The 56,560-nt window shown below is 43.9% G+C and carries 56 protein-coding genes, 2 tRNA genes and 1 pseudogene (1 of these 59 cut by a window edge); 16 read left to right on the forward strand and 43 right to left on the reverse strand.

What is annotated here, in order from left to right; genetic code table 11:
* Positions 1 to 26: 26 nt before the first annotated feature.
* The 5 genes from AB4307_RS15330 to AB4307_RS15350 all read right to left on the reverse strand — a co-directional run bounded on the left by AB4307_RS15330 (position 27) and on the right by AB4307_RS15350 (position 2,530).
* Entirely contained in the window at positions 27 to 365 is a 339-nt protein-coding gene (locus AB4307_RS15330) for a hypothetical protein (protein ID WP_372132339.1), read from the reverse strand.
* A 160-nt stretch (positions 366 to 525) separates the two neighbouring features.
* Positions 526 to 1,134: a sugar O-acetyltransferase gene (locus tag AB4307_RS15335; RefSeq protein WP_102333291.1), complete on the reverse strand. Its 609-nt coding sequence runs from the start codon at positions 1,132 to 1,134 to the stop codon at positions 526 to 528.
* A 96-nt stretch (positions 1,135 to 1,230) separates the two neighbouring features.
* Complete coding sequence (locus AB4307_RS15340; protein ID WP_372132342.1) at positions 1,231 to 1,605, reverse strand: VOC family protein; 375 nt, start codon at positions 1,603 to 1,605, stop codon at positions 1,231 to 1,233.
* A gap of 65 nt (positions 1,606 to 1,670) precedes the next feature.
* Positions 1,671 to 2,369, reverse strand: a complete 699-nt coding sequence (locus AB4307_RS15345; RefSeq protein ID WP_372132344.1) for a pseudouridine synthase — start codon at positions 2,367 to 2,369, stop codon at positions 1,671 to 1,673.
* Positions 2,369 to 2,530 carry a hypothetical protein gene (locus tag AB4307_RS15350; RefSeq protein WP_017059212.1) on the reverse strand — a complete coding sequence of 54 codons (162 nt, stop codon included), beginning with the start codon at positions 2,528 to 2,530 and terminating at the stop codon, positions 2,369 to 2,371. The genes AB4307_RS15345 and AB4307_RS15350 overlap by 1 nt, the downstream gene beginning before the upstream one ends.
* Positions 2,531 to 2,738: 208 nt before the next feature.
* Here AB4307_RS15350 and AB4307_RS15355 point away from each other — a divergent pair, with 208 nt between their 5' ends.
* Positions 2,739 to 3,140, forward strand: a complete 402-nt coding sequence (locus tag AB4307_RS15355; protein ID WP_171733309.1) for a YkgJ family cysteine cluster protein — start codon at positions 2,739 to 2,741, stop codon at positions 3,138 to 3,140.
* Between the two features lie 53 nt (positions 3,141 to 3,193).
* Here AB4307_RS15355 and AB4307_RS15360 read toward each other — a convergent pair whose 3' ends face one another.
* From AB4307_RS15360 to AB4307_RS15405, 10 genes are all read right to left on the reverse strand, one after another.
* Complete coding sequence (locus tag AB4307_RS15360; protein WP_017059210.1) at positions 3,194 to 3,595, reverse strand: NUDIX hydrolase; 402 nt, start codon at positions 3,593 to 3,595, stop codon at positions 3,194 to 3,196.
* A gap of 228 nt (positions 3,596 to 3,823) precedes the next feature.
* Complete coding sequence (locus AB4307_RS15365) at positions 3,824 to 4,204, reverse strand: SpoIIAA family protein (protein WP_372132347.1); 381 nt, start codon at positions 4,202 to 4,204, stop codon at positions 3,824 to 3,826.
* Between the two features lie 121 nt (positions 4,205 to 4,325).
* Positions 4,326 to 4,820 (reverse strand): HAD family hydrolase, encoded by a 495-nt coding sequence (locus AB4307_RS15370; protein ID WP_065583633.1) that lies wholly within the window; start codon positions 4,818 to 4,820, stop codon positions 4,326 to 4,328.
* Positions 4,821 to 4,950: 130 nt separating this feature from the next.
* A complete protein-coding gene (locus AB4307_RS15375) occupies positions 4,951 to 5,415 on the reverse strand; it encodes an ASCH domain-containing protein (protein ID WP_017059207.1) in 465 nt (154 codons plus the stop codon).
* Between the two features lie 244 nt (positions 5,416 to 5,659).
* Positions 5,660 to 6,715: a glycerophosphodiester phosphodiesterase gene (glpQ, locus tag AB4307_RS15380; RefSeq protein WP_102393697.1), complete on the reverse strand. Its 1,056-nt coding sequence runs from the start codon at positions 6,713 to 6,715 to the stop codon at positions 5,660 to 5,662.
* A gap of 77 nt (positions 6,716 to 6,792) precedes the next feature.
* On the reverse strand, positions 6,793 to 8,166 hold the full coding sequence (glpT, locus tag AB4307_RS15385) for a glycerol-3-phosphate transporter (RefSeq protein ID WP_029235560.1): 1,374 nt from the start codon (positions 8,164 to 8,166) through the stop codon (positions 6,793 to 6,795).
* Positions 8,167 to 8,671: 505 nt separating this feature from the next.
* Positions 8,672 to 8,926, reverse strand: a complete 255-nt coding sequence (locus AB4307_RS15390) for a DUF3297 family protein (RefSeq protein ID WP_017059204.1) — start codon at positions 8,924 to 8,926, stop codon at positions 8,672 to 8,674.
* 242 nt (positions 8,927 to 9,168) lie between these two features.
* Positions 9,169 to 9,603: a GNAT family N-acetyltransferase gene (locus AB4307_RS15395; RefSeq protein WP_372132350.1), complete on the reverse strand. Its 435-nt coding sequence runs from the start codon at positions 9,601 to 9,603 to the stop codon at positions 9,169 to 9,171.
* Between the two features lie 66 nt (positions 9,604 to 9,669).
* Positions 9,670 to 9,804, reverse strand: a complete 135-nt coding sequence (locus AB4307_RS15400) for a hypothetical protein (protein WP_017059202.1) — start codon at positions 9,802 to 9,804, stop codon at positions 9,670 to 9,672.
* 39 nt (positions 9,805 to 9,843) lie between these two features.
* A complete protein-coding gene (locus AB4307_RS15405; protein WP_372132353.1) occupies positions 9,844 to 10,974 on the reverse strand; it encodes a PcfJ domain-containing protein in 1,131 nt (376 codons plus the stop codon).
* Between the two features lie 235 nt (positions 10,975 to 11,209).
* Between AB4307_RS15405 and AB4307_RS15410 the strand changes: the two genes are divergently transcribed.
* From AB4307_RS15410 to AB4307_RS15420, 3 genes are all read left to right on the forward strand, one after another.
* Positions 11,210 to 11,632 (forward strand): universal stress protein, encoded by a 423-nt coding sequence (locus AB4307_RS15410; protein ID WP_372132355.1) that lies wholly within the window; start codon positions 11,210 to 11,212, stop codon positions 11,630 to 11,632.
* A 293-nt stretch (positions 11,633 to 11,925) separates the two neighbouring features.
* A complete protein-coding gene (locus AB4307_RS15415) occupies positions 11,926 to 13,497 on the forward strand; it encodes a cryptochrome/photolyase family protein (protein WP_372132358.1) in 1,572 nt (523 codons plus the stop codon).
* A complete protein-coding gene (locus tag AB4307_RS15420) occupies positions 13,497 to 14,237 on the forward strand; it encodes an SDR family oxidoreductase (RefSeq protein WP_372132361.1) in 741 nt (246 codons plus the stop codon). Before AB4307_RS15415 ends, AB4307_RS15420 begins: the two co-directional genes overlap by 1 nt.
* Positions 14,238 to 14,384: 147 nt before the next feature.
* On the opposite strand, the gene AB4307_RS15425 is transcribed toward AB4307_RS15420, so the two are convergent.
* The 7 genes and pseudogenes from AB4307_RS15425 to AB4307_RS15455 form a co-directional block, all read right to left on the reverse strand.
* A complete protein-coding gene (locus tag AB4307_RS15425) occupies positions 14,385 to 15,269 on the reverse strand; it encodes a PA4780 family RIO1-like protein kinase (protein WP_029235559.1) in 885 nt (294 codons plus the stop codon).
* Positions 15,270 to 15,429: 160 nt separating this feature from the next.
* Positions 15,430 to 15,564, reverse strand: a complete 135-nt coding sequence (locus AB4307_RS15430; protein WP_372132364.1) for a DUF2256 domain-containing protein — start codon at positions 15,562 to 15,564, stop codon at positions 15,430 to 15,432.
* A 275-nt stretch (positions 15,565 to 15,839) separates the two neighbouring features.
* A complete protein-coding gene (locus AB4307_RS15435) occupies positions 15,840 to 19,556 on the reverse strand; it encodes an SbcC/MukB-like Walker B domain-containing protein (protein ID WP_372132366.1) in 3,717 nt (1,238 codons plus the stop codon).
* A 4-nt stretch (positions 19,557 to 19,560) separates the two neighbouring features.
* The gene (gene sbcD, locus AB4307_RS15440) at positions 19,561 to 20,814 is read right to left on the reverse strand and encodes an exonuclease subunit SbcD (protein ID WP_017059194.1); all 1,254 of its coding nucleotides are present in this window, start codon (positions 20,812 to 20,814) and stop codon (positions 19,561 to 19,563) included.
* A gap of 213 nt (positions 20,815 to 21,027) precedes the next feature.
* Positions 21,028 to 21,201 (reverse strand): annotated as a pseudogene (locus AB4307_RS15445) (porin family protein); the annotation flags it as partial.
* A 13-nt stretch (positions 21,202 to 21,214) separates the two neighbouring features.
* Positions 21,215 to 21,811: a LysE/ArgO family amino acid transporter gene (locus AB4307_RS15450; protein WP_372132369.1), complete on the reverse strand. Its 597-nt coding sequence runs from the start codon at positions 21,809 to 21,811 to the stop codon at positions 21,215 to 21,217.
* A gap of 14 nt (positions 21,812 to 21,825) precedes the next feature.
* Positions 21,826 to 22,350, reverse strand: a complete 525-nt coding sequence (locus AB4307_RS15455) for a GNAT family N-acetyltransferase (protein WP_017066999.1) — start codon at positions 22,348 to 22,350, stop codon at positions 21,826 to 21,828.
* Positions 22,351 to 22,808: 458 nt separating this feature from the next.
* On the opposite strand from AB4307_RS15455, the gene AB4307_RS15460 reads away from it, so the two are divergent.
* A complete protein-coding gene (locus AB4307_RS15460) occupies positions 22,809 to 23,552 on the forward strand; it encodes a class I SAM-dependent DNA methyltransferase (RefSeq protein WP_372132372.1) in 744 nt (247 codons plus the stop codon).
* 129 nt (positions 23,553 to 23,681) lie between these two features.
* Here AB4307_RS15460 and AB4307_RS15465 read toward each other — a convergent pair whose 3' ends face one another.
* The 4 genes from AB4307_RS15465 to AB4307_RS15480 form a co-directional block, all read right to left on the reverse strand.
* Positions 23,682 to 25,727, reverse strand: coding sequence for a TonB-dependent receptor domain-containing protein (locus AB4307_RS15465; protein WP_102321013.1), 2,046 nt, complete (start codon positions 25,725 to 25,727; stop codon positions 23,682 to 23,684).
* A 181-nt stretch (positions 25,728 to 25,908) separates the two neighbouring features.
* Positions 25,909 to 26,829 (reverse strand): LysR family transcriptional regulator, encoded by a 921-nt coding sequence (locus AB4307_RS15470; protein WP_372132375.1) that lies wholly within the window; start codon positions 26,827 to 26,829, stop codon positions 25,909 to 25,911.
* 229 nt (positions 26,830 to 27,058) lie between these two features.
* Positions 27,059 to 29,248, reverse strand: a complete 2,190-nt coding sequence (locus tag AB4307_RS15475; RefSeq protein WP_372132378.1) for an immunoglobulin-like domain-containing protein — start codon at positions 29,246 to 29,248, stop codon at positions 27,059 to 27,061.
* Positions 29,249 to 29,735: 487 nt separating this feature from the next.
* Positions 29,736 to 30,734 (reverse strand): acetyltransferase, encoded by a 999-nt coding sequence (locus AB4307_RS15480; protein WP_102321015.1) that lies wholly within the window; start codon positions 30,732 to 30,734, stop codon positions 29,736 to 29,738.
* 239 nt (positions 30,735 to 30,973) lie between these two features.
* Here AB4307_RS15480 and AB4307_RS15485 point away from each other — a divergent pair, with 239 nt between their 5' ends.
* Complete coding sequence (locus AB4307_RS15485; RefSeq protein ID WP_004733935.1) at positions 30,974 to 31,213, forward strand: PAS factor family protein; 240 nt, start codon at positions 30,974 to 30,976, stop codon at positions 31,211 to 31,213.
* Positions 31,214 to 31,358: 145 nt separating this feature from the next.
* On the opposite strand, the gene AB4307_RS15490 is transcribed toward AB4307_RS15485, so the two are convergent.
* The 4 genes from AB4307_RS15490 to AB4307_RS15505 all read right to left on the reverse strand — a co-directional run bounded on the left by AB4307_RS15490 (position 31,359) and on the right by AB4307_RS15505 (position 36,240).
* Complete coding sequence (locus AB4307_RS15490) at positions 31,359 to 33,083, reverse strand: methyl-accepting chemotaxis protein (protein WP_372132419.1); 1,725 nt, start codon at positions 33,081 to 33,083, stop codon at positions 31,359 to 31,361.
* Positions 33,084 to 33,701: 618 nt separating this feature from the next.
* Positions 33,702 to 34,118, reverse strand: a complete 417-nt coding sequence (locus AB4307_RS15495) for a MarR family winged helix-turn-helix transcriptional regulator (RefSeq protein WP_017059185.1) — start codon at positions 34,116 to 34,118, stop codon at positions 33,702 to 33,704.
* Positions 34,096 to 35,091 carry a CDF family Co(II)/Ni(II) efflux transporter DmeF gene (dmeF, locus tag AB4307_RS15500; RefSeq protein ID WP_372074061.1) on the reverse strand — a complete coding sequence of 332 codons (996 nt, stop codon included), beginning with the start codon at positions 35,089 to 35,091 and terminating at the stop codon, positions 34,096 to 34,098. Before dmeF ends, AB4307_RS15495 begins: the two co-directional genes overlap by 23 nt.
* A 276-nt stretch (positions 35,092 to 35,367) precedes the next feature.
* Complete coding sequence (locus AB4307_RS15505; RefSeq protein ID WP_017059183.1) at positions 35,368 to 36,240, reverse strand: LysR family transcriptional regulator; 873 nt, start codon at positions 36,238 to 36,240, stop codon at positions 35,368 to 35,370.
* 214 nt (positions 36,241 to 36,454) lie between these two features.
* On the opposite strand from AB4307_RS15505, the gene AB4307_RS15510 reads away from it, so the two are divergent.
* Positions 36,455 to 37,714, forward strand: coding sequence for an adenylosuccinate synthase (locus AB4307_RS15510; RefSeq protein ID WP_017059182.1), 1,260 nt, complete (start codon positions 36,455 to 36,457; stop codon positions 37,712 to 37,714).
* A 131-nt stretch (positions 37,715 to 37,845) separates the two neighbouring features.
* Here AB4307_RS15510 and AB4307_RS15515 read toward each other — a convergent pair.
* Positions 37,846 to 37,920: transfer RNA gene (locus AB4307_RS15515), tRNA-Val, on the reverse strand.
* Between the two features lie 70 nt (positions 37,921 to 37,990).
* Positions 37,991 to 38,067 (reverse strand) — tRNA-Val (locus AB4307_RS15520).
* Between the two features lie 757 nt (positions 38,068 to 38,824).
* Between AB4307_RS15520 and AB4307_RS15525 the strand changes: the two genes are divergently transcribed.
* Complete coding sequence (locus AB4307_RS15525) at positions 38,825 to 39,832, forward strand: porin (RefSeq protein ID WP_372132381.1); 1,008 nt, start codon at positions 38,825 to 38,827, stop codon at positions 39,830 to 39,832.
* Positions 39,833 to 39,959: 127 nt separating this feature from the next.
* On the opposite strand, the gene AB4307_RS15530 is transcribed toward AB4307_RS15525, so the two are convergent.
* Entirely contained in the window at positions 39,960 to 40,619 is a 660-nt protein-coding gene (locus AB4307_RS15530; RefSeq protein ID WP_017065541.1) for a DUF2726 domain-containing protein, read from the reverse strand.
* A 273-nt stretch (positions 40,620 to 40,892) separates the two neighbouring features.
* Between AB4307_RS15530 and AB4307_RS15535 the strand changes: the two genes are divergently transcribed.
* Positions 40,893 to 41,078, forward strand: coding sequence for a hypothetical protein (locus tag AB4307_RS15535; protein ID WP_017059179.1), 186 nt, complete (start codon positions 40,893 to 40,895; stop codon positions 41,076 to 41,078).
* Between the two features lie 135 nt (positions 41,079 to 41,213).
* Here AB4307_RS15535 and AB4307_RS15540 read toward each other — a convergent pair whose 3' ends face one another.
* The gene (locus AB4307_RS15540; RefSeq protein ID WP_372132383.1) at positions 41,214 to 43,172 is read right to left on the reverse strand and encodes a tetratricopeptide repeat-containing diguanylate cyclase; all 1,959 of its coding nucleotides are present in this window, start codon (positions 43,170 to 43,172) and stop codon (positions 41,214 to 41,216) included.
* Between the two features lie 261 nt (positions 43,173 to 43,433).
* Here AB4307_RS15540 and AB4307_RS15545 point away from each other — a divergent pair, with 261 nt between their 5' ends.
* Positions 43,434 to 44,540 carry a M20/M25/M40 family metallo-hydrolase gene (locus AB4307_RS15545; protein WP_372132386.1) on the forward strand — a complete coding sequence of 369 codons (1,107 nt, stop codon included), beginning with the start codon at positions 43,434 to 43,436 and terminating at the stop codon, positions 44,538 to 44,540.
* 108 nt (positions 44,541 to 44,648) lie between these two features.
* Here AB4307_RS15545 and AB4307_RS15550 read toward each other — a convergent pair whose 3' ends face one another.
* Positions 44,649 to 45,071 (reverse strand): DUF3859 domain-containing protein, encoded by a 423-nt coding sequence (locus tag AB4307_RS15550; protein WP_017065538.1) that lies wholly within the window; start codon positions 45,069 to 45,071, stop codon positions 44,649 to 44,651.
* Positions 45,072 to 45,145: 74 nt separating this feature from the next.
* Complete coding sequence (locus AB4307_RS15555; protein ID WP_102398481.1) at positions 45,146 to 45,514, reverse strand: ATP-binding protein; 369 nt, start codon at positions 45,512 to 45,514, stop codon at positions 45,146 to 45,148.
* Between the two features lie 275 nt (positions 45,515 to 45,789).
* Between AB4307_RS15555 and metA the strand changes: the two genes are divergently transcribed.
* Positions 45,790 to 46,731 carry a homoserine O-acetyltransferase MetA gene (gene metA / locus AB4307_RS15560; RefSeq protein WP_017059174.1) on the forward strand — a complete coding sequence of 314 codons (942 nt, stop codon included), beginning with the start codon at positions 45,790 to 45,792 and terminating at the stop codon, positions 46,729 to 46,731.
* 168 nt (positions 46,732 to 46,899) lie between these two features.
* Positions 46,900 to 47,667 carry a type IV pilus biogenesis/stability protein PilW gene (gene pilW, locus AB4307_RS15565; protein WP_372122253.1) on the forward strand — a complete coding sequence of 256 codons (768 nt, stop codon included), beginning with the start codon at positions 46,900 to 46,902 and terminating at the stop codon, positions 47,665 to 47,667.
* Positions 47,668 to 47,755: 88 nt separating this feature from the next.
* Here pilW and rlmF read toward each other — a convergent pair whose 3' ends face one another.
* Positions 47,756 to 49,078, reverse strand: coding sequence for a 23S rRNA (adenine(1618)-N(6))-methyltransferase RlmF (rlmF, locus tag AB4307_RS15570; protein WP_017068287.1), 1,323 nt, complete (start codon positions 49,076 to 49,078; stop codon positions 47,756 to 47,758).
* Positions 49,079 to 49,082: 4 nt separating this feature from the next.
* Positions 49,083 to 49,580, reverse strand: coding sequence for a YgjP-like metallopeptidase domain-containing protein (locus tag AB4307_RS15575; protein ID WP_004734935.1), 498 nt, complete (start codon positions 49,578 to 49,580; stop codon positions 49,083 to 49,085).
* A gap of 137 nt (positions 49,581 to 49,717) precedes the next feature.
* Here AB4307_RS15575 and AB4307_RS15580 point away from each other — a divergent pair, with 137 nt between their 5' ends.
* Positions 49,718 to 49,954 (forward strand): glutaredoxin family protein, encoded by a 237-nt coding sequence (locus AB4307_RS15580; RefSeq protein WP_016786183.1) that lies wholly within the window; start codon positions 49,718 to 49,720, stop codon positions 49,952 to 49,954.
* Between the two features lie 89 nt (positions 49,955 to 50,043).
* Here AB4307_RS15580 and AB4307_RS15585 read toward each other — a convergent pair whose 3' ends face one another.
* A complete protein-coding gene (locus tag AB4307_RS15585; RefSeq protein WP_017066171.1) occupies positions 50,044 to 50,916 on the reverse strand; it encodes a LysR family transcriptional regulator in 873 nt (290 codons plus the stop codon).
* Positions 50,917 to 51,026: 110 nt separating this feature from the next.
* Here AB4307_RS15585 and AB4307_RS15590 point away from each other — a divergent pair, with 110 nt between their 5' ends.
* On the forward strand, positions 51,027 to 52,226 hold the full coding sequence (locus tag AB4307_RS15590; RefSeq protein WP_372132389.1) for an MFS transporter: 1,200 nt from the start codon (positions 51,027 to 51,029) through the stop codon (positions 52,224 to 52,226).
* 85 nt (positions 52,227 to 52,311) lie between these two features.
* Positions 52,312 to 52,878, forward strand: coding sequence for a DUF1415 domain-containing protein (locus AB4307_RS15595; RefSeq protein WP_372132392.1), 567 nt, complete (start codon positions 52,312 to 52,314; stop codon positions 52,876 to 52,878).
* Between the two features lie 28 nt (positions 52,879 to 52,906).
* Here the strand turns inward: AB4307_RS15595 and AB4307_RS15600 are convergent, their stop codons facing one another.
* Positions 52,907 to 53,977, reverse strand: coding sequence for a sensor domain-containing diguanylate cyclase (locus AB4307_RS15600; protein WP_102333263.1), 1,071 nt, complete (start codon positions 53,975 to 53,977; stop codon positions 52,907 to 52,909).
* A gap of 213 nt (positions 53,978 to 54,190) precedes the next feature.
* Between AB4307_RS15600 and AB4307_RS15605 the strand changes: the two genes are divergently transcribed.
* Entirely contained in the window at positions 54,191 to 54,766 is a 576-nt protein-coding gene (locus AB4307_RS15605) for a nucleoside triphosphate pyrophosphohydrolase family protein (RefSeq protein ID WP_017059167.1), read from the forward strand.
* 156 nt (positions 54,767 to 54,922) lie between these two features.
* Here AB4307_RS15605 and AB4307_RS15610 read toward each other — a convergent pair whose 3' ends face one another.
* The 3 genes from AB4307_RS15610 to AB4307_RS15620 all read right to left on the reverse strand — a co-directional run.
* Positions 54,923 to 55,411, reverse strand: coding sequence for a GNAT family N-acetyltransferase (locus tag AB4307_RS15610; protein ID WP_017068284.1), 489 nt, complete (start codon positions 55,409 to 55,411; stop codon positions 54,923 to 54,925).
* A gap of 115 nt (positions 55,412 to 55,526) precedes the next feature.
* On the reverse strand, positions 55,527 to 56,036 hold the full coding sequence (locus AB4307_RS15615) for a hypothetical protein (protein WP_017070904.1): 510 nt from the start codon (positions 56,034 to 56,036) through the stop codon (positions 55,527 to 55,529).
* A 185-nt stretch (positions 56,037 to 56,221) separates the two neighbouring features.
* On the reverse strand, positions 56,222 to 56,560 hold the 3' portion of the coding sequence (locus tag AB4307_RS15620) for a hypothetical protein (RefSeq protein WP_017068282.1). 177 nt of this gene lie beyond the right edge of the window; 339 of the gene's 516 nt are visible here — the last part of the coding sequence; the start codon falls outside the window, past its right edge; its stop codon occupies positions 56,222 to 56,224.

A 56,560-nucleotide genomic window follows, 5' to 3' on the forward strand; every position in this document is an offset into this window, starting at 1 on the left:
ACCTTAATCCTTATTTGTTATATGTTTTACTTACTAATATGCCAAGCCATTACACCACTAGTAATAAGTAAAAATATACCTATCAAACCGACATTAACTGCAAAACTTACTTTATTACTTTCGTCTTGAAAGTCATTGGTTCGGGACACAAGTTCACGATGAATCATTAACGACAAAAAGTCTTGATTAGCTGGATTGTTACCATCAAATGTAATGCCTGCCAACACAACAAGTAAAATTCCGCTATATGCAATGTAGTCAACCAAGTCTATTGTGGATAGGTAATCAAAAAAATTGCGAGAAATTAGCAGAGCTACCGAGATCACAACAAGATAAGCTAAAATCCCTTTGAGAAAACCCCTCATTGAAACTCCCTGTACATATAACAGCTATCAAACAGAAAAATTCTGCACTTAACTCCAGAATAATTTTGTCTAGTATCTAAGATAGACAAGCAATATGCAACTAAGCCATTACATAACAATGGCTTATGTCACAGCTAATTTCAGGCATGTGAAAAATCGCTTACTTTAATTCATCTGGAATGCGGCAATCTTTGTAGTAATACTCTCGGTCGCGTTCGTTGATTTCGCGTACCACTTTGCATGGGTTGCCGACTGCGACGACGTTAGCTGGGATGTCTTGGGTGACGATGCTGCCTGCGCCTATTACTGAGTTTTCACCAATGGTGACACCGGGAAGTACGACGGTGTGCGCGCCAAGCCATACGTTGTTGCCAATACGAACGGGAACATTGAACTGCGCTGCTTTTAGCCTGAGTTCTGGGCTGATGGGATGTGTGCCAGTGGCGATGGTCACGTTAGGCGCAATCATCACGTTGTCGCCGATGAATACATCTGTGTCGTCGACCAGAGTTAGATTGAAGTTCACGTATACATTGTCGCCTAGGTGGGTGTGACGCCCCCAGTTCGCGTGTAACGGTGGCTCGATGTAGCAGCCCTCACCGACTTCGGCGAACAGTTGCTTCATGATTTGTTGTCGTTTATACCCTTCACTAGGACGAGTGTGGTTGAAATCGTATAGCACTTCTAAGCATTGAGTTTGCTCAGCAACCAAATCAACGTCGTCACAGTAGTAAACGTCTTGGCTGTGCATTTTAGCCTTTATATCCATGTTTGAACCTATTTGATCATTGCCTTATGTAGGCAGAAATAAAGAAACAGATGGATAATTTGAAGTTTTCACTGGCCTCAATGCAAGTTGGATGCATTAACGCGGCCTGATGTTTTCAGCCACACGCCACAGCACACCACTTGGGTCAGTGATACAAAACTCAAGCATTCCCCAAGGCTGTTCAACAACCTCGGAAACGGTAACTTCAAAATCCGACACTACATTAGAGTTTTGGATGTGTTGATACCAACTTTTTACGTCTTCAACCAGCAAGTGCATCATGTAATTGTGACAGTGCGCAGGTTCATAAAAGTTTTGCAGAAGGAACGCACAACTGCCGTGTCGTAGATAGGCGATATCGTGAAATTCAGACTTCACTTCAAAGCCGATTGAGTGGTAAAAACGCTTGGATAAATCGAAGTCTTTCGCGGGTACAAAAGACTTAGTTTCTGAGACTTTGAGGTTTTCCATCCTACATCCTTATAGTATTGATATTCCGGTGCTGACACGCTTAACGCTTTAAGTGGTTACGGTGTTTATTCAGAGTCTTGCTGAAATGAGTCGACTTCGGCTTTAGTTAGATAACGCCACTGACCTGCTTCAACATCTAAACGTACATCGCCAATCTGTTCACGGTGTAGGCCAACAACTCGATTCCCGACCGCAGCAAACATTCGTTTTACTTGATGAAACTTACCTTCTGTAATGGTCAACAGCACTTCTTTACTGGTAATCACTTCGAGCTCTGCCGGACGCGTCGGTTTTTGCTCGCCCTGCAATTGAATGCCCACTTTGAACTTGTCAGCGACATCATCTTTGATATCTCGTGACAATGTCACTCGGTACACCTTCTTACATGACTTGGTTGGCAGCGTAATATTGAATGACCATCGCCCATCATCGGTAATCAAGACTAAGCCTGTGGTGTCGGCATCTAAGCGCCCTGCGATGTGCAGTTCTGATGCTTTGTCTATCTCGATGTCGTTGAACAATGAAGGATAAACTTCATCGACATTAGAACAGATAGTACCCGCAGGCTTGTGCATTAAGAGGTATCGAAATTCACGCAATTTAAGCGGCGTGCCATTTAACAAAATGGTGTTGCTTTCATGAACCTGAGTCGCTTCATCGGTGACTGTTTCACTGTTTACGTTCACATCGCCATTATGGATGCGTTCAATCGCTTCAGGCTTGGTTAGGTCAGTGCTTTTACATAGGTATTTATCAAGGCGCATTAATCGTCGGCACCACATTTAGCACAAGGCTTGTAAGTTCGTTCACCTTGCTCGATAACCACATAGTCACCAACGCACTTGTCACATAAAGCGAGCTTTGGGTAAGCCTCTTTTTGTTTCTTTGCGTTGATGTTGCCTTCGGTGGTGTATACGGTTCTCATTTTGATGCCTTTGCTTTAATAACGTGAGAGACGCAAATTGTATCACTGTTTACATCTTTGGTTGGAGTGGTGGCGCATAGATAAGTTGATTTAAGTGCCGCTATTCCATGTTCCCGCGCCGTAACGGCTTAACCATGAACAACAAAGTCAACGTGCCACGCCTATCAGTGGTAAAATGATAAAAGCTCACCAACCAATGAAGTCGATAATGAAAGATTGTAATCAATGCGGAAAATGCTGTATCAAATACGGAGATGGCGACCTTGCCGCGACTCAAGAAGAGATCGATTTGTGGGAGCTGTTCAACCCAGACATCTTTGAATATGTTCGAGGAAGCGAGATCTGGTTCGACCCTGTATCTGGCGAACGTTTAACTCGCTGCCCTTTTCTGGAGCTGGTTCCGACGAAAGACACCAAGGCTCAAGCCAAGTACACATGTAGCATTTACTTAGACCGACCAGAAGATTGCCGACACTACCCAAGCCTAATTAATGAGATGGTACGAGATGAGTGTGAAATGATTGAGGTGGTGGATTTACAAGACACGAAGAAAGCTCAAAGGAAACTCGACCTGTTGATGAAAGACAGCCGCCCTTCAAGCTATTCGTAAGCGATGATCTTTTGAAGATCAATCTTCAGTATTAGCTAGTAGCCGCTAAAACCTTAAGCCAAATACTGGTTCGCTTCTAACCAATCAAGCGCAACCAGTGCCGCCAATGAGCATACCGCTCTGTCGTTGCCATCCACAAACTTAAGCTCTTCAATTTCGGCATCCGGAGACAGTTCGCCAGTATAATCAGCAAGATAGCAAGTCAATTGCACCGATACGCCTTCCGCTTTGCCATCAGCTTGGCCTGTAAACGTCTCGACGTATTTGATGGAGTCAGGCACTAAATCAACTGAGATCTCTTCTTTGATTTCGCGAACCAGTGCTTGCTCATCACTTTCGCCAGCTTCACGCTTACCACCCGGTAGATAGAACAGTTCTTTGCCTTTTGATCTGACCATCAACAGCTTGCCGTCTTTGATGAATATCCAAGCCAGCTTATCAATTACCTTATGCATGTCGTTAGACCTTATTTCTGTTTTAGTTCTCGTTCTTACTGAATCAAGCCACACCATTAGTCGCGACCAAACAAAGCCTGGGTATGTTACACGCTGGAAGGAATATACTCTATTGAATCGAATAGGAAATATCATCGCCAAAACGAAAAATGACAGCGTTCGAGACAATTCTCGTCAACTGTCATCGGCGTTGTTTACGGATTGCTTTCTAGTTGTTCGTAGATAGAATCAATCGACTAGCCACTTAAGCGCAGAGTTATGGTCTTCGAATGACTTAATCTCACCGGACACAAACCAACTGCCGACTTTTGATGCCATTTCTTGCCAGCTTTTGTCACCATAAATCGCGATTTTGTCTATCTTCGAATTGAGCTCTAATCCCAGTTTGAAATCATCCCAAGCAGCACGTAACTCCCAACCCGTTAAGGTGGAGATGTCGACCAGCATCTTGAGTTTCGATGAATCGAGTTCTTCTAGCGTGGTATTTAGAATTGGCATCATTGCTTGATAGTCATCGTGTGTGAGTTTGCCTTTCGCTTTGAACACAACAATGGTTTCACCGCTAACACGTTCAATTCCAACCGATATTCCGTGACGTTCGATATTCATAGCCTAGCCCTCATAGTGGAAACTAGACTTAGCTTAGAGGATTAAACAGCAAAGAGATGAGAGGTTTACGTCAAAACGGACAAGCGCTTTATCTGAACTTAATATCAGAGAGTTAATCGCGCTACTCCAACAGTTCGCTTAGGGATTGAACTTGTACGATACCTGGATGCTGTGACTTAAGCTCAGCACCTTCCGTGTTCAACCACACCGCTTGCAAACCCGCTTCAAGTGCTGGGTAAATGTCTTTCTCTAGAGTGTCGCCTACCATGGTGATCTCTTGTGGTGAAACACCGAGCTTAGAAATAATGGCAGGATAGAACCCCGACTCGAACTTAGAAAAGCCAATGCTCGCCTTACAAAAGTAACCCAAGATATATTGAGACAGGCCAACACGCTCAAAGGCTCGAATGATGTCGTCTTTACTGGAATCACCAGCATTGGTAGCAACATAAACTAGATGAGTTTTCGACAACTCCCCCAGTAATGCACGAGCACCACTCACTTCTTGTACGGTTTCCCAGTCACACATCTTCCCTTGTGCGTCTGGCAAATCGACCATCAGCGTATTGCCCCAGTCGAATAAGACTATTTCTGTTAATTCGATTAGCTTTGTCATCTTGCCTCCTGCATACGATGAATTATCTAATGTTTAAGCGAGCCTATAAAAACTTCTCGGACGGTTAGGCTCATTATGGACAACCTTGTTACTGTTTATGGAGCACGATCTTCTAAACACAAAATACCCTTTATTGATAAACCACTTTGAAACGCTCCAACATAAGTAACATGTCTTCACTTGGTGAGATCTTGAGCTCTTCACATTCACGAGAGAAGAAGTTCCAGTGAGCTTCTTTCCACCATTCGAGTGTTTTGTCACCCTCGCCTTCGGCAGCAGCAAACTCCGCCGTCACTTCGTTATATTTGCACTGTGAGACTGAAGTGATCTCTACAATGCAAACTGGCTTGCCATCCCAGTCAGTGACGACTTGCAAGTGACCAACTACTGGTCTCGTCTCGCCTTCATGGCTGTACCAATATTCAAGGCTGCAAGACGCTTGTTTTTCACCCTTGAGAATTAACTGGGCGCAGAGGTTGGCGTTGTATTCATCAGCACAGTAATAGTCGGCACTAAAAGAGGTGTATTGCGAAGCAACGTCTGCTGGTAATGTGTTGAGGTAGCTATCAAGATAAGCTTTGCTTCTTTCTTCCATGATCTTTCCAAATTCAATATCAGGTTGAGCCGATAAACACTTATAGATTAAGCATCTGGCTGCATTGGGAGTAACCTATCAAGTCAGGTTATAGCTGTAAACCGAGTGAATATCAAAATGTGGGCTGAGAAAGAAGAATATAGGTAGGATTTCGAGGCCAGTACAAGGAGAGCCAAAAAGTACATTTAGTGTGTGCTTTTGGCTCTGAATATCTCGTTAGTAGTCGCTCGTAATTGGCAGGATATTAACGGTTCAAGAAGTCGACCGCTTTGTCTGGGAAGTCAGTAAACACACCATCGACTTTGACTTGGTTGTAGAAGACATCCAACATGCCATCAAAGTTATCAGCATAAGCTGGGATTCTTCCTGGGTCGGCACGGAACGTGTATGGGTGAACGTCTAAGCCCGCGTCTTTTGCTGACTTCATTAACGGTTTAATGATGATGTTATCTTTGGTCGATGCATTGTCCACCAACATTGGCTTCCAAGGACCAATTCCTTCAGCATAACTCGCCACTTTTTCCATTCCACCAGCTTCAAACATCCAGTCGTAACTGTACGGCGTTGCTTTGTCGCCTTGGTAGGTCATGGTTTCATTCCAATCTGTATAGGCCATCAACTGAACGAGCTTAAGGTCCATTTCCATCGCTGGCATGAGCTCATCATTAATGCGTTGAAGTTCATTGGCGTCGAAACACTGCAAATACACTTTGTCGTCTTTCGATAGGTAACCATATTGATGCAAGGTCGCAAGTACCGCTTTGGAGATGTCTTTGCCTTCGTGACGATGGAACCAAGGTGCTTTAATTTCAGGATAGATGCCCACGTCATAACCTAAGGTCTTATTTAGGCCTTGGATCAGCTCGATTTCTTCTGCAAAGGTAGCGACACGAAAATCAGACTGCCACATTGGGAAGCGCGTTGGGTACCCTGCCACTCTGTTGCCTTGTTCATCTAACTTAAAGCCTTCGGTCACCTTTAATGATTTGATCTCAGCGAGCGTAAAATCAATCGCGTAGTAACGGCCATCTGAACGAGCACGTGTTGGAAAGCGATCCGCGACATCGGTGACTCGGTCTAGATAATGATCATGCAAAACCACCAATTGGTCGTCTTTGGTCATCACGACATCTTGTTCGATGTAGTCGGGTTTCATTGCATAAGCGAGCGCTTTAGCGGGTAATGTGTGTTCAGGTAAATAACCAGAAGCACCGCGATGCGCAATCACTAAAGGATCTGCTAATGCATTTGCAGATAAGCTTAGTGCTAATAAGGTCAGAGACAGTGACGTTGTTTTCATTATTGTTTCCCTTGATAAAACAGAAGCAGGATATACCTGCCTCTGTTGTTATTTATAGATGTGATTCAGTAAATACACTACTGAGCTAACGCTTCTTTCTCTCGTTCGAGATCTTTTTGTTTATGGTGCGCACGCTCACCTAAGAAGGCGTACAGCAGACAGATGATTGAAGCTACACAAGCGCCGACCAAAATAATGAAGCCGCCATCCCAACCGTAATGGTCAACCATAAAGCCGAGTATTGCGTTCGCAGCAACCGCGCCACCTAAGTAACCAAACAAACCTGTTAGACCAGCCGCTGTACCTGCAGCTTTCTTAGGTGCAAGTTCCAGTGCATACAAACCGATCAACATTACAGGACCATAGATAAGGAAACCAATCGCAACCAGTGCCAACATATCAACCGTTGGGTTACCCGCAGGGTTCAGCCAATATACCAACACAGCGACTGTCACTAGAACCATGAACAAGATACCTGCAGGTGCACGTCGGCCTTTGAATAACTTATCTGAAATCCAACCACACAATAAGGTGCCAGGGATACCTGCCCACTCATACAAGAAGTAAGCCCAAGATGATTTATCTACAGAGAAGTCTTTTGCTTCTTTTAAGTAAACCGGAGCCCAGTCGAGTACGCCATAACGGATAAGGTAAACAAACGCGTTAGCAATCGCGATTGACCACAACAGTTTGTTAGAGAAAACGTACTTAAAGAAGATCTCTTTCGCCGTCATTTCTTTCTCATGAGACGTATCGTAGTCGTCTGGGTAATCGTCTTTATGTTCTTCAATCGGTGGTAAGCCGCAAGATTGAGGTGTATCTCTTACAGTAAACCAAACAAAAACAGCAACGAGAGTGGCAAAAAATGCAGGAACATAAAAAGCGGTTCGCCAATCGTCGTTAAAAGCCCACAGCCCCAACAAGAACATTGGGCCAATCAAACCGCCACCCACGTTGTGAGCAACGTTCCATACTGACACTATCTCACCACGTTCTTTTCGTGACCACCAGTGGACCATGGTTCGTCCACAAGCTGGCCAACCCATACCTTGGAACCAACCATTCAAGAACAGCAGGATAAACATCGCAGTGATGCTGCCTGTTGCCCAAGGCATAAAGCCAAAGCAGAACATCACCAGTGCCGACATTAACAAGCCACCGCTGAGGAAGTAACGAGGGTTAGAACGGTCAGAAACACTGCCCATTAAGAACTTAGATAAGCCGTAAGCGATAGATACCGCCGCTAATGCAACCCCTAGTTCTCCACGGCTAAAACCTTGTTCAATGAGATAAGGCATCGCCAAACTAAAGTTTTTACGGACTAAGTAGTACCCCGCATAGCCAACGAAGATGCCAAGAAACAGCTGCCATCGTAGTCGTGTGTAGGTGCTATCGATCTTATCTGATGACAAGCGATCGATATGCGCCATAGGTTTGAATATTCCAAACATAGGAACCTCATAATTATTGGGCGAAGGAAGAATTTAAATGCTCGAACGAAAAAATTTAGCGCTCATTCGAAATCAAGGGAATTGTATGTGCTTCAGGATTAATTTCTGTGATAGAGGTAGTTATTAACAAAAAATAACTTTAAATACAGCATATTAGTTTCATTTAATTAGACTGCGCTTCATATTTTTGTTTGTATCTGTTTAATTAAACATCAGAACTTTCGAGTACGAATAAATCCAAAAAGAGCGAGCGAATATAAATCAACCAACAACAACTTTGTTATTACTGCGAATGCATAGTGAATAACAACAATTTTGGTTGAATCTGTGGAGTTATGAAGGTGGTTTGGGCTATTGGTTAAAGAAGTTCGCTAAAATCAATGCAAACAAAAAGGGTCTAGATTTCTCTAGACCCTTTTAGGTAATAACGCTTGGTGGCTTGATGTTGGCTAATTAAGCAAACATTAGCTAATTACTCGAAGTATTAGCTAGCCACACGACGTGATTATGCGTCGATGTAAAAAGCTTCTACAGTGCCTTTTAGAGTAATAAGCATTGGCTGACCAAAACGATCTAGCGCTTTTGGAGAAGGGATCTTAACCCAACCTTCGCTGATGCAGTATTCTTCAACATCAGTACGCTCTTTACCATTTAGACGAATGCCGATTGGGTATTCGAAACACTCAGCAACGTGGTGTGGGCTGCGTGGGTTGCCTGCAAGATGATCTGGTAAAGCTGGTCTTGAATTAGTATCGCTCATGTTCATTACCTGTATGTACGTAAATAAAAAAAGTGCGTCATTCTAGTCAATATAGGCTTTGTGCTCAACAACTGCTGCAATAAATCGTCTTGATCGTTTTAATCAACAACTAGTTGTTTGATTTAAAGGCGATATCGGCATGAGTTTCAACGAAAATTTAACAGGTTTATGCATTATGGATGAAAGGGAGAAATTCATTACTCGAACGGCAGATAAACTAATATCAGGCTTTTATTCCGAGCTTATCGATTAAGCTCAATACTCATCACTTTATGGTTCGGTTCTGATTCGATATTTACGATTGACCAACCTAGCCCTTGGTAGAGACCCATGATATTGGTGTACGCGTAGAGTTGAGTTTGCACTGCAGAAGAAACCTGTCTGACACCACGATTAATCAGTTCACTGGCAATGCCTTGACCGCGCCATTGAGGGTCGACAAACACAGCGTTGATCCACACTACATCATGAACTTGGTGAGGTTCTTGAAAATAGGAATACGCCAAGCCACCAATGACCACATTATCGCGAAGTACTGTTATTACTGGAGGGAGTTGTACGTTTTCTTTATATGTATCTTTAAACTTGAAATCAGACCATTCACTTTGAAATAAGCCCTCTAACTCATGCCAATAAGGTGAGTTTTCATCGCAATTTCTAAAGATTACTTTCTGCATTTTTCCGTCCTTTTAAAGAGAGTAATTCGGCTATCCTAGCCTTGTTTAATCTAAGTGTAGGTAAAGCTACTCTTCTTCGTCGTAATCGTCTGCTGGGTCTTGATTAATTTCTTCGCCGCATCCTAGGCATTCACCTTGCAGATCCGTAGGCATCACAATAATCAAACCACAATGAGGGCAAAGATCGCCTTGTTGAAACATCCTGTATTCCTTCTACTTCATGGTTATTGATTGGGATGGCTATTGCTTAGGATATTTTTGCTTACTCGCTTCTAGCCAGTCGTGAATCACTTGGCGAGCGGATTCCGACGGAGGTGCATTTCGTTTTCCGCAGATTTGGTCTATTTCAAAAGGAAATGCTTTGCTCGGGACGCGGCGTAAACCTATGGTTAAACGCTGAGGCTTGAGCATGCGGAACACCACATAACGATCGCTCATGATTCGGTTGTGATACACGCCAATACAGTGCTTCTGCTCGATGCCTTCGTGTTCAAGGTCGTAATAATCCGTGAGCGGATGAATGTTGTCATTGCCAAGTAAAGGAACGGGATAAGGGATGTCTTTATCCATTGGGCAGTTACCCTCCAAGCGTCGTAATTGGCGTTGCTCCGTCCAGCGGTCATGCAGTTGCTCAAACATCGCAAAAGAGTTCTGACTGGTAATCGCACGCAGTGGATCATCCATCTCCAAATCTTGCCCTAACAATATCGCATCTTGGAACATCGCCATCTTCGACGGTGCATTAAGTCTACCCTCTTCCACCATTGCAATCCCTAATCGGCTGCCAGTTAGAAATGGATGAACTTGGTCCAAACGCAGGGCTGTGTATCCAACTTTTGAGTAATGCTTAAACTTAAGGACTCGTCTTTGCAGCGGTTCGAGAATACGAACAATGTGGTCGAGTTCATCACCAACATTGTAATGAAGCTCTAGCTTGTCGATGAATTTGAGTGTCGCCTTGCTGCCGTCTAAGCCCAACTTGGTAAGGATCTTCTTCTGCCCTAAGCGACTTAGTGCCAGTGCTTTCTTGTTGTCGACACTGTATTTCATGCAGATCAAAGCCAAAATAACAGGCCTTAATTCAAGCAATTGCGCGGCTTCATAAGTATTCGCAGCAAGCCACAACATCTGGTATTGGTATTCTGGAAAGTCGTCGGTGATTTCACGATAACGCGCAGGTAATGAATTTAGCCAACGACCATTCACGTCAAACTGTTCAACAAGGTTGAGGCTCAGCCCAATGCCTCCATCAAGCGGTCGTCTACCACCTTCAAACACATGAAAGCCGACGAGCTTTTGAGACCAGTCTCGGATCTCAATATCGTAGTCGAAACCTAATGTTCGAGTGGGAATGGTTAGTAGTGCTGTCATTGATGCCTCTTCGTTATTGGCGCATTGAACTATCAAGCCTATCTAACAGCATAAGCTAGCGCTTCAACCACTATATCAACCTTTTGTAAATTTCTTACCAATCAAAGCGATATAAATACGATAGTGCTTAGAAGAACATTGAATGATGATTTTACGGAATATGAGATCTCTTCGATATCATTTGCGTCAACAGAAACTATGCTTGTTACATAACTCATAACAAGAGGCTTTAATTATGGATTACCGACATATTCTGGTCGCACTTGAACTGTCTGACGACACCAAGATTCTCATTGATAGAGCGATCTTCTTCGCTGATAAACTGGAGGCTGGCATTTCATTTGTTTATATCGATGGTACGCATGGAGAAATTTATCCAGAGCTCGTTGATATTCAGGGAAATGACGGTGATTTACCCATCAATGAAGATGCCGTTAAGCATTTGAAAGAGTTTGAAGCCTACGCCAAGCACCCAATCAAGCACATTTTCGTGGGAACGGGTGATTTGAACGATAAGCTCAAAAATGCCATCGAAGCCAACGGCGTTGACCTATTGCTATGCGGCCATCACCATGATTTTTGGCATAAGCTCATCTCCCATTCTAAACAGATCATCGATACTTCCCCTATCGATATTCTCGTTGTTCCTATGGAATAGAAGCTCCAGTTCGACACTCAAAAATAACCGGCTTTGCCAACCTCTATCGGTATTATTGGTTGGCTTGATATCCTCTTCAACACACTCATCCTGACCGAAATCTCCTATTTCCCGCTTAGAGTAGAAATTTGTGATCTTGTCAGCTTATCAACTCGTAAGCGTCTAATAATTAACAAATCACGTCATTTCGATTTGAATCAACGTACTGAAATGTACGACCCAGACCATGCCTTCATCAATCAATGGACAGGCGGTAACGCAGTCACAACAAGCCTCACAAACCGGGACGCATTATGAAATTTAAAACGGTACGACTTGTATTAGGTGACCAACTCAACATTGAGCATTCATGGTTTAGACAGGTTAACGATGACGTTATTTACATCATTGCTGAGCTAAAACAAGAAACAGATTATGTTGCCTCTCACGTTCAAAAAGTGGCCGCGTTTTTCTGTGCGATGGGTTACTTCGCTAACGAACTCAAAGAACAAGGTAATCAAGTACTACACCTTACTCTTGACGACACAATGCAATTTGAAAACCTAGACACACTCCTAAAGCACTATGTACACGAATTCGGCGCAGAGAAATTCGAATATCAAAGGCCAGATGAATATCGCCTTTTAGAGCAGATGAACAAGCTCAAGCTCACCAATGCGACCAAAGGTTGTTGTGATACAGAACACTTCCTCTTTCCATTCGAAGAGATCGAACAACAGTTTCCGAAAGACAAACACATCATGATGGAGCACTTCTATCGCCGAATGAGAAAGCGTTTCGACATTTTGTTAGAAGACGGAAAGCCCGTTGGCGGCAAATGGAATTACGACGCGAACAATCGAAAGAAACTCAAGAAACAAGACATCGAAAACCTGCCTCAGCCGCTAATGTTTACCAATGACATAACCGACATTTTGCAGCGTATCGAGCACCACCAAGTGCAAACTATTGGTCAAGTCGGTAACCAGTTACTATGGCCGGTGAACCGCGCACAAAGCTTGTCTCTACTCGCTCATTTCTGCCAAGTCTGCTTGCCTTTATTTGGGCAGTTTCAAGATGCGATGACGACAGAGCACGACTCTAAATGGAGCTTGTATCATAGCCGTATATCGTTCTCGCTGAACAGTAAACTGCTGAGCCCTAAAGAAGTGATTGATGCAGCACTGTCGGCCTACCAAGCATCCTGTCTTCGAGACAGCTCACCAGATAAGCCAAGCATCGATATTGCACAGGTCGAAGGATTTGTACGCCAAATACTGGGGTGGCGAGAGTACATACGCGCCGTCTATTGGGCAAACATGCCTGCTTACGCCAACAAAAACCATTACTCAGCACATAATAACCTGCCCCATTACTTTTGGGACGGACAAACCAAGATGAACTGCATGAAGCATGCGATTGACCAGTCTCTTGAGTTTGCTTACGCGCACCACATCCAAAGGTTAATGATCACTGGCAACTTCTGTTTAATCACGGGTATAGACCCTGACCAAGTCGACAGTTGGTACCTCGGTATTTACGTCGACGCGATTGAGTGGGTTGAAATGCCAAATACGCGAGGTATGGCACTGTTTGCGGATGGCGGGATCGTAGGAACCAAACCATACTCTGCCAGCGGTTCCTATATCAACCGCATGAGTGACTACTGCAAAGGCTGTCACTACAAGATAAAAGAACGCAGCGGCGAGCAATCTTGCCCTTTCAATAGCTTGTATTGGCGCTTTATGGACCAGCACCGCGATGCGTTAAACCGCAACCCACGTATGGGCATGTTATATCGCTCTTGGGACAACATGGATGAGCAATCACAACAAGCGATTCTCGATACTGCTGAACAACGAATCACAAACTTGGAGAACTTATAATGGTGGAGCAACTCAGATTACACATATTGGTGGTCGGTGGGAGCGGCGGTATTGGTTTCGCTGTGGTTAAACACCTATTATCTGAGCTCTCTCGGTTTGATTTTCTTGATGTTCATGTAGACGCGACTTACCACTCTCAACAGCCGGAACTAGAAAACAATCGCTTGACCTGGCACAAAGTCGACGCGACCAATGAAGCTGATATCAAGCGTTTGAGTTCTGAGTTTGAACAACTTGATTGGTTGATCAACTGCGTGGGTATGCTCCACACTCCAGATCTTGGACCGGAGAAAAACTTGTCGTCCATCGACCCTGATTTTTTCCTCAAAAACATCTCTGTGAACACCCTACCGAGCTTATTATTGGCAAAGCACTTCACGCCGATACTTAAAGCGAGCGACAATCCAAAGTTTGCTGTGGTATCCGCAAAGGTTGGCAGTATTTCAGACAACAGATTAGGCGGTTGGTATAGCTACCGCTCATCGAAAGCAGCCCTAAATATGTTCATCAAAACCATGTCGATCGAATGGCAACGCACCATTAAGAAAGGCACCGTGTTGGCTCTGCACCCGGGCACGACAGACACAGCTCTGTCGAAGCCTTTTCAGACCAATGTCCCTGAAGGTAAGTTGTTTGAGTCAAGCTATGTCGCCCATCAGTTGGTCGATATTATTCGCACTGCCACACCGGATAACAGTGGGCACTTCTACGCTTACGATGGTGAACAGTTAAATTGGTAGTTGATACGAGTGTCCGTCTTTCATTAGTGCTAAAAAAGAAAACCCAACAGAGTTGAAGCTCCATTGGGTTTTTATTTAGAAAGAACGCCTCTGTTTTAAAAGGCGTTTGGTTGATATCTAGCTAAAGATAAAAACTGATCATCACGATTATTCAGCCCAATTGAACTTAGTATCGTCAACACCTTCTTTCTCTTCTTTAGCTCGCTCGCGTCGATGTTGTTCTTCAATTCGCGCAGCGTCTATCTCTTGCATGATGGCTTCGATATCAGCCAAGTCGTCGGTTTCCGTAAACTCACCCGTCAGTTTGCTGTCTGGCTTCAAGTCGCCTTTCTCGTACAGCGCCCACATTTCCTTGGCATACTCGGTTTTTGCCAGTTCAGGAGCAAACTGAGCGTAATAGTCACGGATGTTATTGATGTCACGAGCCAGCATCCACTCAGCGTTGTTGTTAGCCGAAGCGTCAACCGCTTGTGGTAGGTCGATAATTACTGGACCGTACTCATCCACCAATACGTTGAACTCAGACAAGTCACCATGGATCAAACCAACACACAGCATTTTAACTACGTAAGTCATCATCACGGCGTGGTCTTCGATCGCTTGCTCTGCTGACATCACCACATCGTTCAAACGTGGTGCAACGTAACCCTCATCGTCAGTGACCAGCTCCATAAGCAGTACGCCATCAAAGCAACCATAAGGGACAGGCACACGAACACCCGCTTCTGCCAGTTTATATAAGGCATCCACTTCAGCACTTTGCCAAACCTTTTCTTGTTGTTCACGACCAAAGCCAGAGCCTTTTTCCATCGCTCGAGCGCGGCGGCTATTTCGGACTTTTCGGCCTTCACGATACGCGGTCGCTTTTTTGAAGCTGCGTTGGCTTATTTCCTTATATACCTTGGCACAACGGATCGTATCGCCGCAGCGCACAATGTACACCGATGCTTCTTTGCCACTCATGAGTTGGCTTGTCACCTCGTCGACTAAACCGTCGTCAACTAAAGGCTGTATTCTTTTAGGTATCTTCATGCCGCCTTTATACATCACTTATCTTACAGATAGAAATATTAACTTGAGAAATGAATGACGAAACGATTAAAGGATCATCAAAATTACGACAAAGGAAGGAAATATTGGAGTTAACGGGTTTAGATCATGAGGATTGACCTGATCTATTCAGATTATGGGACTAAGACTTATTACGACAACAACGTTCAGAACAGTAGATCACGTCATCCCAACAGCGCTGCCATTTTTTACGCCATGCGAAAGGCTTTTGGCAAACAGGACATATCTTAGTCGGTAAATGGGGTTTCTTGTGCATGGCCGTTCCCTTCTTGAAGCATCCACTTCCTGCGTTTACTAGAGATTCCCTATTACGCTCGTACCTCGCTTTAGAGAATGACGAAGGCAATACGAACAAAGCCTAGTTCTCTATGACGTTCGTTCCTGACTTTAAGGAGTGACTGCGTAGTGATTTGTGACTACTCCCGACTCCGTCATCCTCGAGAAGGAGGAACGACTGAGTCGGGGATCTGCTTCATCTAGCTCTGTTTCTATTTCTGCGCAGATAAATTTAGCAAGAACCAAAGTAACAACCTAAGCGACAACCTTGTACTGCTTCTCCATCTCACTCACACCTAAGCCAGAGTGTTTTGTCACTTTAAGCTGAACGGGCACTCGCTCTTTCAGTGCTTCAACGTGGCTAATGACACCGATCATCTTGCCTGATGCATTCAAGTTATCTAACGCGTTAAGGGCAATGTCCAATGTGTCACTATCCAACGTGCCGAAACCTTCATCTAAGAACAGAGAATCAATACTGGTTTTGTAGCTCACAAGATCAGAAAGCGCTAATGCCAACGCCAAGCTCACCAAGAAGCTTTCGCCACCTGATAAAGTCTTTGTATCACGCATCACATCGCCCTGCCATGTGTCGAGCACTTGCAGTTCTAAACCATCGTCGGCTTTACGTTTAAGCTCGTAACGACCATGCAAACGTTGTAGCTGCTTGTTCGCAAGGTACACCAAGTTTTCCAATGTTAAACCTTGGGCAAACTTACGGAACTTGTCGCCGTTCTTAGAGCCAATAAGTGAGTTCAAACGAGAGATATCATCAAACTCGACTTGTTGCTCATCAATTTGCTTAAACAGATCTTGCTGATTACTGCGGTTCTGGCTATCCGTTTCAAGATTGGCAGAAATTGCACCGATCTTGGTCGCATGGCTTTGCTGTGCGTTTTGACACTCAGTAGTCGCTTCTTCAACTTTCTGTTGGTCTTGCTCTTGCCATGCTTTCGCATTTTCGTGATTTAGTAGATCCACTTGTGTCGCTTTGGCGGCGTTCAACCTAGCTTGCGCACTGACAATCGCTTCGTCTAAAGACTTCTTCAGGCTTTGAAGTTGAGTTCTAACCTCTTCATCTAACAACGCTGCTTCAAAATTAGCCTCATCTTCGAACGGGCTAGTTTTCAGCGCTTCTAACCAAGCATTCGACGCTTGTGTGTAGCTCGATTGCTTACTGACTAACTCGTCCGAGAAACCAGTGTGTTTGGTTTGCTCGGTTCGATGTTCAAGTTCGCTGCGGTTAAGCACTAACTGCGCGGCATCAAATGCATTTACTGCTTCAGTGACTCTTTGCTTCATCGCATTGCTGGTGGCTTGAATGTCTTTGTCACCAAACAACTCTGTTCTTTCAGCCGTTACACGACTGAGTTCTGACACTAAAGACTCACTCTCTTGCGTCAGTGTCGCGAGCTCTTTCTCAACACTGCTTAGCTTGTCGTCTAACGTTTTCAATTCGGCATTTTGAGTAATCAGTTGCTTCTCAATATCGGCCTGTTGCTGTTTGGTTTGCTGCCATGTGCTTGATGCTTGCGATTTCGCAGTAAACCAATCATCGATATGCTCAAGTTCAGGTGCTTCGATAGAAGTTTGAACAATGCTCTCTTTCAAAGCGTTCCATTGCTGGCCTTTCGCTTGAGCTATTTGAGTCACTTGCTCGTTTGCGACTTGGTTTTGCTTATTCAAATCAGCTAAGCGTTGCTCGGCCAACTCGAGATTAGACTGCGCTTTGTCAGCCATAACACTTACAGACAGGCGTTGTTTCTCAGCTTCAGCGTAATGCGCTTTAGCATCACCCAACGCTTTGAGTTGCTGCGCGCTCTGACTTAGTTGAAGTTCACACTGCTGAGCAAAGGTCGCGACTGTAGCTTCATTGCCTAAATCGTTAATCGTTAGCAGTGCCAGTTCAGGAGCCGTGCCAACGAAATCCGATAAGCTCTGTTGAAGCTTGCCGACAACGCCTTGCCAATTCAATTGAGCCTGCTGAATATCCGCTTGCGCACGTTGAATATCATCGTTCAACGCTGCAATCACAAGGGTAAGAGAATCTAACTGCTGACGATGCTCTTGGCCTTCTTTTTTGATAGCCGTTAGCTCTAGGTTTTCTCTATCTTTTTGAGCAACCAAATTTGCAATATCTTGAGACTGTTCAATCGCATGGTCTGTTGAACCACACAGTGGGCATTCAGACCCAGATTCTAGAGCTGCACGATATTTTGCTAATTCACCTTCTTGATCAATCAATCGCGTTAATCGCTCAAGCGAAGTCTCTTTCTCTTTATATCGCTCCACCAACACTTCACGCTCTTTCGAAAGCTTGTCGACCAACTGGGTGTTGGTTTGATGTGCCTGTGTTTTCACGTGCAGCTGTTGTTGGGCATTTAGAAAACCACGATTGATCTCGAGTAATGAGTGCGTATTGCGATTCCAAAACTCCAACAGATCTTTTTGCGAATTCAACACTTGCTCGCTAGTGTTGCCTTGCAAGGCTTCCCACTGTTGCTTTGCACTACTCTCGAGAACAACCAATTCAGCTAAAGTTTTATCTTGCGTTGCTTTAGCATCTTGCGCGGATTTGATGATCGTTTGCTGTGCATCAACTGCAGACAAAGCTTGCTTCGCTGAATTCAACTGCTCTGAATGCTGGCGCTCTAGAGTACGAACTTGCTCGACCTTTGCTTGCCACTGACCTAGGTATTTTTCCAGATGTTGGTCAGCTTGATGTGTATTTAAATACTCACTGCTGAGTTGATCTTGTTGCTTCAGTGCATCTGTTTTTTGGACTAAAACAATCTGTTGATTACGCTGCTGCGTATGTTGCTCGTTAAGCGTATTCGCTGCACTAACGGCCGCAGTTTGCTTATCTTTGAGTACGGCAATTTGGTTATCTAACGGGCGAACCTGCTCGATGATCTTCTCTTGATCCTGCTGTTCGGCTTTTACCTGTTCGACAATCGCACTGCTTTGAGTCAGTTTAGTTTGCGCGTCTTGCATTTCTGCATCACGAACGGCAAGTAACTTGGTGCTGTTATCTAGGTGAGCTTGAGTAGTGTTCACCTCTTGTTCGCAACGCTTTAAATCTTTGTGTACTGGACGCAGCTTTTCAGCCGGCTCACTGTTTGCCAAGCGCTCTAGTGACGGTTGGTTACGGTCTAGTTCATCTTGAGCGGTTTTCAGATCGAGCTCACTGGCCGCAATAGTTTGCTCAGCTTTGGTCACGTCTTTCCACCAGCTAAGATGCACTTGCCACTCTTTTAATTGCTCGGCTAAACGCTTCTGCTCTACTTCTAGCGTTTCACGCTCTGCGGTCAGCTCTTTGATTTGCTCTTCAGACAGTAAGCTCACACCTTCAGCTTTCGCTTTAAGTTGATTAAGCGACTCTTCACTCGACTTAAAATGATCGTAGATACGCTCTGAAATCAGGCTATAAACTTCTGTTCCCGTCAGCTCTTCAAGTAGCTCTGCACGGTCGTTAGCATTGGCATTTAAGAACGCCGCAAACTCACCCTGAGACAACATGATGGATTTAGTGAAGCGTGAGAAATCGAGCCCTGTAACCTGCTCCACCAACTTGATCTTCTTAGTGAGCATGGTCTCTAACACTTTATCTGTGTCGGCATCTGCAAATTCACAGGTCGGCGTTTGCAGTGCGCCATCATGTTTGCCACGTGCGCGCTTTTGGTGGAAGTTAGAGCGGTACGTTTTACCCTGCACTTCAAATTCAAGCTCAGCAAAGCACTCGCCCGTACCACGAGTCATTAATTCATTATTACCTTTAGCAATGCTTTTCAAACGCGGTGTGCGATGGAAAAGTGCCAAGCAAATCGCATCAAGAATGGTGGTTTTACCCGCCCCAGTTGGACCAGTAATTGCGAACAGACCGTTTTCTGCAAACGGCGATTGGGTAAAATCGAGCTTCCAGCGCCCTTTCAAAGAGTTCAGGTTTTCAAATTCTAGGCTTAAAATCTTCATACGATTACTCTTCTACTTTATTGGGCGCTTGAGCGCTTTCAGACACTTCGACCATCACTTGTTTGAACTTCACCGTCATGCGCTCTAAACGCGCTTTTTCAGAATCGGTTTCAAACTCTTCTAAGGCAATACGCTTCGTAAACACGTCCATCGGGCTCAGTTCAGATAAGGTCTCTGCCGACTCTTGCTCTAATGCTTGATTACGACGCTCTCTTGCTCGGCGCAGTTGAAGTACTTCCACATTCAATCCTTCGGTCAGTGCGCGCATACGTTCTTGTAGATCCGACAAGTAATCTTGCGCTTGCACTTCTATCGATAACCATACGCTTTGGTCGCTATCTAAACCTATGTATTGGTTAAGCTGAGATTCGATCTCGCTCAAGTCGCCTTTGATTTCAGCTAGAGGTTGGAATGTGGGAACAGGCAGTTGAGAAATGGTGCGCTCACCTTCAACAAACTCAACCACACACACTTGTTTTTGAGACTTAAGTTCATCAAAACTTAGTGGGATTGGAGAGCCTGAATAACGAATGTATTCACGCTTTGCCACCACTTGTGGGCGGTGGATATGACCAAGTGCAATATAGTCTGCGTCTGGGAAGCCATCAGCGGCAAAACCATCAAGGTTGCCGACATAGATATCACGTACCGAATCCGATTGTTGAACACCCATCGCAGTTAAGTGGCCGGTAGCGATGATCGGCATGTGCTCGCTGTTTGCAAACGTCGCGCGCTTAGCAACCGCCGCATCATAAACACTTTGATAATGCTGTTTGATTGCATCGCCGAGTTGCTTCTGACGCTCAACGCCAGTGACACCCGCCTGGCTCATCAACACATCGCGAGGGCGAATAAAAGGAATGGCACAAACCAGCGCTTCTACATCGCCGTTCTTACCTTTTAGCTCGACAACCTGAGTCGCATGATCTTCATTGGTGTTCGGAATTACGTCTGCGCCCATGTACTTCAGTAATTGCTGTGTCTCCTTCAACACAGACACCGAGTCATGGTTACCACCTAATAACACCAATTGGCAACCGATCTTGTTCGAATCGACCACAAACTTGTTATACATCTCACGAGCGTAACTCGGCGGTGTACTGGTATCGAAAATGTCGCCAGCAACAATGATCGCGTCGATGTCGTGCTCTGTAACTTGCTCAAGTAACCATTGTAAAAACCGTTCATGTTCATTCTTACGGCTTTTATTGTAGAAGTTTTGGCCAAGGTGCCAATCGGACGTGTGAAGAATCTTCATTGCTGCTCACTGGAAGTCGGTAATACCTTTAATCTACCAAAATAGTCGAGATAATTCCCTTTTATAAGCTTGTGAAAACCAACTAATTTCAGGCTTTGGACCAACTCCGCCCATAGCGTGACCAATCGTTATTTTTGACATAAAAAAACCGCTCAACGTTAGAGCGGTTTTAGGTGTCCATAGCTTTAGCTTTAAGCTATTTCACAGAGGTCGTCAAAAATTGTACGAAGCGCCCAGAGTTACTGTGCTAAACGCTACATCACGGCTTGCCAGTCTATTACCATTCGGGCCGAAGAATTCGATATTTACTGCATCTGCTTGTGAGATTAAACGTAAGGTTAGGCTTTCTACTGGAGTGTATTCAACACCTATACCAAAATGGAAGCCTAATTACGCGCAGCTAGACAATCAAAGATATTGCAATAGATGCCATGATCACGCCAACGACAAATTCCAACACCTTCCACGCTCTCGGGTTCTTAAACATTGGAGCCAAGAAGCGAGCGCCATATCCAAGTGAAAAGAAGAACACGAATGACGCCGATACCGCCCCAGCGCCAAACAACATTTGATCCGGTTGATATTGAGTTGAGATAGACCCCAGCAATACCACAGTATCCAAATACACATGCGGGTTAAGCCAAGTGAACGCCAAACACATCGCAATCGCTTTGGTTAATGAGTCTTCAGTTTCTGCCGTGGCTTCTAAGGCGTGGTTTTCGGTAAATGCTGATCGGAAGCTTAAGAATGAATAGACACCCAAAAAGATAGCGCCACCATAACGGGCGAACTGCTCAATTTGTGGGAACTGTTTAACGATTGCGCCAAAGCCCGTCACGCCAAAGCTAATCAGTAAGGCGTCAGAAATGGCACATACAGCACAAACTGCCAATACGTGTTGGTTCTTAAGCCCTTGCTTTAAAACAAACGCATTTTGAGAGCCAATCGCAAGAATCAGCGAAAGGCCAAGGGAGAAACCTGCAAAGTAAGTCGACATCTAAGGCTAGCCTCTTAACGCAACTCAATACGCATAAACTGGCTGTGCGGATCCAACACATAATCAGCAAAGGGTTCACAGTATCCAAAGCCAAACTTTTCATACAGGTTACGTGCGGCCTTAAAGTAGTCTTCTGAGCCAGTCTCTAAGCTGATTGTTTGATACTGGCGAATGGCCGCTGTATCTAATACGTGTTGTAAAAGTTGGCTGGCAACACCTGACTTTCGAGCAAACTGTGAGGTCCTCATTGATTTGAGTTCAGCGTGTTGGGTATTCAGCTCTTTAATGGCGACACACCCAAGCAGTTGGCTGTCTTTCCAAGCACTGAAAAAGGTAATTTCTGGTGACTTGAGCCCATCTAGATCCAGTGCATGGACGCTTTCGGCTGGCGAAGTGGCGTACATATCAGCGAGGTGCTCTTCAAGTAATTCAATGACTTCCCCACCCGACAAGTCATCCACCTTAATTTCTATTGAAGCACTGCTTTCCAATGCTGTTCTATTTTCCATTGAACCCTGTGCATTTATTGCTGATGTCATTGTTTCAACTCTCCTTGTTTAGTTCGCTTATTTAGCTTGAGTGATTTGGTTTTTATCAACAGCCCACTTTCCTGAATTGTTTCCTTTTCAAGAACTCGGTTTGAATCAGTAAAATTACTGATTAATCATAAAATTATAAATGTCACACTGGGTTTACCTAGATACCATATTTTTCCTATCTCGTCTCGTGATAAAAGCGTTCCGCAAAGCCCGTATGGTCGCTGCATTGAGGGAGCAACACCTGTTTTAGTTAACGAATAAGTAGTCAGGGCAAAGTGAATAGCGATGACACGCGTACTGATGTTGTTGGCAGCTTAAACATCCCTTTAAACGGTCTCATTTAAAACGACCATAAGTTAGAAAATAAAACGCTTTCATTGATCGAATATTTGATTGCGATTTTCCAATTTCGGTATATGATGCGCCACCCTAATTTTTCAGCTTATGCTGCAGCAAATATGTCCGCCAACGCACTCTATACCGACCTATCCGGTTACTATGATTTAATGTGTGTAGATATTGACTACCAAACGCAAAGCAACTGCGTACGTAGACTCCATCAAATCTTTGGAAATGAAGGAAAAACACACCTCGATTTAGCTTGTGGCACTGGCCCACACGTTCGTCATTTTATTGATTTCGGTTACCAAAGCGGTGGCCTAGATATTAACAAGCCGATGTTAGATATCGCAGAAGTTCGCTGCCCGGAAGCCAAGTTCTCAGTACAAAACATGAGTAACTTTGAGGTCACGGAACCACTCGATCTTATTACTTGCTTCCTGTATTCCATCCATTACAACGATGGCCTAGAGAAGCTTAAAGAGTGTATTGAAAGTGTGCATCGCGCGTTGAAGCCAGAAGGTATTTTCTGTTTTAACGTGGTTGATAAAGACAAGATCAGCAACGACCTGTTTGTTAGACACACAAAAAACCAAGACAAAGACGATTTCACGTTCCGTTCTGGTTGGTATTACTCTGGTCAGGGTGATAAGCAAGCGCTAAAGCTTAGTATCGAGAAGACGACTGCTGGTGAAACTCAAGTATGGAATGATGAACACCCAATGGTGGCATTCTCGTTTAAAGAGTTAATCGAGATATTGAAGCCCTACTTCGAGGTTAATATCTTCGAGCACGATTACGACAAGCTGATTCCTTGGGATACTCAGTCCGGTAATGCGCTGATCACATGTGTCAAAATCTAGATTAATAGATAAACGGCAAATTAAACCAAATCTATAGATCAAAAAAGAACCCACACTCGCCATTCTCCTTTTAGAGCATCAGCCAGTGTGGGTTCTTTTGTATCAAGCTATCAGTTACTGAACTCTAAATTAGAAGTCCGCTGTCATACCTACGTAGTAAGTACGTGGCTCTTCAACATAGCCCATGCTCTCTAGCTCTTGTGATACAGCTTCGTCAGTTAAGTTCGTGATACCTGCACGTAGTCGTACTGAAGCATTCACGTTGTAGACAGCACCTAGGTTCAGCGTTGTGTAAGCGTCTTGAGTTAGATCGCTTTCGATCTGACGTTCACCACGGTAACGCGCACTCACGAAAGTACTTAGATCGTAAGTTGGGCTCCAGTTCAGTTTAACTAAACCCGAATGCTTGTAACGCTCAAGTAATTCGTCACCAGTAGACTTATCTTCAGTGTCTAAGAATGTGTAATTACCAGACACACCCCATTCATCAGTAATTTGGAATTGGCCTGTAAGCTCAGCACCTTGAACTACAGCCTCTGATACGTTTGTATAAGTACGCTTACCATTCACATAGCCAGTTGAGCTTGAACTATCAGCGCAACCTTTACCCGATTCAAACACTCCGCCGTTCTCACAATAGGTTTCATCACGATCAATTAGGTCGTTGATTTCATTTCGGAATAAGGCACCTTCAACATTCCAACGAGGTTGGCTATAAATCGCAGCGATCTCATAGTTCAAGCTGGTTTCGGGCTTAAGATCTTCATTACCATGTAAATCACATACGCCTTTACAGCTATTAACTGTGTAGTCTGTCTGATTTTGAGTCAATGTTGGTGCTTTAAATGCTTTACCCACACCACCCTTGATGATCAGGTCATTCGTTGTTTGATGAACCAAGTACACACGTGGGCTGAACTCTTCACCGTACAGTTCATGCTTATCTAAACGACCACCAATGGTTGCCGTTAGTTGATCCGTCATTAACCATTGGTCTTGAACAAATAACGCACCTTGATAAGCTTCAGATGTACCATTGACTAAGTTTTCTTTGTTGGTTAATTCACTCAACTGGTAGTCCATACCAAACGTTACGGTGTGACTATCACCAAGATAAGTGGTCGCCGAAGCTTCAACAATTTGAGTCAGTTCTTCGATGTCACTGCTATAGTTAGTATCTGAGTCCGCAGCATCATTATCTGTCACATTTTCACGTGAATAACGTACTTGCGTGTCACCCCAGCTCCAAAAACCACTATGTGTGATCGCTTGGCTCTGACGTACAACACGTGTGTCAGACTCAATCACAGATGATACGTTTTCCGCAGATGACTCACGTTCGTCGTCACTGTAACCAAAATCGAAATCAATGGTTTGGTTGTCTGTTGCATTCCATGTCAGGCTCGCGAGTAAGCTTAATGTCTCTCTTTCTTCTAACGCAGTAATGTCTGAACGATCGTAACCAGAGCTATGCGTACCAGAATAGGGTTGCCAAGCATCACGGCTAGTTTGGTTAACAGATAGGCGAGCAAACAACTCGTCTTCAATCAACGCACCAGATGTCGTGAAGCCCATCGAATACTCTTCCCCTCCATCACCATCAAGTGGAGATGAAGTGTCCATGCTCAGTGTAGAGCTCCAATCGTTTTCTGGAGCCTTAGTGATGATGTTGATTGTACCGCCCATACCATCTGAACCGTAAAGTGCAGACATTGGGCCACGGATTATTTCAACACGTTCGATCGAATCAGCAGGAATCGTTGATAGGTCAAAGTCGTTACCACGGATGATGGCACTTGCAGAGCTTAAACGACGACCGTTCACCATGATAAGAGTGTAATCTGAATCCATACCACGAATAGAGATCATCTGACGGCCAGCACGTGTGCTATCAAAATCAGACTCAACACTCGTTGATTCGGCAACGATGTCTGCCAAGGTAATACCAGGGCTGTCTTCAATGTCTTGCGCGGTGATAACCGACATTGAAGCTGGCGCTTGTTTTAGTGCCATCTCGGTACGAGTTGCCGTAACAACCATTTGTTCATCTGTTGCTTGCGCTTCTTCTTGCGCTAACACGTTAGCTGAAAGTGAGGTACAAATAACAGCGACTGCGATCGAAAGGGGTTTACGAACCAAAAGAGGTTTGCGAATCAAAAGAGATCTCTCAGACATGATATTCATTCTTATATGTGATTAGTAATGATAATGATTTTCATTAAACAACCAACTACCATTCTTATCAACGAAAGTTTCATACCAAAAATCGATTCTCGTTATTCACCATACAAATAATGAAAGAGATCTATATCCAACTCGATAGGTATTCGTAATTTTCATTCACCCTGCAGATGGATTATGTATAAAGCTCTTTGAATATATTGCGAACCCAGCGACACATCGGGTCGTTATGAAAGCGCTTATGCCAGTATAAGTAGACGTCTTCTGATGGGTGGCGCAACGCTTTAGGCACGCGTTTACAAACAAGATCTCTTTGCGTAGCGGCTTGTTGAGCAAAAGGTGTCGGTAAATGAAAGATGATGTCGGTTGCTTCTGCCATATCCGGCGCGACGTTAAAATTGGAAAGCTGAATTGGAATGGACAGCTGGCGCTGCTTATCAATCAAGCCAAGATCTTTAAATCGACTTTCGATCGAGAGCTTCTTATCCCCTTGCAGTGAGATTTGACCAAGTTGGCTATTCAACAAGTCATCAACCGTGATCTCTTTGTCCGCCAAAAGATGTTTTTTACTCATCAGCAAACGGTAATCGCGGCTAATCACGAACATTCGATACAAATTTTGCTCTGAACTTAACGGCTCGTGGGTCGACAACACAAAGTGCGCATCACCGGATAACAGAGGCTCAAAGTGTCGTTTAGGAATCGAGTCGATATCAACAGTCATGTTTGGCGCTTGTTGACGTATCTCCGCAACTACCTTGGGCAGCAAGTGCGCGACATTAGGCACTAAACCAAAGAAGCGAACCGTACTGTCACTGCTTTGCGGTTCGAATACATCGCCATGTACCAGCTTTTCTAAACGTGTCAGTACCGAATTGAGATCTTGCTTAATGGCTTCTGCTTTTGGCGTTAACTCATAGCCATAAGCCGCTCGCACCAATAGATCATCATTGAAAACGGTACGCAGTTTTTGCAGAGATCGGCTCACCGTAGGTTGGCTCATATCCAGCGCCAATGCCGTGTTGGAAACGTGCTTCTCTTCAAGAAGGTGTTTAAGAATAACGAGTAGATTGAGGTCGACTTGAGCAAGATTCATTATGCAAATATTAACAATATATAAAATTCAATGTGCGCATAGTGCTATTTCTTAACATGTAATACAATTGATAATCACTCCTATTTTGATCTAGAGCAATATGCAGAGCAGAGTTTAAGGTTAAGTGGGTTTTAAAGCTCTAAGTCAGAACTGTTTAAACATAAAAAAGAGAGGCACAATGGCCTCTCTTTGATCGTCTACTTTATATTGCTAGCGTTGAGCTATCAGACTACAGCTTTGTCCAAGCATCTTGCCAGTATTGGCTATCTGCTGGAGCGTAAGACGCGCTTGCACACCATGCCGTGTATGGCCAAGGCTTACATTCGTACAAGCCATTATCGCTGCCGACCACAATGTCACCCGCTGCGTAGTTTGTGCCCGCTTCATATGGAGGGTAATCACCTGGAGGAGGTGTTGTTCCGCCACCGTCTTTAACAGCGAACGAATCGTTTACCATCACCATTTCACCGTCAGATGCTTTACCGACTACTTCAAGTGCATATTGCCCTTCCGCTACATCGTATAAGTCGATGGTAATAGCACGGCTGTCCGTTACGTTAACCTTAGTTTGCTCAACCATAGTACCTGCACTGTTGATCACCATAGCGGTAACATCTAATGCTTCATTTGATGTCAGTGTCAGATCTAAACGCACGTTGCCGTTATCTGGCGCATATTGTGATTGAAGTCCTGAAACCGAAAGCTCTAAGTCATCGCCCGGATCTGGGTTACCACCACATGAAGAGTCTGAAACTTTTCTCCAAACGCCCCACTCACCTGTTGTTCCTGGCTCTTCGCCGCGAGTGTACCAACCTGCTCCCCACGTTGAACCGTCATGAGATACTTGATCACCTTCAACATAAACGGTGTCGGCATCCCATGCCGCAGCACAGTTAGAACCATCAGTCACAGACACTTTACGGTCAACGGTTACGGTTTGGTTCGCGCTGTCTGTCACGCTATACACAAGTGTGTAGTTGCCGATTTCATTTACATCGACACTGCCAGTGTGTGTAATAGTGCTTGTCAGGTCGCCATCTTCAGCATCATTCGCCGTCACGCCTGCCATAGCATCAAATGCAGTACCCAACACAACTGTTGTGTCAGATACGCCATTAAATACTGGCTTCTGGCTGTAAACCTCTACCGTTCTCGCTTTAGTGGTTTCGTTGTTATCGCTGTCTTTCACTCGGTAAGTCAAAACGTAAGTGCCAATAACACTGGTTTCAACGTAACCTTCAACATCGATTGATGACGTTAGATCGCCGTCTTCTTTGTCTGTTGCCGTCACGCCATCCATAGGATCAAACGTTGTGCCGTGAAGAACACGCGTATTTTCGACACCTTTAAGAACGGGCTCGCCCTCGACTGGTGGTGGCGTTACCTGACCGTGTACAAACGGGCCGTAGTCTTTAATGAACTGCTCGTTGTATTGTTGGCCGTTTTTGTTGGTGCCCATGTCCCAGTTGATAGACCAAGTCATCACACCACGTAGCGGTTGACCTTGCGCCGTTAGGCTATCAAATGCGTCGTATAAATCTTGTGGCTCTTGTACAAAACCGGTTGCTGCAGCATCGATGCTTGAAGGAATACCAAACACGAGCTTGTCATGTGGGATCTTGTGGAAACCACGCGTTCCGTTGATAAGAGAATCAGAAATGTAGTAGATGAATTCTTCTTTTAACGCATCGTTGTTTTGAGCAATCCAACCCACGCCTTCAACCCAGATACCATCGCCACCTTGGTTGTAAAATTGTGGGTTAATCCAGTCGTAGTAGCCTTCTAGATTATCGATATAAGGAACGTACTTACCGCCTGTCGTTAGATACGGGAACTCAGGCGCCATTGTAATAAGGAAGTTTTTACCTTCTGCGCGGTAGTGATCTTTCACTAGCTTAAGTGCATCCGGAATCACGGTTTGGTTGTTTGCGGCGGTTACGGCTGCTTGTTCAAGGTCAATATCTAGGCCATCGAAGCCGTAACGCTCGGTAAGACGGATAATCTCATCAGCAAAGGCTCTTTCATCACCGGTTTCTAGCTCTACGTGTGCATCAGCACCACCCAAAGCCAACAGTACAGAGCGACCTTGCTTGTTGAGCTCAGAGATTTGGTCAATAAATTGTTCTTCTGAAAGCCCAATGGTTGGGTCCAGTTTAAAAGTTGGGATTCGACCATCAGCCACATCGTAAACCTTCATGAATGACACATTCACGATGTTGTACATTGGGTTCACTTCATCCAACGTCACACATGGCGCATTACCACCTTGGTAGCCGCCACCGTCACACCAGTTATGCCAATAGCCAACCACGACGCCAGAGTCTGGATTCGTCATATCTGAACCATTCGCATAAACAGCGCCAGACATAGCCGCCATGCCGACCGATACTGCTAATTGTAGAGCTTTACGTTTCAACATTAGTCCCACTTCCTTACTTAACAGCTGTGCCAATCACAACCGAACCAATTCATTGTAATCATGAATATTTATAGAGAAGTAATGGAATTTATAGGAAAAGATGACCTTTGATTTAACTTGTGATTTTAAGTCACAGATTGAATATCAGAATCAATATGATTTTGACTTTTCATTCAAATTGAAATGCTAAAAACTGTTATTTTCGGCTGAATGCATTGACCATATAAATATTTAATCAACCTTAATTCACTATGATAATTAACCAAAAATATAAAAAATCACCGATAGGAAAAAATAAACTTTAAATCGGCAAAAATCATCCCAAATACGCCGTAATTACTGACCTAAGACCAGATACCATTGCGAGTGATATCACTAAAACAGCCTGGATATAGCCATCATACATGTGCTAGCAATACGCACGTATAACGGAATATAGGAGCAAGAATTTGTAGGATTTTGAATGTATACGTCGGGAGTTTTTCAGTTAACCGTCAGTGCCAGATGAATAATATGCATCCAATAGTGAAATAAAATTCACCTTATCAAGTTCATTAAGTTGATTAATTCCAGCCGCTGCTTTTCTTCCTCCGCCAGTCGCAAAACTTGAGCAAATTTCGTCTGCACCCGTTCTATTTGATAATGGCGCACGTAAGCTCACCGTGTAAGACTCGCCGTCTTGGTTTTTCGTTAATACTGCTTGCGCTCGGTTTGGATCTTGATTAACGATTTCATTACCAAATACGCCACTGATGCGCCTTGCCCACGTCTCACCTGGCAGTTCAAACACACGTGCGACTTCACTTTCATAAACAGGAGCAAGGTTTGATAACTGCTGGCGATCATTTTGATAAGCATCTCGTAGTCGATAAAACACAGAGTCTTTATCATCCAAAAGATCAAACGGATTCGGGTATTGATAAAGGGTTTTGTAGAGCTCAGCTGGCGTGAAATGCAAATCACTCAGTGACGAACCGTAACCGTTGTAGTTAACCAAGGTACCTAGCTCTTCTAGAAACTCTTTTTGAGATTGAGCGAATCCATTTTCATCCGCTAGCCGCGCCGCCACCGTTTTTAGATTGTCGCCAAAGGCAGCTGCGATTGCCCAAGCCACATGCGCACCATTCAGCTTCTGGTTAATCAGCAAGCTCGTGCAGCTCTCTGGCGCGGTATCAATCAGAGTATCTAAATGACTAGAAGTTGGGACATCCCCTGTTCGGTGGTGATCGCAATAAAATACATTGATGTTTGCGTCTAGCAGTGAGTGCAATGCAGGCAGGTTTTTCTCCATCGATACATCTAAAACGGTAACGGAAGAAACATCACCTTGCTTACCCGGCTCCATAGTTTGAGTAACAACTTGAGAGACCAACTTAATATCACGCTTAACACCAGTAATGAGCACGCTCTCTCTTGGCTCACTTAATCGCAGCTGTAACAACGCGATTATGCCATCTGCGTCTCCGTTGAATACGTCGTAGTGCATGTTGTTCCTCTTCCTATAGATTTAACCGTTTGCCAGAAACGCGCCAATTCGTTTGTGTGTTCGATAGTCTGTCATTATTTTAGTTATATTTCACAGATACTTAAGTCTATTTTGGAATGCCTTATTCTCATTAGATTGAAAAGATAAACACATTAATAATATTGTATGACTTATATCACAGTAAAAGAATACGAAAAGATTATAAAATAAGCGCCTCCCACTTAATGATAAAGAGACGAATGAACACTACCACCACTCTTGTTTATGACACTTTGAAAAGCCTTGCTGCTCACGCTCCTGAGCAACATGCCGAGATTCGCCAGCGTTTATATGAGCAGTTGAGCCTGCCATTTAACAAGCAGCTCTCGTTATACGCTAATGTGCTTGGTCCTATCAGCTCAGGTAAGTTAGCGGGATGCGACAATATTGATAAAGCGGTTGAACTGGCACTGGATGTGCTGGAAGGCCGAAATAAGTAGTCCCCCCTTTAATACGTAATATAACGGCCCAGATCTTCCCCCAGATCGGGCCGTTTTTTTATTCTCGTCATTTATCTATTTGAATTTCAGGCACAAAAAAGGCGTAGATGATCCACGCCTTTTGTTTTAGTAAGTTCTATGTTGTTTATGAAGTCTTGAACTGCGCGACCGCTTGGTCCATATCGTTCGCTTGCTCTGCTACCTTGTCCACTTCAACTAAGCAATGCTGCGCCGAAGCGTTATTGTCGTTCGAGATAGTGTTCAGCTCAGTAATTGAGTCACTCACTTGCGCCATTACTGCGCCCTGCTCTTCAATCGCTGAAGCAATACGTTCTGAATTACCTTGGATGCTTTCCATGTCGCTCAAGATAAGTTGCAAGCTCGCATCCAGCTCTTCCGAATCTTTCAGCGTTAGTTGACCTTGTTGATTACACTCGCCAATCTCTGCCATCGACGCCTGCATCTGGCTTTGAATTGCACTCACCACTGAAGTTATCTCTGTGGTCGATTGATGCGTTCTGCTTGCTAGTGCGCGTACTTCATCGGCAACTACCGCAAAGCCACGACCTTGTTCACCCGCACGTGCTGCTTCAATTGCTGCGTTCAATGCCAATAGGTTAGTTTGTTCTGCAATGCCTTGGATGATGTTTACTGCATCGCCGATCTGGTCAACATGATGGTTCAGTGAACTGATCGAATCTTGGCTGCTTGAAAGACGTTCAGACAACTGGGTGATGTTGCTGATGGTTTCAACCACCACTTCACGGCCTTTATCGGCATTCACTTTCGCTTGATGTACACCTTCAGCGGCAACCGATGTGCTTTCAGAGATCTCGCCAATGGTGAGTACCATCTCTTGAACTGACGTTGTCATTGTAGATGTGTGATTTGCTTGAACTTCAAACTGTTTGATTACTGACTCTAGCTCATCATGCATGTTCGATGTGCTTTGTGTCAGTTGCAGTGACTTAGATTGAGAGGCAGCGATAAGCCCTTCCAGTTGATCCAACAGTTGGTTGAAGTATTGGCCTAGCGTGCTGAGTTCGTCTTTACCATCTAGGTGAGAGCGAATAGACACGTCGTTTGAGTTAACGATATTACGGATAACCGAAAGCAGTGACTCAATTTTGCCAATGATAGAACGGACGATTAACCAGCTGAACAGAATGATCGACACAAGTAGTGTGACGCAAAGGATGTTGTTGATCAGCGATAGTTTGTCCATCTCTTGCTGCGTTTGTTGGTCTAGCACCGCGGAGAACTCTTTAAATTGAGTTTCGATAGCATGAGAACCCGAGCGAGCTTGCCCAAGCAGACCTTCGTTGTGCTTCAAGCCAATCACTCGCTTCTGTTCAACCACTTGACGTGCAGCATCTATCAAAGCAGTTGAGCTTCCAACATTAGAAGTAATAGAAAGAACACTCGGATCGAACTCACCCTGTTCAATTAAGTCATTGAACAGGTAAAGCTCGATTTTTTGTTCAGCACTGGCTGTCGCGCTGATGTTATCGAGCAAAACATGAAACTCGCCTAGCATGCCTTTGTCGCGTGCTAGCCCATAGACTTCGCTCGCTTTAACTAGGTTAACAAAGCTGGTGTGGTAGGTTTCGATGTCTTCACGTAGGTGTGTGCTGTTGGCTAAGCCTAAATCACTGAGCACTGTATCTAGTTCGGATTCAGACGCTAAGAATTTGTTGTAGTTTACGTCGAACTTGTCGAGGTATTTCATATCGCTACGCAGCAAGAAATCTTTCTCGTTACGGCGAAGGTTGAGCAAGCGCACTTCAAGTTCTTTGGTAATTTGTTTGGCTTCACTCATTTGAGCGGTGGTGTCTGCAAATTGCGATGTGGTAAACAGCAGTGAAATCATGCCGAAGATGGAGAACATCCCCAACGAATAGAGCTTTTTCTTTATGTTCATATACGTGGCTCGTCTTTACTAAATTAACTATGAGTATCCAAATAAATCGCATCAAAGAATGGATATCCAACTTGCGCGACCTGATTATTGTTATGGTTTTTATATCGATAATGAGCGTCTAAAACTGTGGCTTCTAAGTCCACTAGCTATGACGTTCTTAATTGCATTTAAACAGCAAATGAAACAGCCAACTAAACTTAAATTCATCAATAACACAAATTTATTACATGTACATTAGTTGAATGATAAAAGTGAGAGACAGCTATTTGACGGAGCGTAAAGGCTTGAACACCTTGCTATGTAAGGCTTTGAATTAAAAAACTTTGGGCAATTATTGACCTTAGGGTTAGAAATGACACTTTTTTGGCTCATCAGAGGAGCAAGAACGAAGCGCAATATTGGAGGTTTTGACTTGATTTTTAAACGGTGAATCCATCGATTGGTGATTGTACAGTCGATCGTAAATGGTAAAAAAAATGGACCTACTCAATTCGAGTCAGGTCCATTTTTGAATTTATTAATCAATCGCTTTGCAGCTAATAAATTAGGGTGCGAACTTAAAGCTGACTAAAATGCTTTCACCATCTTGGTTAGGCACTTCAATAATACCGCTTTCTCGTCTTCTTCGATGTCTTGCGTCAGCTCATTAACCAAATTCAAGTGAAGCTGGTTATGGTGGACGTGGATCTTCTGACCTTCATCAGTTAATGCCACCACAATTGCACGACGATCCGTTGGGTGTTCATGGCGTTCAATCAATTCAGCTTTAACCAGCTTTTCGATTTGAACAGTAAGTGTACCCGTGGTGATACCTAACTTTTCAGCGAGCTCTTTCATTCTTAACGCGCCATGCATACCAAGTACTTCAATGGTGTGTACTTGAGCCAGGGAATAACCCGTCTCTTTGACAACAGACTGCTCCCACGAAGACATTTTATCGTAGAACTCAGTCAGTATTTGGTTAAGCTGTTCTATATTTCGCATGGTCGTTTGAATGCACTTCAAGAGTAAGATGATTAATCTTATCAAACTTGGCGAGCATTTGTTTATATTCAGAGACGGTTTTATCACTGTTTGATTCAAGAGTAATCGCTGCTGAATAGTGATGCCCACTCACCTTCCACATATGGAAATCGGTGACCGACGCATAAGGCGTTAAGGTTTTGGTCACTGAGTCACGATAATCTTGGTCGATATTCTCATCCAGCAGGATTGGGCTGGTTTGTTTCATAAGGTTCATCGTCCACTTAGCAATCACGAATGCGCCAACCATTCCCATTGCTGCATCTAACCAGTTCCAACCGTAAAACTTACCAAATAGCAGCGCAACAATCGCAAGCAGCGAAGTTAGAGTATCCGCCAACACATGCATGTAGGCTGCGCGTAGGTTGTGATCATGATGGTGTCCGTGATGCTCGCCATGTTTATGACCACGGTCGCTGTCGTGCTCATGGCTATGTGAATGACCGTGATTCTTACTATGATTGTGGCCATGCTCGTGTCCGTGATCATGATGGTGATCGCCAAGTAAAAACATACTCACCACATTCACAGTTAAACCAATACAAGCAACGATGATCGCTTCATTGAACTGAATCGCTTGTGGGTTAAACAAACGATGTACTGATTCCACCAGCATCAACAATGCCACAATCCCCAATGCAATCGCGCTGGTGTAGCCCCCTAACACGCTGACTTTGCCAGTACCGAAAGAGAAACGTTCGCTCTCGGCATGTTTCTTCGCATAACGGTATGCAAATAAGGTGATACCAAACGCTGCGGCGTGCGTCCCCATGTGCCAACCATCGGCAAGCAATGCCATCGAGCCGTAAATAGTACCTGTAACAATTTCGACAACCATGGTAACGACGGTCAATAACAGGACATAGAACGTGCGTTTCTCACCTTGACTGTTATGTGAAGAAAAGTTGTGTTGGTGACGTGTTGGAAAACTCAAAATGGCGTCCTTAGCTTGTGTTTGTGGTTAGATGATCGTTGCAAATAAAAGCCCTTTGATTGACAAGTAATTTGATAATCAAAGTAATAATTTGAAATTTAGTTTGATTATCAAACTTTGTCAACGATGAATTTTGAAACTCTGATTTGCGGGACGAATAGTTGATGGTGAGCGCTAGTTTGTTCCAAAGATTATTGATTCAGTAAAAACGAGGCTTTCCAGGGACAAAAAAGCCCACTCGAGGTGGGCTGATTGAGTCAAACTCAATGATTGTATTTATTTGTTTTGCAATGAAATAATCTCATCATTCACCCAACCTAACAGCTGCTTGGTTGCTTTCGACAAGACTTGGTTCTGCCGAACAATATAACCAAGACTGGTGCTCGAGAAGTTGGTCAATGGTGTCACTTTCGAATGCAGGTGCTGCTTGGTTGATACCGCAAACTCCGGGACAATAGCCACACCAAATCCCGCTTCTGCCCAGTCGATTTGAGCATCGACACTCCCTACTTCCATCACCCTATAATTAGGTAGATTAAGGCTTGGTAAACCTTCATCAATAAAGTCACGCGTTCTCGTATCATGACCTAGTAGAATCAAAGTGAGCTCTGCATCAGAGTCTCGGATATCAAACCCATCGCCAAGCGCACACCAAGAAAGCTCTTGCAGCTTAGTGAAATACAAAGACTCGTTGTGCTGCTCTTTGGCGATAACAAAACCAATATCCGCTTGAGCATTTTTAACTAAATTCGATGCCTGAGATGACGTGGTATTCAAGAGTGTAAGGTCAATACCGGGATACTGCGCTTTGAACTTCTGGAACGGACGAATTAGCAAAAATCGAGAAATGATGTCACTTACGGCAATGGTTAACGTCCCTATTTTAAGGTCGTTAATGGCATTGAGATCGGCCTGACAAATCTGCAGTTCGAGTAGCGTTCTTTGGCTTGTTTCCAATAGCCGTTCACCCGCTTGAGTCAATTGAAAAGGGCTTCTCTCTATCAACTTTATGCGTGTTTGTTGTTCCAGTTGTTTTAGGTGCAAACTCACATTGGGTTGTGTCATGTGCAGTGCATTGGCCGCTTTCCCAAAATGCTTGTACTCCGCAAGCGTCACAAACGTCTTCAACAAATTAATATCGAGCATCATGTCCTCTCTCTCGTGTCACTAATATCATTCCCTAAAAGTAAAGAATGCCCCATCGTCATTCCCTACAGTGAGGAACGAACGTGATAGGGAATCTCGTTTGTAGCTTAAGACTTTAAGGATATATGAAATCCTTATCAAGATAATAAAGATAATTAATTTCTCTTATCCACCTTGTAGGCCTAACATGATTCCTCAATCAGTTAGGAGAAAAATTATGCCATCTATCGTTGTTGTGGGCGCAAACTGGGGTGATGAAGGCAAAGGCCGCATCGTCGATTTTTTAGCAGACCAAGCTTCTGCTAGCATTCGTTTCCAAGGCGGAAACAATGCAGGTCATACTGTGGTAAATGACTTCGGTACATTCAAACTGCACCAACTACCTAGTGGTATTTTTAATCCTAATTGTACGGCGGTTCTTGGCCCTGGCATGGTGATCAGCCCTGCTGCGCTAACTGAAGAGATTGCAGAAGTTCAAGAGGCTGGCATCAAAGTGAAAATGGCGATCTCAGATCGTGCGACACTGTGTCTCCCTTTACATGCTCTTGAAGATACGCTTGAAGAAGAGCGTTTGGGCGATGGCGCTTACGGCTCTACACGTCAAGGCATTGCACCAGCGTACGGCGATCGTGTAATGAAGAAAGGCATTCTTGTCGGTTGGCTGAATCAACCTGAAATTTTAGAGCAGCGTATTCAATTCCTACTTGATTGGAAGATGCCTCAGCTTAAAGCGCTCTACCCTCAATGTGACTTCTCCCAGACTGCTTCTGAAATGACAGAATGGCTACTTGAAGTAACTAAAGCGTGGCGCCCGTTCATCTGCAACGTAACTGAGCCGCTTAAAGCGCTGCAATCACAAGACGCAAACCTACTGTTTGAAGCTCAGTTAGGCGCAGGTCGCGACCTTGTCTACGGTGAATACCCTTGGACAACATCTTCGAATGTAACCGCAGCTTATGCTGGCATTGGTAGCGGTTTACCTGCACTTCGTCCTGAACGTGTTATCGCTGTTGCTAAATCATTCAGCTCGTCTGTTGGTACTGGCACGCTAGTAACTGCAATGGAAGAACAAGACAGCTTCCGCGAAAGCTCTAACGAATACGGCGCAACTACGGGTCGACCACGTGATATGGGTTACTTTGATGCAGTGGCAACTCGCAACGGTGTTGACCTGCAAGCTGCAACGGAAATCGCACTGACTAAGATTGATTGCCTGTCTGGTTTGTCTGAGCTTAAGATCTGTACTGCTTACTCAGGAGAGCACACAGAGAACCCGATTTGGCCACAAACGGCTGAGCTAAAGCCCGTATATGAAGATATGGCTGGCTGGGATGAAGACATCACGGGTTGCCGCACGTTTGAGAGCCTTCCTCAAGCAGCACAAGATTACGTTACTCGTATCGAAGAGTTAATGGGTGTTCCAATCGTGATGGTATCGGTAGGTCCTGAGCGCGAGCAAATGATCATTCGAGCTTAGCTTAGAAGACGACAAGATCTACATCAAAGCCCACATTCAGTGGACTTTTTTGATTGTTCATAAAGAACGAGATAAACCAAGGAATTACAGACACAAAAAAGCCCACACTAGGTGGGCTCTTCCGTATAATGTGGTGCGCTACTGGACTCGAACCAGTGACACCTTGCATGTCATGCAAGTACTCTAACCAACTGAGCTAAGCGGGCAATGTTCTAATTTCTTATTACTACCATTGTGACAAACTCAATAGTTATGCAATAAAAACTAAAGAAGGAATGGTGCGTCCGAGTGAACTCGAATCACCGACCCCCGCCATGTCAAGGCGGTACTCTAACCAACTGAGCTACGGACGCATTCCCTTAGAACGCCAACGATGATATCCATGATAAACAGATGGTGCAAGTATTAACTGGCATCTTGCGATTCGTTTGCTCACTTTGCAATCAAAGACATAACAACATGTCGATTTTACACCCAGATTATCGTCAAACCGCTGAAAAACAAAGTTTAGTTAGAAAAATTCTAATCCTTGATGACAACCAATTAACTAACCTAATGTGTTCAATTTGGGATTTTTGTTATCTATACCGTTTTTCTTGGCCTTTACAGTAACCATACAGGTATAGATCAATGCCTATATTTAGTGTCAAAAATTTTGCTTGCCCACTGGGTTACCGTAGTATTTTGATCATTATAAGTGAAAGGCACGCAGAGGCTTTGTAACTCACTGAAATACATCATTCATAAAAATCACCACGATTTTGTAATCGTCGTCATCGAATTACTAGGCCGCAATGACTAAATTCGGATTTTTCATATAAAGTGGCCGGGTTATTACCAACATACATAAATACGATAGCACTCTATAGTCGAAAAACATCAGCTACAATTAATCTCCCTCAAGAGCAACAATCTATAAGCAATTCAAAACCCACCCCCACACATCATAGCTATTTTGAATACATACAGCACAGTAATACATAATGAAATTTGCATAATGGTAAAGCGCGCCTATATTCATAGCCTGTAGGAATCAATAATCTAAATTCAATGCTATACGTGAATTTATGGTTTGCGATAAATACAAGTGTGAAAAATAGGGAATAAATTATGAAAAAATCACATATCGCCATTGCAGTGGTGAGCATACTATCGACATCTGCCGTATCGGCGGCGACCATTTATGAGACAGATGAAACAGTATTCAATATCGGCGGCCGCGCAGAAGTTCGAGGGAATTTCTCTGATGCGAATAAAAGTGCTGGTAATAGTAGCACCTATAGTGATAGATCACGTGTCCGCTTAAGTGTCGATGGCACACAAAAAGCGTCGGACGATGTTTCCTTTTTTGGGAAATATGAATTCGAACTAACAGAGTCTGAAGATGGCGCATCAGATGATATCGGCATTAACACTCGATTCTTATATACGGGTGTTCAAACCAATCACGGTAACGTCTATTATGGCCACCAAAATAATGCCGTTACCTACTTAACCGATTGGACGGATATGGCTGAAACCTTCAGCGGCTATATCAATGAATACACGGTGTCGACTGCTGATCGAGCAAAAAACGTCTTACGTTATGAACTGACAAGCGACAACATCACCTTTCAAATTGATGGCAATTTCAATTCAGATAGTGAATCAGCACAAAGTGACGGCTTCGGTGCAGTTGTCGCCGGCAGCACTTCGATTGGGTTAGATATTGGCGTCGGTTATGCGTCAAGTGATGAAACCTATGGCGTTGGGACAGAAACTTCTGATGCCTATATTGGTGCGGTTAAGTACACCAACGATCAGGGGGTTTGGTTCGCCGCACTCTATCAATTTGGTAGTATTTCAGGTCTAGACGTAAAAGATTCAGACTACGATTCTGCCGATGCTTACTTGGGATACTCGTTTGGTGTCAACACCGTCAACCTGACCTACAGCTACTTTGAAGCTGACGATATTGCAGATTACGACATTAACTTTATCGGTCTAGAATACGCACGTTATATTGGCGATGTGGCCTTCTTTGGTAGTTATAAGTTTAACATGTTAGACGAGGGCGAAGGTGGGCAAGGCGATAACGACGAAGATGAGCTACAGCTCGGTATGCGTTACGCGTTTTAGTCTAAACCAATCCACTTAATATTAGTAAAGCCGAGCATAATCAATGCTCGGCTTTTTAGTTTGTATAACTTATTCGTATCTAAGCGATTGAATCGAGTCCAACCGGATGCATTACTATCGATACCAACTATTCTTCAACATCGAATACAACGTTGTAGTTTTCGGTATAGGTGCAGTTTGGCTGGCGGCTACAAGTGAAGAAGCGTCGGCCTTTGTAATCGCCTTGGCTTGCCAGTTTGATGATCATTGGGCTACCACACTTCTTACAAAATCGCACTTCTTTTGATGGCTCGATTAAATCGATGTGTGCTGCCAGTAACCTCTTCAAACGGCTCACTTGGTAGCTGTGTTTAATAGATGCACCAATCAGAGGTAAACCTGCCGATTTACACACGTGAATTAGTAGCTTTTCGCGATCGACTTTCCCTTTATTGAGCTCTTTGCCGTTATCAAGTTCGATAATAACGCGGGGCTCTAGCGTTCGCGGGTCGCAAACAACAAAGTCGAAGTAACTACGTGAGATCTTGTTGTTGGCGATAAACCAATTCTTCTTATTGTTCGTCTTAGCAGGAACAAGTACGTTCGACATGCTGACTTTAGCAAACACTTCCCCATGGTTGCCCACAGCTGATTTTAGCGCATTATAGAATGTCGCCTGTTGCGCCGACATCAACGCGCCTTTCTTCTGATAAGCGTGGTCTTTGGTGTCATCGTGTTTCACCACATACTTTTGAATAAAGTAAAAGAACACAACCAGAACAATTACAACGATAAAGATATTAGTCATTTTCCAGCACAATCAAGTCTGTATAGGGATTAAGAGAGTAGCTAGCGTATGTAGAAAAGCATCACCTGGCAAGCAAAAGAGCGAGAGTTGCCAACCAGAATCACGACCTTTGAGCGCAGTGCCCAACGAGAGGTCGCTCCTTCGCTAGACACACCTCTCTTATTTTGATAATTAAATCATCAATTACACTCTAGATTGATTTAGATCAATTTACCTGGATTTGTGATCAACTAGTCTGAAAAACGTTAGGCAAATGTTAATAAGGAAATTGATATGGAACTTAAACAAGACCCAAGATGTTATACCGACGTATGTGTAGATGGTAAATGGTTCCACTATGACCACTGCGGAACCCAAGCCTACATGTTAAAGGGAGGAGCTTCGGCTGTGATTGAACTCGCTAGCGAACCAGCGACAGAAGGCGAATTGGTTGAAATGCTTCAAGGTGTCGCTAAGTAACCCACCAAGCCAAATCACAGTATGAATTAAGCGAATAAGAGTAAATAGCCGTATTAGTTCAGATAAGCACTCTTATTCGCTTAGTTATTGAAGTTCAGGTTTCTTGATTGCAGGGGATTAACTAAGTTTAGGAACTCAAATGATAACGACTTTATTGCGCCCTGACTGCTTAGCTTGATACAAAGCATCGTCTGCCGATTTCAAGTGTTTCTTATAGGTACGGCTATTCAACTGTTGCTCCGTTAGATGAGTCGTCGCACCAATCGATGTGGTTAATTCTAATGGGCCAGAATGCGTTTCAATCGCTCGGTCAGCGATCGCTTGTCTTATCAGTTCAAGCTCTTTATTAGGATCTTGATTCCCAGCCAGCAACAAAACAAACTCTTCCCCACCCCATCTTGCCACTACATCGTTTGTTGATAAGATTTTCTCTAAACGCTTAGCGACTTCCACCAGCACTTGGTCACCAATATCATGCCCATAAGTGTCATTAACTTGTTTGAAGCGGTCTAAATCTAGAATAGCGAGCGTATACCCAAACGACGACAAATGATGTGGCATCGGCTGAGTTAACCGTTGCTCTAAGTAACGCCTATTGTATAAGCCTGTCAGTTCGCATCTTGTTGATTGCTTAAGTAGTTCTTTGTTGGTCTTCTGGATCGAGCGTAACCTTATCAATAGTAACGTGGCGCTTATCATCACCATGATACCCAAAGCGACGACGATTCGATTCCGTAATTGCTGCTTATCTAATGTCAGCTCACCCAACTCTTTTTCTGCGTTAAGCAGTTCGTTTTCTTGAGCTAATGATGCCGTAGCGAAATCTTGCTCGAGTAAAAAGATATCACTCTGGCGCTTATCAAATAGCAGCGCTTTATTACCCTTGTAATAGAGCTTGAAGTAGCGAAGTGCGTTCTCGCTGTCGCCTCTCGAATCATAGTATTCAGCAAGTGTTCTTAAGCCGAGGACCTTCCAGCTGCGAGTCCCCACAACATCGAACATTGCAGACGATCGCTTTAGATCAGCAAAAACAAAATTATCTCGGTTCAAACCAATGTTCGCTAAGGCTCTATTTAGGTAACACTGCCCCAATTGAAGTGTGTATTTGTCCACGCCTGGGTATCTAAGACACAAGTTTGCGACTTGTCGTGCTGACTCAAAGTTCTTTTCCGCCAACAACACATCACTCTCTGCTTTTAATAGGATGATTTTGTATCGTTCACTCACGTTATCGCCATTTAGCTTAGCCGCACTTTGATATGCTTCTCGGCCTTTGACTAAATCACCACTGCGCAGATAAGCAAAAGACTCATTCACATGCAGCACGCCGATGGTAGACGCTTCGAGTAGTCCACTCTTGTAATAGAGCTTTTTGGCTCTTTTAATCAGCTTGAGCGCTTTAGGCCAGTCTTCCAAATAGATATAAAGCAGTGCCATATTTGACACTAACTTGCTGTTGTAGATGTGATGAGGGTACTTCTTACCAAGGTCTAAACCTTTATGGAAAAAGTATTGAGCTTCAGGAAAGTCATTGCGGATGTTATTGATGACACCAGCCGTGTTATAGGCCTTAATCAACAACTCTTCATAGTGAAGCGATTCTGCGATATCTATCGCTGCTCTGATTTGGATTTCAGATTCCGCTAGCTCACCCTTACTGATGTATTCAATCGCCAATTCAACGAGAGATTGGGCCTTTAGCCAACCCATATGTTCGTGTTGTGCGAGTGCTTTAATCTGCCTGACGTATTCGGAAACCGCTTCGGTATCCAACTTATGTTGCGCGAGGTTGGAGAAAATCATCAATTCGTAAGCACGATAGATGGCTTTATCTTGGTCTGGGAACTTGGCTTGGAGAGCCTCAAGTTGTTGGGAAGCTAAATTAGGGTCACCGCGAGATACATCGAGAATATCGATCAACGCAGATCCATATTGAGAGAGTGATAACTCTTTCTCTGGACTATAAACACTCGGGTTTTCAGGGCGAATATGCTTTAAATCGTCGTCATAAGTTGGATAGAGCAAATACAGCCCCAGCACAATACTCATCAGCACCACGAAAAGGAATGAACCTAACACATTGTTTCTATTCATTTATCAGGGCCATTATTGATTGAATTCCAATTTTGTTGACGTTTTTTTAAGAGCGGTCAAACATTATACCCGACAGATATACAGATTAAAATCCTGCGCACTGGTGGATCTGAATTGGGTTTTTCTCATTAATTAGAATAATCAGGCAACTTTCTTGATTTAACTCAGACAATCATCTACCTCATTGGCGTTATAGTGATTTTCCTGTTCCTACCTCCGCGGCTTCTTTTTGAACAAGCGGAAGCATAATGAGAATTAACAATGACCCAAATTAATGAACAACGTCTTGTAGAACATTTCTGCGATCTAGTGAAAATTGATAGTGAATCTCGTAACGAAAAAGCGATTGCTGAAGCTTTGGCTGAGCAACTCGGTGAACTAGGTTTTGAAGTTCACAAACTGGCGGTTCCTGAAGAAGTATCTAACGGTTTCAACATCTACGCTCGTCTAGATGGCACTCTTCCAGGTAGCACAGTGTTCAGCTGCCACATGGACACAGTAACGCCAGGCATCGGCATTGAGCCAATCATCGAAGACGGTATCATCCGTTCAAAAGGCAACACAATTCTAGGTGGTGACGACAAGTCTGGTATCGCAGCTATCATGGAAGCGGTTCGTTGCATCAAAGCAGAAGGCCAAGAGCACAAAACTATCGAGATTGCGTTTACTGTATTCGAAGAAGGCGGTCTGTTCGGCTCTTTGAACTTCGATATGTCTTACATTCAATCTGAGCACGCAATCGTACTTGATACAGGCGGCCCAATTGGCACCATCGTAAACGCAGCGCCTGGCCAACAGAAGATTGTTGCTAAAATCAAAGGTCGCCCTGCTCACGCTGGCTTAGCACCAGAAGAAGGCATCAGCGCAATTCAGGTTGCTGCAGACGCAATCACTAAGATGAACCTACTTCGTATCGATGAAGAAACGACAGCAAACGTTGGTATTGTTGAAGGTGGTCAAGCGACTAACATCGTAATGCCAGAGCTTAAAGTCGTGGCTGAAGCACGTTCTTTAAACGGCGAAAAGCTAACGGCTCAAGTTGAACATATGATCTCTACATTCCAAAAAAGTGCTAAGCAGTTCGGCGCTGAAGTAGAAATCGAATCAACTCGTGCTTACGATGCATTCGTTATTGCAGACGATCATCCGCACATTCTTTCTATCAAATCGGCGTTTGAGAAGCTTGGCGTCACAGCGAACACTAAACGCACTGGCGGCGGTAGCGATGCAAACAACTTCAACGCAAAAGGCCTGACAACAGTTAACCTTTCTACTGGTATGGCGAAAGTTCACACCACTGAAGAGTACATTGCAGTGAAAGACATGGTCGCAATCACTGAGTTTGTTGTGGCTTACGTAACGCAATAATCGAATCCATTAGTTGGGTAGTCACTTCTATCTAGCACAATGAAAAAAGCCGAGACATCAACACGATGCTCGGCTTTTTGCTATTTAGGTGAACATAGAAGGTCGAATCTAAAACCCTCTACGCTTCCAGAATTGGCCTTCGTCTTTTGCTACGAGGTCGAATGTCTTATCAGCAATAATGTTGCCTTTTAGCTCAACCGTCATGCGCCATTTACCTAACTTGTTCGAGACAGGTGCCCAGATAGTGTCACCTAAGTAGAAATCCCAGTCATTGTTGCCGACATACTCTTCACCATCGAACGGTTCGAGCACTTCACCTTTGTCTGTGGTGATGTTTGGGTGATAAATGCAGTAACGAATCTTTTCGCCTTTGGCTTTCTTGATATTCAAGATATAGCCAAATTCCACATCGATTTCGGCATCAACGGTAGTGGTGAACTTTTGGATTTTTGGAAGATCTTTAGATTTGGAATCCCATGTGGAATAGATACCATAAGAAGTCATGTCGACCACAACAGAGCGCTTTGCCATTTCAATCGTTACCTTGAAGTTGTTCTATTAATTTGATTCAATTTTCCATTCAGCCAAGCTGGATAAGCACGAGGCTATTCTTGCCAGTCTTTCGCCATACGTTTAATCACCGACGGCTCAATGTCGTGAATCGTGCCATATTGCTCTCGGCAGACTTCGATAATTAATTCTGCTTTATATTTGCGTGCAAGTTGGCGGTAGGCTTTCATTTCCCAATGCTTAATAAAGGTATTTGAAACCACCACATCAAGCCCTTGCTTTAAGCCGTTTCCCGCCGTGTTTTGACACCACTCATGAGCTTGTTGCAGTTGCCTAGGATCAAAATGGTACTCACCTTGCTCATTCACATAATACATATCGGCTTCGACATGCAATGCATCGTAGGTTTTTGCTTTTGTTGATTTGCCAGAACCGGGCAACCCTCGAATGAGTATTAACTTCATCTGTCACTTTACAGGCCAATTCGAAAACATGAGTTTATCGTAAATAGTAAAGAGTTGCTCTGATAACTGCCTCTGCTCAGCATCCGAAAACCAACTACTTAAACACGACTCAGATAATCACTGAATACAATGAGACTCCCCTCGAAGTGCGGGGATTGCTTCTGATAGAAAACACAAATAATTTACATCTAGCCATTTTGCATATCGACAAGCGTACCAAACTACTATAGATTTAGATGTATAGACGTCTACATATCTAGCTTAGGGAGAAAGCTGTGCCTATTCGCATTCCAGACCAATTGCCAGCATCCGATGTTCTTCGTGAAGAAAACATCTTCGTTATGCCGTTATCAAGAGCATCGACACAGGAAATTCGTCCACTTCGAGTCTTGATCCTCAACCTAATGCCGAAGAAGATTGAAACTGAAACTCAATTTTTACGCCTACTATCGAACAGCCCATTGCAAGTTGATGTAGAGCTGCTGCGCATTGATGATCGACCAAGTAAAAACACACCGACTGAACACCTTGATAACTTCTATCGCCAATTTGAAATGGTCAAAGGAAGAAACTTTGATGGATTGATCATCACTGGTGCGCCGCTTGGCTTGGTTCAATTTGAAGATGTTATCTACTGGGACCATCTGAAAACCATCATGGAATGGGCAAACAAGCACGTTACTTCAACTCTATACGTGTGTTGGGCGGCTCAGGCTGGTTTGAAGTTATTATATGATTTGCCAAAACGCACTCGTAAAGAGAAGCTGTCTGGTGTTTATAACCACGAGATACATAACCCATACCACCCTATTTTACGTGGCTTCGACGATACATTCTTAGCTCCGCACTCTCGCTATGCGGACTTCTCTCAAGAGTACTTAGCGGAACATACTGACCTTGATGTTCTTGCAACTTCTGATGTTGCAGGCGTATACCTAGCAGCAACCAAAGATAAGCGAAACGTGTTTGTAACGGGTCACCCTGAGTACGACTCTCACACACTTCACAATGAGTACATTCGAGATTTGGGTGAAGGCATGGAGCCTGTGATACCAATCAACTACTACCCGAATAACAATCCAGACAACAAACCGGTTGCAAGCTGGCGCAGCCACGGACACTTGTTGTTCTCAAACTGGCTAAACTACTGCGTTTACCAACAAACGCCTTACGATCTGGATCATTTCAGCGAAGACAACTTTACCAAAGACGATTAAGTTCTTTCTTCCGATTCACAAACACATAAACCGTGTTCAGTATGTTGTTGATAAAACGACGAATTGGACGCGGTTTTTTTATGGTGTGTGGGTCGCATTCCATGATAGATTTACGACTTCAATGGGTTTGATTTCATATGATGGGTTGGTGTTCATAAGGAGCTTCACATGCCTGCCAAGCCATCATTTTCAAATCCGATTTCGTTGTCCCGCCCTCTTTCGTTATCAAGTGTGGTACTACTTGCCTCGCTTTCCTTGGCCGGTTGTGTCTCTGTCACTGAAGGACCGCCAAAGATTGAAAGTGATCCTATCGCGATGTCTGAATCTCGAATCGAATTAGGTTTGGGCTATATGGGACAAGGCAATATGGTGAGAGCGCGTGAAAACCTTGAGCTCGCGATTAAACACGCACCTAGCTACTACCGTGCTCGGCTTTCAATGGCGCATTACTACGAACAAGTGGGTGAAGTAGATGAAGCGAGAACCACTTACCGTAAAGCACTCAGTCTTGATTCAAGAAACGGCAATGTATTGAACAACTACGGTACCTTCTTGTGTAAACAGGGCGAATACGAGCAAGCTGATAAGTACTTTAATCGCGCTATCGATCAACCTTACTACTACTTGGTATCTGCAAGTTATGAAAATGCCGCGTTTTGCGCATTTAAGGCTGGCAATACGGACCAAGCGAAGTACTACTTTAGCAGAGCAATTGACCACGATCCAAACCGCGTGAAATCGATACTGCAGCTTTCAAAGATTGAAGTGAGTGACGCCGATTACAATGAAGCTCGACTCCGTTTATTCAAATTCCACCAGCGTTATGGCTATCAAATTCCATCACTTAAAATCTTGGTCGATCTCGAAAATAAAGCAGGCAACAGAGCTCTAGAGCAGAAATATCAGAGTAAGTTAGATGAGTTGCTTTCTGCTTAGCGTATAGGTAAAACACAAAAAACGGGCTTGTTGCGTTAACAACAAGCCCGTCCGTATTTCAGCTTAATAACTTAACTAAGTGCAGCCGCTATTTTAGCGCAATCCACTCTTGTCTTTGCTCATCGTCCATAAAGGTCCATGCGATAAAGCGACTTACCTTCTGGCCTTGTGACATCTCGACGACTTTTACTTGTTTCGCTCGCAGCTTGCCCAGTTCTGAACGAACCATATCGACGTTGTCTTTCTTAGAAATCAATGTCGTAAACCACAAAACTTGAGTAGCAAAAAGTTGACTCTCTCTTGCCATCTTCATAATGAAAGCGGCTTCACCACCTGGGCACCAAAGCTCGGCTTTTTGACCACCAAAGTTTAAGGTTGGTTTAGCTTGCTTAGTTGATTTATCTAACTTAACTGGCTTCTTGTTCGTTTCAGGCTTGAATGACTGACCGGCTTTCTTAGCACGGTTCGCCGCTAGATTATCCAGTTTACGTTGTGACCCCTTTTCAGCCTCTTCAAGAGAGCTGTGGAATGGAGGATTACAAATAGTGACATCGTAACGTTCATTATCCTTAATCACGCCCTTAAAGATAGATTCAGAGTCAGCTTGTAGGCGAGCGCGGATCTTACCTTTTAGATTAGGGTTGCTTTCCGCTATGAAGTTCGCTGTTTTGATGGAGACTGAATCAACATCTGTCCCTGTACAACGCCACTTATACTCTGTCGCACCAATGATTGGGTAGATACAGTTTGCACCGACACCAATATCTAATGCTTTCACAGACGCGTGGTTATAGGGTTCACCTTGGCCATCGCTATTAAGGATGTCGGCCACTCTGTGAATGTAGTCTGCACGACCAGGAATTGGCGGGCACAAGTAACCAGCAGGAATATCCCAATGTTTAACGCCATAGTGATGCGCCAACAAAGCTTTGTTGAGTAGCTTAACGGCCAATGGATCAGAGAAATTAATGGTGTCTTCGCCAACCGGATTCTTGATCAGATGCTCTTTTAGCTCAGGCAAGGCTGCAACTAGTAACTCGAAGTTATAGCGGCCAGTGTGCTGGTTTCTTGGGTGTAATCCACCTTGAGGTTTTTCAGCCGAGCGTCTTTTCTGAGCTGCGTTCTTGTTAAAAGCCGTTTTATTGAAAGAACCCTTATTCGATGATCCTTTATTTGCACCCTGCTTCCCTTTACTGTCTTTTGCAAAAGGTCGCTTTGCTTTGTTATTGCCCGCGCCTTTAGGTGCGCTATTCTTGCGGCTTTTATCAGATGTGTTCTTTGTAGAAATACGCTTGTCGCTGCTTGGCTTAGCTGTACTTGGCTTAACATCAGCTTGGTTGTCTTTTGTTTTTGCTGATGAAGTGCTGTTTTTCGACAGGCTTAGCGTCGTTCTATTTTGTGATTGGCTCATTGGGCTACTTCTTTAAATCTAAATACATCATGAATAAACGGGCATCCAACTCAAGTTGATGATATTCCGGCTCCATGTGACAGCATAGTTGGTAAAAGGCTTTGTCGTGCTCTTTCTCTTTGATATGCGCCAGTTCGTGTACCACCAGCATTCTTAGCAAAGGTTCTGGTGCATTTTTAAAAACACTGGCGATACGAATTTCATTCTTTGATTTGATCTTTCCACCGTGATTCTTAGCAACGTAAGAATGCAGACCTAACGCATTATTGATTAGGTGTATCTTGCCGTCGTAAATCACTTTGCTGATCGGTGGTGTTTTTTTCATGTAGCGATTTTTTATCTCAATCGCATAGTCAAACAGGGCTTTCTCGCTTTTTATTTCATGATTCTTTGGGTAGCGAGCTTCAAACCAAGGCACCAATTTACCCGACTCTACAAGTTGAGTAACAGGATCAAGAATGTGCTTAGGATAGCCTTGAATATAGCGTAAAGAAGGATGCATGCTGAAAGACCGTACAAGTTACACCACGACAATACGTTGTGGTCTTGAAAATTGAGCCGCATAGTGTAACTGATCACACTTTTCTAATCACCTAGGATTCGTTACACTTTAGCGAGATTCACCAAGAGAATGAAAAAATGAAACGTGTTGTATTGTACGTCGCAGACAAATGCCCGCACTGTAAAGATGCCCAAAGGTATTTAGACTCTAAGAAAATTGTTTACCGCCTGACGAATGCAAAGATGCAGCGTGGTCGTAAAGAATTACAAGCGATGGGTGCTCGTTCTATCCCCGTGCTTAAGATCGGCGATCAAGTGATGGTCGGCTGGAATCAGAAGAACTTCGATAAGATGTATAACTCAAAGAACACCTAACGTGCTCTGAGCCAGTCATACTTCTATACAACAAAGCCCGAATATCCAATCTAGGATGTTCGGGCTTTGTTTATTTAAATCTTACTAAATCACACATACCGCTTAACGAAATCAATAAAGGTTCTGTCAGCTTTCGACAAATACCCTTCCTTTCTCCAGGCCAACGATAGATTCAGTTTTACAGGGTCTTTAAATGGCACGCCTATCACGTCTTTCTCATATTCCGTCACTAAGCTCAACAGCGCGGTGATCGCAAACTCTTGTTTAACGATAGAAAGAATCATCGGGAGCAAGTTGGTTTCAAACGCAATGGTCATATCAAGATCGTACTTCTTACAGGTCGCATCAATAAAATCGCGGTGGAAATAGCCCGATTTAAACATGATCAGCTCTTGAGCAAAGAATTCTTCAAAGGTCATCGAAGGCTGTTGTGCTAGCGGATGCTCCTTACCGACAACGGCGACCATCTCAGAACTTAACAGATGATCCGTTTCCAAATCATCTGGAACGTTCTCATGATTAATTACGCCAATATCGAGTTCGCCGTTTAACAGCATTTCACGAATCGATGCGGTGCCAGCATCAATCAAGGTCAACTTTAGGTTTGGGTATTGGCTTTTAAATGCCATCACTACTTGGGGGAAAAAGTAACTGCCCATCATACTTGGAGCGCCTAATCGAACCTCGCCTTTTTCTAGCCCCTTTAGTTCATTCATCGCGAGCTGAGCATCATCAAACTGCTGGGCGATTCGCTTTGCATGCTCAAACAGTACTTTGCCCTCCTCCGTTAAAGTGACGGATTTATCGCCTCGACGGAATAGAATCAACTCAAGCGTCTGTTCTAGTTTTTTAATAGAAATGCTCAATGCGGGCTGCGCGATATGCAGCGCTTTGGCGGCCTGAGTGAAGTTACCAAACTGCGCAACAGCCAGAAAATGTCGAAGAGGTTTTGATTCAAGCATGGCGATATATTTAATATATAGAGGTGATATTTTTAATATATTTCTTTAATCACACTTGTGCTGATAACTTGTTCACAAATAGCTTACTAACTCGTGCAGGCACAACGTAAATGTTTGATAAAGGCAGTCTTCAATACAAACGCATCACCCAATCATTGGCGATTGGCTCGTTTATCATTTTCTGTAACCTTTACCTCTTTCAGCCAATCTTGCCGCACATGGCGGAGCACTTCCAAGTATCGGAAACTCAAATCAACTGGCTGTTTGCCGCGACAACACTTGGGCTTTCCATCAGCTTGGTGCCTTGGGCTATCGCTTCTGAAACCTTTGGCCGAAAACCCATCATTCTGTTCAGTCTGTTCGCTATCCCATTAATAGGGTTAAGCATGGTGTTCACGACTACCTTGTTGCAACTCGTTATTGCCCGCGCATTTATGGGCATCGCTGTGGCGGCGTTTGCTGGTGTGGCGGTTGCCTATATGGTTGAGGAGTTAACACCCAAAGCCTTTGCTGTCGCGATTGGAGGTTATATTGCGGCCAACTCATTGGGTGGAATCTTCGGGCGTGTATTGGGTGGCTTGATTACGGATTATTTCGACTGGCATGCGACAGTTTTGTTTTTCGTTGTCGGCTCTTTGCTTGGCGCTCTCTATATTGCATATAGCTTACCTGACCAACAAAACTTTAAGCCACAGAAAGGCCTGTTCTTTCACCATAACCGCTCTGTAATGATGCACTTAAAAAACCGTACACTGTGGCTCGCGATGTTGATTGGGGGTGCTAACTTTGCTCTGTTCGTTAACCTGTACTCGGTGATGGGCTTTAGGCTAGTCTCTGCGCCTCATTCAGTGCCTGTAGGTTTAGCTTCGCTGATATTCCTATGTTACTTGGCCGGTACGGTCAGCTCTAAGCTATCAAACAAATGGACACTTCGCTTTGATCCGTTAAACGGAATTTTGATGGGCGTGTGCATTAGCTTAATTGGAATGCTGGTTTCTGCGATCGATAAAGTCCCGTTCATGTTAGCTGGCTTGTTATTGATTAGTGGCGGTGCGTTCTTTGCCCACACTCTTGCCTACTCTTGGGTGAGTCAAAAAGCACCGAGCGCTAAGGCGACAGCGACCGCGCTCTATCTGGTTCACTATTATATTGGCGGTAGTTTAGGTGGATTCTTGCTTTTATATTGCTGGCAACTGTTCGGTTGGAATGGCGTGATTGCAGGTGGTTCAATCTTCTATGTCGCGATATTTGCTTGGGTCTATCAGTTGAAACAGCTACAAGTATCGACTTCCAAACTCGCACAAGCATAACTACGACTGAGTTTGTAACTCAATTATTGCTTTTGATTGACGTTCGTTCTGATATCCTACGCAAAATTTCATTTCGGAACCTGTTATGTCGAACACTCAAAGCACAGATCTTCAAACCATCCACGACCAAGTAAAACAGTGGTTAGACGATGTCGTTATTGGCCTAAACCTGTGTCCATTCGCAGCCAAGCCAGAACGTAATAAACAGATTAAGATCTTTGTGAGTGAAGCAAATACGGAAGAAGTGTTGTTGCAAGACATCATGACGCATTTCGTAGAGTTAGATAACACGCCAGTCGCGGAATTAGAGACGACTTTGGTTGTTGTACCTAACATGCTGCAAGATTTCTTCGACTACAACATGTTCATTGATTGGATTGAAGCGTTGATCAAGCAAGAAGATTGGGAAGGCGTTTACCAAGTAGCAACCTTCCACCCAGACTATTGTTTTGGTGGTGCGGATCCAGAAGACGATGAAAACCTAACGAACCGTTCTCCGTACCCGGTTTACCATTTGATTCGTGAAGCGAGTATGGAAAAAGTGTTGAAGCACTACCCTAACCCTGAAGCGATTCCTGATACCAACATCGCGAGAGTTGAATCCTTAACTCCGGAAGAACGTCGTCAACTGTTCCCTTATCTGTTCAGCTAATCGTTCAGTTAATCGCTAACAAAATGGCTCATATTCCTGAGCGTTCTTGATGATATGGACGAGAAATGAACTGATCTCGTCCATTTTGTTTCGCAATATACAGGCATTCATCGGCAACTTTGATGAGCTTATCTAACGCCGACATCCTTTCCCCTTTGGTATCCCCTGTACTCAACTCAAAATGACACGCACCGATTGATATAGTGACAGGCTTTCTATCCAGTGTGATTTTCTTCATCTCTTGCAAAAGAGTCATGAACTTATCTTCAACACAACTTGGTGTTTTATTTGGGTACCAAAGAATGAACTCCTCGCCACCAAAGCGCGCCACAAACTCACCTTCTTGAGTGTTATTGCTCAGCACGTTCGCCACTTTCTTTAAGACAACATCACCCATTTGATGACCGTAAGTATCATTAACGACCTTAAAGAAATCGATGTCGACAACCGCTAAGGTTCCCTTTCCTAAAGATCCTTTTAACTGCTCCACTTCTGCGTTCAACGTTTTGAACAAGCAACGTCTATTCGGTAAGTGTGTAAGAGGGTCATAAAGAGCTTGGTACTCTAACTTCTCATTCAGCTCTTTGAGTTTTCGTTCTTGCTGTCTTCTAACCAGCTCCACTTCAATCCATGATGCCATTAGTCTCATCACGTCGACATCGAACTCTTTGAACTCGCGATGATAGGGGGCTGGGCTTGAAAAGTTTAAAGTGCCATAAAGCTCATCATTAACGAAAATCGGGATGCCAATATAAGACTCTAAACCAAAAGACTGGTAAGCGGGATGCGTCGCATACTTATCGTGTTTGCCACAATGCTCAATGCAGATAGGACCAATCGATTTACATGTAATTTCGCAATAGGTTGAACGATAATCGAAGGTGTCACCGCTATTGAGTTCAACCCCTTCTGGCGTAACACAGTGCTCGACTAAATAAGAATTACCCTCGACTTTAGATAAAATACCGATATCAAGGTTGAAGCGTTCAAGCCCCATAATAAGCAGCTGAGCGATCTGAATATCGAAGCCCTTCCGGTAATCATTGGTGATTTGATACAAGCGACGTATAACAATTTCGCTTTCACTGGCTTGGTTCATAACTGGGATCCCACTGCAGCCGAAGTTAATGGCAACATTAATATTTGGTATATTAAGAAGAGTAAAGTGTAAAAAAACATAATAATCAATTGGTTTGTATGCAAAATACCTCATTGGTCCAATGAATAAAAGTCGACTTCTTCGACTTTGCGTTAGCACCCTATTCCTAGCTTTGGTAAAATAATCCATTAACGAAACAGAATGGATAGGAAAATGAACCTTTCTCAACTAAGCCAAGAAATCTACGATCACCTTTACCGCGACATTGAAGAGTTCCGCAGTACTTTTGATCTGCCGGTTGCTGCTCCTGAAACAATGGACGAAAAAGGCGATACGCTACATACCTCTCTAGCGATCGAAGAACTAACAGAACTTGCAGAAGCTGACTCTAAAATCGAACAAGCGGACGCTATCGTAGACAGCGTTTATGTTTTGATGGGACGTCTGGTTCACCTTGGCCAAGCTAAGGTTGAAGACAACCTAGCAATCAGCTACCTGATCGACCTACTGTTGAATGTTTCTAAAAACCGCTCAATTGACTTCTTACCTTGCTGGGACGAAGTACACTCAAGCAACATGAGCAAAGTATGTCGCAACGAAACTGAATATGCTGAAACAGAAGCTTTCTATGCTGAGCAGAACATCAAGCTGATGGCGGTTCAAAAAGGCGAATACATCATCGCTAAGTGTGCGGAAGATTTCGTATCGGAAGGCAAGACAGTTCGCCAAGGTAAAGTACTAAAATCTGTACACTACCGTCCTGCGAACCTTGAGCCACTAACGGCTTAACTAAGTTTACGACTGAACTAAGGTTATGGCTGTAGCTCTTTAAAGCACCAGCGCACCAAAATAGCAAACGCCACGTTTAAATAACGTGGCGTTTTATTATCTGTCAGTTAATTCTAACTGTGTTAATCGTAGCTGTGTGTTAATCGTAGCTAAATGCTATACCAGTCGAGCCATATGATAAGCCGCCACATATTCGCCATTTCTGAAAGCGAACCCTGCGGACTCTCCTTCAATCACGAAACCGAACTTCTTATACAGGCTGATCGCTCTTTCATTATCGGTGTATACCGTTAACTCCATTCGCTTGATGTTAATCCAGTTATCACACAAGTCGATCGCGGTCGCGAGCAGCTGACTACCCACACCTTTGCCTAGCACATCGTCTTTAACACCCATACCAAATGAAGCCACATGTCGTCTTCTTGGATTCACGCACACTTCCATTCCCAAGTTGCCAACAATCTCATCGTCGATCATCGCGACATACGAGTACACGTTATCAGGCATATTAGAGATTCGTTTTTGCCAGCTTTCCAGAGATGGATTTGGGAGTTGCAGCGTACCGGTATAAGCATTAGTGCATTCGTAAACTTCTTTTATTCCCTTTGCATCTGACGGTTCAGACCGTCTCACTATAATACTCATCGCAACTCCTACTATTTTCATCGCTAAATATGAAACACATCCTCAATGTGCACCTAGACACACTATCAAATAGTAAATATTTAACAATAGGTTGGATGGACTTATTTTATTGGGCTTAGTTGATACTGAGTAAACGCCCTCTCTCAATATCTTGCTCAAGTACCTCCGGCGTTAAATCGCCATGTCCATGGTGGTCATGATTATGGTGATGACCATGATCGTGTCCGTGGGAATAACCTTTGTGTTCATTTGCTCTTTGAGCTAACTTGTGTGAGTCCAAATAGGTATCAGTTAAATCAGCACAATATTCTTCGGTCCATAAACGTCGAGCCTCATCATCACTCATGATTTGCTCGGCTTTAGGGCCCAATTTGTCCATGTAGAACATCCCCAGCTCCTCACCTTCTACATTGGCGTGGTTGATAAGGTTCATAAACGCAGGCTCTTGATTCTCATCTGATAGATGACCATTTTTGTAACACACGGTTAGACCAATAATATCGTCGCCAAGTTTCTCTAATTCAGGGTTAAAATGATTGTGACTGTGATTATGTTCGGCAGCGGCGACAAGCATTGGAGTAAGTAAAACACATGCGATAGCCAGTAGCTTAATGGTATTTTTCATGGGATAGACCTTCTGTATTTTCGAATACAAATTTGATTAGTTGGCTGACTTAGCTTCTTGTAAGGTGAGCTAAGCTGAGGGGAACTTCATGAGCATTTCAGCCTGAGTACCCCTCTGTCTCACTACAAATAATCAATGTGATTGGATAACAAGGCTCGATATAACGAGCGTTCTGTAGACAAAAATCACTTATCAACTACGATTCTTGCTGGTGCGATGGTGTAAGTCATTGGCTTCACCTCCCATTCACCTTTTGCTTCCAATGCAACCGCTAGTGCTTGCGCCTCTTCACATACCTTCGCTGGTTTTCCGTCAGCCCAGTATGATGGGCCCGAAGTGTAGCCGCACATCACTGAAAACGTGTGTTGGCCATTCTTTGTGGTGTATTCCGTCATAATGACACCACCTTCTCCATGCGTTATTTTTAGCGAGCCTTCATCGGCGACATGCATTGCATCGGAAGGATTCGGTTTGACATACGTTGTGTAGGTCCCACCATCTGACATGGATTGGTTGTCATACAT

Source organism: Vibrio sp. 10N.261.52.C2 (genome assembly GCF_041471425.1).
GTDB classification, from domain to species: domain Bacteria; phylum Pseudomonadota; class Gammaproteobacteria; order Enterobacterales; family Vibrionaceae; genus Vibrio; species Vibrio crassostreae_C.

Excerpts from the sequence above, each read along its gene's own strand:
- AB4307_RS15330 (WP_372132339.1), bottom strand. The coding sequence starts at position 365 with ATGAGGGGTTTTCTCAAAGGGATTTTAGCTTATCTTGTTGTGATCTCG.
- AB4307_RS15335 (WP_102333291.1), bottom strand. The coding sequence starts at position 1,134 with ATGGATATAAAGGCTAAAATGCACAGCCAAGACGTTTACTACTGTGAC.
- AB4307_RS15340 (WP_372132342.1), bottom strand. The coding sequence starts at position 1,605 with ATGGAAAACCTCAAAGTCTCAGAAACTAAGTCTTTTGTACCCGCGAAA.
- AB4307_RS15345 (WP_372132344.1), bottom strand. The coding sequence starts at position 2,369 with ATGCGCCTTGATAAATACCTATGTAAAAGCACTGACCTAACCAAGCCT.
- AB4307_RS15350 (WP_017059212.1), bottom strand. The coding sequence starts at position 2,530 with ATGAGAACCGTATACACCACCGAAGGCAACATCAACGCAAAGAAACAA.
- AB4307_RS15355 (WP_171733309.1), top strand. The coding sequence starts at position 2,739 with ATGAAAGATTGTAATCAATGCGGAAAATGCTGTATCAAATACGGAGAT.
- AB4307_RS15360 (WP_017059210.1), bottom strand. The coding sequence starts at position 3,595 with ATGCATAAGGTAATTGATAAGCTGGCTTGGATATTCATCAAAGACGGC.
- AB4307_RS15365 (WP_372132347.1), bottom strand. The coding sequence starts at position 4,204 with ATGAATATCGAACGTCACGGAATATCGGTTGGAATTGAACGTGTTAGC.
- AB4307_RS15370 (WP_065583633.1), bottom strand. The coding sequence starts at position 4,820 with ATGACAAAGCTAATCGAATTAACAGAAATAGTCTTATTCGACTGGGGC.
- AB4307_RS15375 (WP_017059207.1), bottom strand. The coding sequence starts at position 5,415 with ATGGAAGAAAGAAGCAAAGCTTATCTTGATAGCTACCTCAACACATTA.
- glpQ (WP_102393697.1), bottom strand. The coding sequence starts at position 6,715 with ATGAAAACAACGTCACTGTCTCTGACCTTATTAGCACTAAGCTTATCT.
- glpT (WP_029235560.1), bottom strand. The coding sequence starts at position 8,166 with ATGTTTGGAATATTCAAACCTATGGCGCATATCGATCGCTTGTCATCA.
- AB4307_RS15390 (WP_017059204.1), bottom strand. The coding sequence starts at position 8,926 with ATGAGCGATACTAATTCAAGACCAGCTTTACCAGATCATCTTGCAGGC.
- AB4307_RS15395 (WP_372132350.1), bottom strand. The coding sequence starts at position 9,603 with ATGCAGAAAGTAATCTTTAGAAATTGCGATGAAAACTCACCTTATTGG.
- AB4307_RS15400 (WP_017059202.1), bottom strand. The coding sequence starts at position 9,804 with ATGTTTCAACAAGGCGATCTTTGCCCTCATTGTGGTTTGATTATTGTG.
- AB4307_RS15405 (WP_372132353.1), bottom strand. The coding sequence starts at position 10,974 with ATGACAGCACTACTAACCATTCCCACTCGAACATTAGGTTTCGACTAC.
- AB4307_RS15410 (WP_372132355.1), top strand. The coding sequence starts at position 11,210 with ATGGATTACCGACATATTCTGGTCGCACTTGAACTGTCTGACGACACC.
- AB4307_RS15415 (WP_372132358.1), top strand. The coding sequence starts at position 11,926 with ATGAAATTTAAAACGGTACGACTTGTATTAGGTGACCAACTCAACATT.
- AB4307_RS15420 (WP_372132361.1), top strand. The coding sequence starts at position 13,497 with ATGGTGGAGCAACTCAGATTACACATATTGGTGGTCGGTGGGAGCGGC.
- AB4307_RS15425 (WP_029235559.1), bottom strand. The coding sequence starts at position 15,269 with ATGAAGATACCTAAAAGAATACAGCCTTTAGTTGACGACGGTTTAGTC.
- AB4307_RS15430 (WP_372132364.1), bottom strand. The coding sequence starts at position 15,564 with ATGCACAAGAAACCCCATTTACCGACTAAGATATGTCCTGTTTGCCAA.
- AB4307_RS15435 (WP_372132366.1), bottom strand. The coding sequence starts at position 19,556 with ATGAAGATTTTAAGCCTAGAATTTGAAAACCTGAACTCTTTGAAAGGG.
- sbcD (WP_017059194.1), bottom strand. The coding sequence starts at position 20,814 with ATGAAGATTCTTCACACGTCCGATTGGCACCTTGGCCAAAACTTCTAC.
- AB4307_RS15450 (WP_372132369.1), bottom strand. The coding sequence starts at position 21,811 with ATGTCGACTTACTTTGCAGGTTTCTCCCTTGGCCTTTCGCTGATTCTT.
- AB4307_RS15455 (WP_017066999.1), bottom strand. The coding sequence starts at position 22,350 with ATGACATCAGCAATAAATGCACAGGGTTCAATGGAAAATAGAACAGCA.
- AB4307_RS15460 (WP_372132372.1), top strand. The coding sequence starts at position 22,809 with ATGTCCGCCAACGCACTCTATACCGACCTATCCGGTTACTATGATTTA.
- AB4307_RS15465 (WP_102321013.1), bottom strand. The coding sequence starts at position 25,727 with ATGTCTGAGAGATCTCTTTTGATTCGCAAACCTCTTTTGGTTCGTAAA.
- AB4307_RS15470 (WP_372132375.1), bottom strand. The coding sequence starts at position 26,829 with ATGAATCTTGCTCAAGTCGACCTCAATCTACTCGTTATTCTTAAACAC.
- AB4307_RS15475 (WP_372132378.1), bottom strand. The coding sequence starts at position 29,248 with ATGTTGAAACGTAAAGCTCTACAATTAGCAGTATCGGTCGGCATGGCG.
- AB4307_RS15480 (WP_102321015.1), bottom strand. The coding sequence starts at position 30,734 with ATGCACTACGACGTATTCAACGGAGACGCAGATGGCATAATCGCGTTG.
- AB4307_RS15485 (WP_004733935.1), top strand. The coding sequence starts at position 30,974 with ATGAACACTACCACCACTCTTGTTTATGACACTTTGAAAAGCCTTGCT.
- AB4307_RS15490 (WP_372132419.1), bottom strand. The coding sequence starts at position 33,083 with ATGATTTCACTGCTGTTTACCACATCGCAATTTGCAGACACCACCGCT.
- AB4307_RS15495 (WP_017059185.1), bottom strand. The coding sequence starts at position 34,118 with ATGCGAAATATAGAACAGCTTAACCAAATACTGACTGAGTTCTACGAT.
- AB4307_RS15505 (WP_017059183.1), bottom strand. The coding sequence starts at position 36,240 with ATGATGCTCGATATTAATTTGTTGAAGACGTTTGTGACGCTTGCGGAG.
- AB4307_RS15510 (WP_017059182.1), top strand. The coding sequence starts at position 36,455 with ATGCCATCTATCGTTGTTGTGGGCGCAAACTGGGGTGATGAAGGCAAA.
- AB4307_RS15525 (WP_372132381.1), top strand. The coding sequence starts at position 38,825 with ATGAAAAAATCACATATCGCCATTGCAGTGGTGAGCATACTATCGACA.
- AB4307_RS15530 (WP_017065541.1), bottom strand. The coding sequence starts at position 40,619 with ATGACTAATATCTTTATCGTTGTAATTGTTCTGGTTGTGTTCTTTTAC.
- AB4307_RS15535 (WP_017059179.1), top strand. The coding sequence starts at position 40,893 with ATGGAACTTAAACAAGACCCAAGATGTTATACCGACGTATGTGTAGAT.
- AB4307_RS15540 (WP_372132383.1), bottom strand. The coding sequence starts at position 43,172 with ATGAATAGAAACAATGTGTTAGGTTCATTCCTTTTCGTGGTGCTGATG.
- AB4307_RS15545 (WP_372132386.1), top strand. The coding sequence starts at position 43,434 with ATGACCCAAATTAATGAACAACGTCTTGTAGAACATTTCTGCGATCTA.
- AB4307_RS15550 (WP_017065538.1), bottom strand. The coding sequence starts at position 45,071 with ATGGCAAAGCGCTCTGTTGTGGTCGACATGACTTCTTATGGTATCTAT.
- AB4307_RS15555 (WP_102398481.1), bottom strand. The coding sequence starts at position 45,514 with ATGAAGTTAATACTCATTCGAGGGTTGCCCGGTTCTGGCAAATCAACA.
- pilW (WP_372122253.1), top strand. The coding sequence starts at position 46,900 with ATGCCTGCCAAGCCATCATTTTCAAATCCGATTTCGTTGTCCCGCCCT.
- rlmF (WP_017068287.1), bottom strand. The coding sequence starts at position 49,078 with ATGAGCCAATCACAAAATAGAACGACGCTAAGCCTGTCGAAAAACAGC.
- AB4307_RS15575 (WP_004734935.1), bottom strand. The coding sequence starts at position 49,580 with ATGCATCCTTCTTTACGCTATATTCAAGGCTATCCTAAGCACATTCTT.
- AB4307_RS15580 (WP_016786183.1), top strand. The coding sequence starts at position 49,718 with ATGAAACGTGTTGTATTGTACGTCGCAGACAAATGCCCGCACTGTAAA.
- AB4307_RS15585 (WP_017066171.1), bottom strand. The coding sequence starts at position 50,916 with ATGCTTGAATCAAAACCTCTTCGACATTTTCTGGCTGTTGCGCAGTTT.
- AB4307_RS15590 (WP_372132389.1), top strand. The coding sequence starts at position 51,027 with ATGTTTGATAAAGGCAGTCTTCAATACAAACGCATCACCCAATCATTG.
- AB4307_RS15595 (WP_372132392.1), top strand. The coding sequence starts at position 52,312 with ATGTCGAACACTCAAAGCACAGATCTTCAAACCATCCACGACCAAGTA.
- AB4307_RS15600 (WP_102333263.1), bottom strand. The coding sequence starts at position 53,977 with ATGAACCAAGCCAGTGAAAGCGAAATTGTTATACGTCGCTTGTATCAA.
- AB4307_RS15605 (WP_017059167.1), top strand. The coding sequence starts at position 54,191 with ATGAACCTTTCTCAACTAAGCCAAGAAATCTACGATCACCTTTACCGC.
- AB4307_RS15610 (WP_017068284.1), bottom strand. The coding sequence starts at position 55,411 with ATGAGTATTATAGTGAGACGGTCTGAACCGTCAGATGCAAAGGGAATA.
- AB4307_RS15615 (WP_017070904.1), bottom strand. The coding sequence starts at position 56,036 with ATGAAAAATACCATTAAGCTACTGGCTATCGCATGTGTTTTACTTACT.